This is a genomic window from Streptodolium elevatio (genome assembly GCF_053592165.1).
The window spans coordinates 114461-172131 of sequence record NZ_JBSFVE010000021.1 but is presented as its reverse complement, the minus strand read 5'-3'; the positions used below and the strand labels follow the sequence as shown (position 1 = coordinate 172131).

41 protein-coding genes and 1 pseudogene (1 of these 42 cut by a window edge) are annotated in these 57671 nt (G+C 72.8%); 18 read left to right on the top strand and 24 right to left on the bottom strand.

Annotation, left to right across the window (positions count from 1 at the left end):
• The first annotated feature begins 44 nt into the window (after nucleotides 1-44).
• From ACWD12_RS31855 to ACWD12_RS31845, 3 genes are all read left to right on the top strand, one after another.
• Complete coding sequence (locus ACWD12_RS31855) at nucleotides 45-737, top strand: nucleotidyltransferase domain-containing protein (protein ID WP_450102455.1); 693 nt, start codon at nucleotides 45-47, stop codon at nucleotides 735-737.
• Between the two features lie 83 nt (nucleotides 738-820).
• Nucleotides 821-1690 carry an AAA family ATPase gene (locus ACWD12_RS31850; protein WP_450102474.1) on the top strand — a complete coding sequence of 290 codons (870 nt, stop codon included), beginning with the start codon at nucleotides 821-823 and terminating at the stop codon, nucleotides 1688-1690.
• A 4-nt stretch (nucleotides 1691-1694) separates the two neighbouring features.
• On the top strand, nucleotides 1695-3080 hold the full coding sequence (locus ACWD12_RS31845; protein WP_450102454.1) for a vWA domain-containing protein: 1386 nt from the start codon (nucleotides 1695-1697) through the stop codon (nucleotides 3078-3080).
• Nucleotides 3081-3114: 34 nt separating this feature from the next.
• Here the strand turns inward: ACWD12_RS31845 and ACWD12_RS31840 are convergent, their stop codons facing one another.
• Nucleotides 3115-3318 (bottom strand): hypothetical protein, encoded by a 204-nt coding sequence (locus tag ACWD12_RS31840; protein WP_450102453.1) that lies wholly within the window; start codon nucleotides 3316-3318, stop codon nucleotides 3115-3117.
• A gap of 379 nt (nucleotides 3319-3697) precedes the next feature.
• On the opposite strand from ACWD12_RS31840, the gene ACWD12_RS31835 reads away from it, so the two are divergent.
• Both ACWD12_RS31835 and ACWD12_RS31830 read left to right on the top strand, forming a co-directional pair.
• On the top strand, nucleotides 3698-4297 hold the full coding sequence (locus tag ACWD12_RS31835) for a TetR/AcrR family transcriptional regulator (protein WP_450102452.1): 600 nt from the start codon (nucleotides 3698-3700) through the stop codon (nucleotides 4295-4297).
• A gap of 110 nt (nucleotides 4298-4407) precedes the next feature.
• Complete coding sequence (locus ACWD12_RS31830) at nucleotides 4408-5934, top strand: MFS transporter (protein WP_358359453.1); 1527 nt, start codon at nucleotides 4408-4410, stop codon at nucleotides 5932-5934.
• Nucleotides 5935-6068: 134 nt separating this feature from the next.
• On the opposite strand, the pseudogene ACWD12_RS31825 reads toward ACWD12_RS31830, so the two are convergent.
• The 3 genes and pseudogenes from ACWD12_RS31825 to ACWD12_RS31815 all read right to left on the bottom strand — a co-directional run.
• A pseudogene (locus ACWD12_RS31825) lies at nucleotides 6069-6302 on the bottom strand (helix-turn-helix domain-containing protein); the annotation flags it as partial.
• 25 nt (nucleotides 6303-6327) lie between these two features.
• Nucleotides 6328-6846 (bottom strand): low molecular weight protein-tyrosine-phosphatase, encoded by a 519-nt coding sequence (locus ACWD12_RS31820; protein ID WP_450102451.1) that lies wholly within the window; start codon nucleotides 6844-6846, stop codon nucleotides 6328-6330.
• A gap of 4 nt (nucleotides 6847-6850) precedes the next feature.
• The gene (locus ACWD12_RS31815) at nucleotides 6851-7309 is read right to left on the bottom strand and encodes a DUF5997 family protein (RefSeq protein ID WP_450102450.1); all 459 of its coding nucleotides are present in this window, start codon (nucleotides 7307-7309) and stop codon (nucleotides 6851-6853) included.
• A 58-nt stretch (nucleotides 7310-7367) separates the two neighbouring features.
• On the opposite strand from ACWD12_RS31815, the gene ACWD12_RS31810 reads away from it, so the two are divergent.
• The gene (locus tag ACWD12_RS31810) at nucleotides 7368-8159 is read left to right on the top strand and encodes a LysR substrate-binding domain-containing protein (protein WP_358359463.1); all 792 of its coding nucleotides are present in this window, start codon (nucleotides 7368-7370) and stop codon (nucleotides 8157-8159) included.
• A gap of 28 nt (nucleotides 8160-8187) precedes the next feature.
• On the opposite strand, the gene ACWD12_RS31805 is transcribed toward ACWD12_RS31810, so the two are convergent.
• Genes ACWD12_RS31805 through ACWD12_RS31795 form a run of 3 tightly spaced genes read right to left on the bottom strand, consistent with a single transcriptional unit; the run spans nucleotide 8188 to nucleotide 12259 of the window.
• On the bottom strand, nucleotides 8188-9783 hold the full coding sequence (locus tag ACWD12_RS31805) for a GNAT family N-acetyltransferase (RefSeq protein ID WP_450102449.1): 1596 nt from the start codon (nucleotides 9781-9783) through the stop codon (nucleotides 8188-8190).
• Entirely contained in the window at nucleotides 9780-10985 is a 1206-nt protein-coding gene (locus tag ACWD12_RS31800) for an anhydro-N-acetylmuramic acid kinase (protein ID WP_450102473.1), read from the bottom strand. Before ACWD12_RS31800 ends, ACWD12_RS31805 begins: the two co-directional genes overlap by 4 nt.
• 32 nt (nucleotides 10986-11017) lie before the next feature.
• A complete protein-coding gene (locus ACWD12_RS31795) occupies nucleotides 11018-12259 on the bottom strand; it encodes a serine hydrolase domain-containing protein (protein WP_450102448.1) in 1242 nt (413 codons plus the stop codon).
• Nucleotides 12260-12437: 178 nt separating this feature from the next.
• On the opposite strand from ACWD12_RS31795, the gene ACWD12_RS31790 reads away from it, so the two are divergent.
• The 8 genes from ACWD12_RS31790 to ACWD12_RS31755 all read left to right on the top strand — a co-directional run bounded on the left by ACWD12_RS31790 (nucleotide 12438) and on the right by ACWD12_RS31755 (nucleotide 23253).
• Nucleotides 12438-13955, top strand: a complete 1518-nt coding sequence (locus tag ACWD12_RS31790; RefSeq protein ID WP_450102447.1) for an ABC transporter substrate-binding protein — start codon at nucleotides 12438-12440, stop codon at nucleotides 13953-13955.
• Nucleotides 13956-14229: 274 nt separating this feature from the next.
• The gene (locus ACWD12_RS31785) at nucleotides 14230-15192 is read left to right on the top strand and encodes an ABC transporter permease (protein WP_358359473.1); all 963 of its coding nucleotides are present in this window, start codon (nucleotides 14230-14232) and stop codon (nucleotides 15190-15192) included.
• Entirely contained in the window at nucleotides 15189-16091 is a 903-nt protein-coding gene (locus ACWD12_RS31780) for an ABC transporter permease (RefSeq protein ID WP_450102446.1), read from the top strand. The genes ACWD12_RS31785 and ACWD12_RS31780 overlap by 4 nt, the downstream gene beginning before the upstream one ends.
• A complete protein-coding gene (locus tag ACWD12_RS31775) occupies nucleotides 16088-17185 on the top strand; it encodes an ABC transporter ATP-binding protein (protein ID WP_358359478.1) in 1098 nt (365 codons plus the stop codon). The genes ACWD12_RS31780 and ACWD12_RS31775 overlap by 4 nt, the downstream gene beginning before the upstream one ends.
• Nucleotides 17169-18317: an ABC transporter ATP-binding protein gene (locus ACWD12_RS31770; RefSeq protein WP_450102445.1), complete on the top strand. Its 1149-nt coding sequence runs from the start codon at nucleotides 17169-17171 to the stop codon at nucleotides 18315-18317. The genes ACWD12_RS31775 and ACWD12_RS31770 overlap by 17 nt, the downstream gene beginning before the upstream one ends.
• Nucleotides 18314-19306, top strand: a complete 993-nt coding sequence (locus ACWD12_RS31765; protein WP_450102444.1) for a MurR/RpiR family transcriptional regulator — start codon at nucleotides 18314-18316, stop codon at nucleotides 19304-19306. The genes ACWD12_RS31770 and ACWD12_RS31765 overlap by 4 nt, the downstream gene beginning before the upstream one ends.
• Nucleotides 19303-20352 (top strand): N-acetylmuramic acid 6-phosphate etherase, encoded by a 1050-nt coding sequence (locus tag ACWD12_RS31760; RefSeq protein WP_450102443.1) that lies wholly within the window; start codon nucleotides 19303-19305, stop codon nucleotides 20350-20352. The genes ACWD12_RS31765 and ACWD12_RS31760 overlap by 4 nt, the downstream gene beginning before the upstream one ends.
• A 3-nt stretch (nucleotides 20353-20355) precedes the next feature.
• Complete coding sequence (locus tag ACWD12_RS31755; protein ID WP_450102442.1) at nucleotides 20356-23253, top strand: FAD-binding and (Fe-S)-binding domain-containing protein; 2898 nt, start codon at nucleotides 20356-20358, stop codon at nucleotides 23251-23253.
• Nucleotides 23254-23404: 151 nt separating this feature from the next.
• Here ACWD12_RS31755 and ACWD12_RS31750 read toward each other — a convergent pair whose 3' ends face one another.
• A complete protein-coding gene (locus ACWD12_RS31750; RefSeq protein WP_450102441.1) occupies nucleotides 23405-25285 on the bottom strand; it encodes an alpha/beta hydrolase domain-containing protein in 1881 nt (626 codons plus the stop codon).
• Between the two features lie 139 nt (nucleotides 25286-25424).
• Nucleotides 25425-29339 (bottom strand): ATP-dependent RNA helicase HrpA, encoded by a 3915-nt coding sequence (hrpA, locus tag ACWD12_RS31745; RefSeq protein WP_450102440.1) that lies wholly within the window; start codon nucleotides 29337-29339, stop codon nucleotides 25425-25427.
• Between the two features lie 152 nt (nucleotides 29340-29491).
• On the opposite strand from hrpA, the gene ACWD12_RS31740 reads away from it, so the two are divergent.
• Nucleotides 29492-29851, top strand: a complete 360-nt coding sequence (locus tag ACWD12_RS31740; protein ID WP_450102439.1) for a type II toxin-antitoxin system RelE/ParE family toxin — start codon at nucleotides 29492-29494, stop codon at nucleotides 29849-29851.
• A gap of 9 nt (nucleotides 29852-29860) precedes the next feature.
• Nucleotides 29861-30199 carry a helix-turn-helix domain-containing protein gene (locus tag ACWD12_RS31735; RefSeq protein ID WP_450102438.1) on the top strand — a complete coding sequence of 113 codons (339 nt, stop codon included), beginning with the start codon at nucleotides 29861-29863 and terminating at the stop codon, nucleotides 30197-30199.
• Nucleotides 30200-30279: 80 nt separating this feature from the next.
• Here the strand turns inward: ACWD12_RS31735 and ACWD12_RS31730 are convergent, their stop codons facing one another.
• The 3 genes from ACWD12_RS31730 to ACWD12_RS31720 form a co-directional block, all read right to left on the bottom strand.
• Nucleotides 30280-31293, bottom strand: a complete 1014-nt coding sequence (locus ACWD12_RS31730) for a TolB-like translocation protein (RefSeq protein ID WP_450102437.1) — start codon at nucleotides 31291-31293, stop codon at nucleotides 30280-30282.
• Complete coding sequence (locus ACWD12_RS31725) at nucleotides 31290-32780, bottom strand: MFS transporter (protein ID WP_450102436.1); 1491 nt, start codon at nucleotides 32778-32780, stop codon at nucleotides 31290-31292. Before ACWD12_RS31725 ends, ACWD12_RS31730 begins: the two co-directional genes overlap by 4 nt.
• A gap of 132 nt (nucleotides 32781-32912) precedes the next feature.
• Nucleotides 32913-34847 (bottom strand): putative Ig domain-containing protein, encoded by a 1935-nt coding sequence (locus tag ACWD12_RS31720; RefSeq protein ID WP_450102435.1) that lies wholly within the window; start codon nucleotides 34845-34847, stop codon nucleotides 32913-32915.
• A gap of 462 nt (nucleotides 34848-35309) precedes the next feature.
• Between ACWD12_RS31720 and ACWD12_RS31715 the strand changes: the two genes are divergently transcribed.
• Nucleotides 35310-37265: a putative Ig domain-containing protein gene (locus ACWD12_RS31715; RefSeq protein WP_450102434.1), complete on the top strand. Its 1956-nt coding sequence runs from the start codon at nucleotides 35310-35312 to the stop codon at nucleotides 37263-37265.
• A 107-nt stretch (nucleotides 37266-37372) separates the two neighbouring features.
• Nucleotides 37373-38257 carry a LysR family transcriptional regulator gene (locus ACWD12_RS31710; protein ID WP_450102433.1) on the top strand — a complete coding sequence of 295 codons (885 nt, stop codon included), beginning with the start codon at nucleotides 37373-37375 and terminating at the stop codon, nucleotides 38255-38257.
• Between the two features lie 210 nt (nucleotides 38258-38467).
• Here ACWD12_RS31710 and ACWD12_RS31705 read toward each other — a convergent pair whose 3' ends face one another.
• The 12 genes from ACWD12_RS31705 to ACWD12_RS31650 all read right to left on the bottom strand — a co-directional run.
• Nucleotides 38468-39283: a DUF1775 domain-containing protein gene (locus tag ACWD12_RS31705; RefSeq protein WP_450102432.1), complete on the bottom strand. Its 816-nt coding sequence runs from the start codon at nucleotides 39281-39283 to the stop codon at nucleotides 38468-38470.
• A gap of 35 nt (nucleotides 39284-39318) precedes the next feature.
• Nucleotides 39319-39933 (bottom strand): hypothetical protein, encoded by a 615-nt coding sequence (locus tag ACWD12_RS31700; RefSeq protein WP_450102431.1) that lies wholly within the window; start codon nucleotides 39931-39933, stop codon nucleotides 39319-39321.
• Nucleotides 39934-39983: 50 nt separating this feature from the next.
• Nucleotides 39984-40412, bottom strand: coding sequence for a hypothetical protein (locus ACWD12_RS31695; RefSeq protein ID WP_450102430.1), 429 nt, complete (start codon nucleotides 40410-40412; stop codon nucleotides 39984-39986).
• 310 nt (nucleotides 40413-40722) lie between these two features.
• On the bottom strand, nucleotides 40723-41058 hold the full coding sequence (locus ACWD12_RS31690; RefSeq protein WP_450102429.1) for a transcriptional regulator: 336 nt from the start codon (nucleotides 41056-41058) through the stop codon (nucleotides 40723-40725).
• Nucleotides 41055-41516 (bottom strand): hypothetical protein, encoded by a 462-nt coding sequence (locus ACWD12_RS31685; protein ID WP_450102428.1) that lies wholly within the window; start codon nucleotides 41514-41516, stop codon nucleotides 41055-41057. The genes ACWD12_RS31690 and ACWD12_RS31685 overlap by 4 nt, the downstream gene beginning before the upstream one ends.
• A 138-nt stretch (nucleotides 41517-41654) precedes the next feature.
• Nucleotides 41655-42710, bottom strand: a complete 1056-nt coding sequence (locus ACWD12_RS31680) for a hypothetical protein (protein WP_450102427.1) — start codon at nucleotides 42708-42710, stop codon at nucleotides 41655-41657.
• Between the two features lie 90 nt (nucleotides 42711-42800).
• Entirely contained in the window at nucleotides 42801-44648 is a 1848-nt protein-coding gene (locus ACWD12_RS31675) for a class I SAM-dependent methyltransferase (RefSeq protein ID WP_450102426.1), read from the bottom strand.
• The gene (locus tag ACWD12_RS31670) at nucleotides 44645-45811 is read right to left on the bottom strand and encodes a glycosyltransferase (protein ID WP_450102425.1); all 1167 of its coding nucleotides are present in this window, start codon (nucleotides 45809-45811) and stop codon (nucleotides 44645-44647) included. The genes ACWD12_RS31675 and ACWD12_RS31670 overlap by 4 nt, the downstream gene beginning before the upstream one ends.
• On the bottom strand, nucleotides 45808-46719 hold the full coding sequence (locus ACWD12_RS31665) for an alpha/beta fold hydrolase (protein ID WP_450102424.1): 912 nt from the start codon (nucleotides 46717-46719) through the stop codon (nucleotides 45808-45810). The genes ACWD12_RS31670 and ACWD12_RS31665 overlap by 4 nt, the downstream gene beginning before the upstream one ends.
• Before the next feature lie 3 nt (nucleotides 46720-46722).
• Entirely contained in the window at nucleotides 46723-47127 is a 405-nt protein-coding gene (locus ACWD12_RS31660; protein WP_450102472.1) for an acyl carrier protein, read from the bottom strand.
• 2 nt (nucleotides 47128-47129) lie between these two features.
• A complete protein-coding gene (locus tag ACWD12_RS31655) occupies nucleotides 47130-51881 on the bottom strand; it encodes a beta-ketoacyl synthase N-terminal-like domain-containing protein (protein WP_450102423.1) in 4752 nt (1583 codons plus the stop codon).
• A 64-nt stretch (nucleotides 51882-51945) separates the two neighbouring features.
• On the bottom strand, nucleotides 51946-57671 hold the 3' portion of the coding sequence (locus ACWD12_RS31650; protein ID WP_450102422.1) for an SDR family NAD(P)-dependent oxidoreductase. 1684 nt of this gene lie beyond the right edge of the window; the window shows 5726 of its 7410 coding nt (coding positions 1685-7410); its start codon lies off the right edge, out of view — the gene reads right to left on this strand; the stop codon is at nucleotides 51946-51948.

The window sequence follows — 57671 nt, the reverse complement described above, 5'->3', positions numbered from 1 at the left end:
AAACCCGTACGCCGCCGCGCGTACCGTGCCCGATACTCGTGCGCATGACCGGGGAACTGCTGGTGGGCGTGGTGGGGTCGACGGCATACGGCCTGGCGACCGAGGGCTCCGACGAGGACCGGCTCGGCGTCTACATCGCCGCACCCGCGGAGGTGTTCGGGCTGAGCGGGCCGAGCGTGCTGACCGGTTCCCGCGTCACCACGCACCCGGACCTCACCATGCACGAGCTGTACAAGTTCGCCACGCTCGCGCTCAAGGGCAACCCGACGGTGAGCGAACTGCTGTGGCTGGACTCCTATGTCGTGGCCACGGATGCCGGCCGCGAGCTGATCGCGATCCGCGAGGCGTTCCTGTCGACACCGTGCGTGCGCGGCGCGTACGGCGGCTACGCGCTCCAGCAGTCCCGCAAGCTCCTGTCGCGCCACGAGGCCGGCAAGGAGGGCTTCTCGGCGGACACCGCGCGCCGCACGGCCAAGCACGGGCGGCATTGCATGCGGCTGCTGCGCCAGGCGCACGGGCTGCTCACGACCGGCCGCCTGACCATCGACATGTCGGCGCGGCGCGACGAACTCTTCGCCGCCGGCGAACTCGCGGCCCGTGCCCCCGAGGCGTTCTCGGCGCTGTTCGACAAGGAGATCGCGGCGCTCGACGCGGTCGATTCGGTACTGCCCGAGCGGCCCGACAGCGGGCGGGTCGAGGCGCTGCTGGTGGAGCTGCGCACGGCGGCCCTCCGGTAGCCGCGGCCCGGGCAGTATCATTTGACCAAGTCAAATGCACTTGCCGGGTGAAACCGCAGGCCGAGGGAGCCGCCGTGACGTCCTTGTTCGCCTCTCCGGAGGATGTGCGGAGCCGCCTGGCCGAGGGCGAGTACCTGGCCGACGGGCACATCGCCACCACCGTCTTCCTGGCCGACGCCCTCGGCAAGCCGCTGCTGGTCGAGGGCCCGGCGGGGGTGGGCAAGACCGAGCTGGCCAAGGCCGTCGCGGCGGCGACCGGCGCCGACCTGGTACGCCTCCAGTGCTACGAAGGGCTCGACGAGGGCCGCGCGCTCTACGAGTGGAACTACCGCAAGCAGCTGCTGCGCATCCAGGCCACCCCCGAGGGCCAGGACTGGTCCGACACGCACGACGACATCTTCTCCGACGAGTTCCTGCTCGCCCGGCCGCTGCTGACCGCGATCCGCCGCACCGAGCCGACCGTCCTGCTGATCGACGAGACGGACAAGACCGACGTCGAGGTCGAGGGCCTGCTCCTCGAGGTGCTCTCCGACTACCAGGTCACGATCCCCGAGCTGGGCACGGTGAGCGCGATCCGCCGGCCCTTCGTGGTGCTGACCTCCAACGCCACCCGCGAGCTGTCCGAGGCGCTCAAGCGCCGCTGCCTGTACCTCTACCTCGACTACCCGACCCCGGAGCGCGAGCGCGAGATCGTGCTCGCCCAGGTGCCGGGCATCACCGAGGCGCTGGCCGAGCAGCTGGTGCGCACCGTGGCGACGCTGCGGGCGCTCGACCTCAAGAAGTCGCCGTCGATCGCCGAGACGCTCGACTGGGCCCGGACCCTGCTCGCGCTCCAGGCCGACACGCTCGACGAGGACGCCATCGCGCGTACCCTCGGCGTGGTCCTCAAGCACGTGTCGGACCAGAACCGCGCGGCCAAGGAGCTGGGCCTTCCCACCGCCGGGCTGGGCTAGCGGCATGGCGCTCCTGGAACGGCACGTGGGCTTCCTGGACGCCCTGCGCGGCGCCGGGCTCCCCGTCTCGCTGGCCGAAGGCCTGGACGCCGCACGGGCGTTGACGGTGTTGGACCTGGTCGACCGGCAGGCGATGCGGGCCGCGTACGCCGCGACCCTCGTCAAACGGCCCACCCACCGGGCCACCTTCGACACGCTCTTCGACCTGTGGTTCCCGGCCGCGATCGGGGACGGCGCGGCGGGGCCGCCGCCCGAGCGGCCCGAGCGCCCGCGCGGCGGACCGCGTCCGCCCGACCCGGTGGCCGACGAGATGCGCGAGCGGTTGTTCGACCTGCTGCTGGACGGCGACGAGGCCGGGATGCGGCAGCTGGTGCGGGAGGCGGTGGCGGCGTACGGGAGGTCGCCGGCGGGGGCGCCGCGGCAGACCTGGTCGGCGTACACCGTCGGTGCTGCCCTCGACCCGCGCACCCTCATGGCCGGGCTGCTGCGCGCGGTGCTGGCCGGCCAGGAGCGCGGCGGGCTGGCCGAGCGCACCGCGCGGCGCACCCTGGAGGACCGCCTCACGGCCCTACAGGACATGATCACCGCGGAGGTCCGGCGGCGGCTGGCCGAGGACACCTCCGTCGAGCGCGTCGCCAAGGTCGCGGTGCGGCCGCCTCTGGAGAACATCGACATCCTGCGTGCGACGCGCGCGGACCTGGCCGAACTGCGGCGCGCCGTCCATCCGTTGGCGCGGCGGCTGGCCACCAGGCTGGCGGTCAAGCACAAGGCGGGGCGGCGCGGGCGGCTGGACTTCCGGCGTACCGTGCGGGCGTCGCTGTCGACGGGCGGCGTGCCGGTGCGCACGTACCACCGCCCGCGGCGGCCGCACAAACCCGAGCTGGTGGTGCTGTGCGACGTGAGCGACTCCGTGTCGTCCTTCGCGCACTTCACGCTGCTGCTGGCGTACGCCCTGCGCGAGCAGTTCAGCAAGGTCCGGGTCTTCGCCTTCATCGACAACCTCGACGAGGTCACCGGCTACTTCGCGCCGGGCGTGGACGTCGCCGACGCGATGAAGCGCATGACCTCCGAGGCGGACCTCGTGTGGGTGAGCGGGCGCACCAACTACGGCCGCGCGTTCGAACTGTTCGCCGAGCGCTACCCGGACGTGGTCGGCTCCAAGACCGCGCTGCTCATCCTGGGCGACGCGCGCTCCAACTACGGCCAACTGGCCCTGCCGGCCCTGACCAAGCTGGCCGACACCGCCCGGCGCGCGCACTGGCTGAACCCGGAGCCGCGCCGTGACTGGGACACCGGGGACTCGGCGTCCTCGGCGTACGACCGGATCGTGCCGATGGTCGAATGCCGCAACCTCGCCCAACTAGCGGCCTTCATCGAGGACTTGGCCTAGGACGCAGCTTTGCGGGCGCGGCGTGACGGGTGGGCTATTTCTCCAGATCTCGGCTCAAGCCCGCTTCCTGGCTTTCCTCGAGAGTGCGGAACGTGGTGGCTCCGCCCCAAGGACCGGAATCGCCCGCCCCCACGTCCCGCACGTCGCTGACGGTCAAAGGCGCGGTACTGGTACCGGACATGCCGTTCGCGGCCAGGTCGGCGGTTTCCCGCGGCGTTTCGTTCCCGGCACCAGCCATGGCAGTTCCCTCTCGAACGCGTCTCGAACACGTCTGCGGACGGTCGTCCGCCCACCGTGGCCGCCCGCACGGATGGCGCAGTCACGATACGACCCGCCCCGCCTGCCGCCTTCACAAAGCACGCACGGGCAATCTGCGAGACGCGTACCGCGCCGGACGTGCCGACCGGGTGCGCGCGTGCGGCCCGGCCGACCGGATCATCGCTGATGCGTCGGGCCGCCGGGTGGCCGGAATTCGCCCGCGAAAAGTTGTTCTGATGGGGAATCAGATCGCCCGGCCGCCGGTTCCTCTCCACCGGACGCCTGCGAAGTGATCCACCCGTACGAAACGGTTTCGTTTCGATAGGCTATGCTCCTCGGGCAACAGGGAAGGAGGCGGGATGCCGACCGAGCAGGCGACGACACCCGAGCGGCGCAGCCGGCTGACGCCGGAGCGCGAGCGGGAGCTGTACGACGCCGTCATCGCGCTGCTGCGCGAGGTCGGCTATGAGGCGCTCACCATGGACGCCATCGCCGCCCGTGCCCGGACCAGCAAGGCCACCCTCTACCGCCAGTGGCAGGGCAAGCCCCGGCTGGTCATCCACGCACTCGCCCACCTGCGGCCGGTCCACCTCGGCGGCGACGACACCGGCTCCCTCGACGGGGACCTGCGCTCGGTCGCACGCCATCTGGCCGCACTCGCCCAGGACGACGCCGGGCTGCACGCCTCCATGAGCCACGTCGTCATGACCAACCACGAACTCGGTGAGATGCTCCGCGAGGTCCTCATCCGGCCCGAACGCGAAGCCTTCGACGCCCTGGTGCAGCGGGCCGTCGACCGCGGAGAACTCGCCCGCAAGCCCGCCGCCACCGACTACTGCGGCGGAATCCTCGTCCAGGCGGTCCTCAACAGGCCGCTGTGCGACGGGGTGCCGGCCACCGAGTCGTACCTGAACGACATCATCGACACGGTGGTCCTGCACGCACTTCGTCACAGCTGAGCGCTCTCGTTCGTCATATAGCCGAACGCTCGGCCCACGTCGCCGATCCGGGCCCCACAACCGGCCCGGTCGGACCGATCCGCAATAACACCCGCACCGGGGGTACCTCCATGTCCCAAGCCACTCTCGATCCGTCCCGACCGACTCCCGGCGGCGCGTCCGAGGACCACTCCTCGCGCCGCTGGTGGGTGCTGGTCGTCGTCGCCGTCGCGCAGCTCATGGTCGTCCTTGACGCGACCATCGTCACCGTCGCCCTGCCGGACGCGCAGGCCGACCTCAACATGTCGGACGCCAACAAGCAGTGGGTCGTCACGGCGTACGCGCTGTCCTTCGGCGCCCTGCTCCTGCTCGGCGGCCGCATCGCCGACTTCTGGGGCCGGAAGAAGGCGTTCGTCACCGGCATGGCCGGCTTCGCCGCCGCCTCCGCACTCGGCGGCATCGCGCAGAACGAGGCCATGCTGTTCGGCGCCCGGGCGCTCCAGGGTGTCTTCGGCGCGCTGCTCGCCCCCGCGGCGCTGGCGATCCTCACCGTCACGTTCACCGAAGGCCGGGAACGCGCCAAGGCGTTCGCCGTCTACGGCGGCATCTCGGCAGGTGGCGCGGCCATCGGCCTGCTGCTCGGCGGCGTGCTCACCGAGTACGCGTCGTGGCGCTGGACCCTGCTGGTGAACGTCCCCATCGCCGCCGTCTCCATCTTCGCCGCGCTGCCGATCCTCAAGGAGAGCCGCGCCGAGGGGAACACCCGGTACGACATCCCCGGTGCCATAACCGTCACCCTCGGCCTCGCCGCCCTCGTGTACGGCTTCACCCGGGCCGCGGAGGAGGGCTGGACCGACGGCGTCACGCTGGTCATGCTGGTCGCCGGCGTCCTGCTGCTGGGCCTGTTCACCTTGATCGAGAGCCGTACGCAGCATGCGCTGCTGCCGCTCCGCGTGGTCGCCGACCGCAACCGCGGCGGGTCCCTCCTGGTCATGCTGCTCGTCGGCGCGGCCTTCATCGGCTCGACGATGTTCATGATCTTCTACATGCGCGTCGTGCTCGAGTACGGCGCGGTGAAGGCGGGCGCGGGCGCGCTCGGCATCACCGTCGGCGTCTTCATCACCGCGGGCGCCTCGGCGGCACTGCTGCCGAAGATCGGCCCGCGGATCCCGCTCACGGTCGGCTCGCTGCTGGCCGCCGGCGGTACGTTCTGGCTCACCTTCCTCTCCACCGAGCGCCAGTACCTGAGCGACGTGCTGCCGGGCATGGTCCTGATCGGCCTGGGCCTCGGCCTGGTGTTCACCTCGGTCGCGAGCACCGCGCTGATCGGCATCACCGGCCACGACGCGGGCGCCGCCAGCGCCTCGATCAACGCCGTCCAGCAGGTCGGCGGCGCCCTCGGCACCGCCCTGCTCAACAGCATCGCGACCTCCGCCTTCGACGACTCCATGTCGGACAAGGCGGCGGAACTCGGCCCGCAGATGGGTGACGCGAACGTCGCCCACCAGGCGTTCGTCGACGCGAGCCTGGACAGCTACACCCAGGCGTTCGGCTGGGCCGCCGCGATCATGGTGGTCGGCGCGGTCATCGCCGCCCTCCTGGTCAACGCCGGCAAGGACGCCCTCCCCAGCGAGGGCGGCGCCGTCCACATGGGCTGACCCCCAAAAGAACGCACCGACACAAGACGGCGCGGCGATCGGAAACCCCGATCCCCGCGCCGTCCGCGCGTCCGCCCCGCGGCTGCGTGGCGCGGGCCCGCGCCAACCGCGAACCGACGTCGTACGGGAGCCGTTCAGGCGGCCGACGAACACGGGGTCATCGTGTACTCGATGACATCCCGCCCGTCGACAACGTCCACGACGATCACGACGCGGATGTCCAGTGCCTTGGCCAGCCGCTGGACCAGAGCGAGCGTCGGAGTCACGCCGGCATGCTCGATCGCCGAGATGTTCGCCTGCTGCATCCCCGTGGCCTCGGCGAGTTTCTGCTGCGTCCAGCCCTTCGCCCTGCGGGCCGCGTTGATCGCGAGGCCGAGCTGGGGTGCATACGGATCAGGGGGCGGTGGTCATGTGGCTGCGGATGTGGGTGATCAGGCCGGGGGCGGCTGACTCGATGAGGGTGAGGACTTCCTCGAAGGCTTCGGGGCCGTCGTAGTACGGGTCCGGGACGTCGAGGTCGTCGTCGGCGTCGGGGTCGAACTCGCGGAGCAGGCGCACCTTTGCGCGGCCGGCGTCGTCGGGGGCGCGGCGGCGCAGTTCGCGGAGGTGGTCGCTGTCGAGGGCGACCACCAGGTCGTACGACGGGAACCACGTCGCGTCGAACCGGCGCGCGGCGTGCCCGGTTTCGTAGCCGGCCGCGCGCAGGACGGCGTCCGTACGGTGGTCGGCCGGTTTGCCGCGGTGCCAGCCCTCCGTGCCGGAGCTGTCCACCTCCACGAGGCCGTCCAGGCCCTCGTCCTCGACGACCTTGCGGAAGACCCACTCGGCCATCGGCGACCGGCAGATGTTGCCGGTGCAGACGAAGGTGACGCGGTAGGGGCGGGTGGCGGGTTCGTCCACCGGCAGCGCCACGGGACTACCGCCGAGCGCCGCGCCCGGCCGGGCGCTTCGGGGCGGGCTTGGCGGCCCGCGCGGGTGCGGGGGCGTCCTTCTTCGCCTGCTCGTCCTGCTGCTTCTCCTTGAGGCGCGCGGCCTCGCGCCGGACCTCGGCCTGGGTGGCGCGCTCCTGCTCCAGCCACTCGGGCGCCTCGTCCTTCAGCGCCTCGATCTCGTCGGTGGTCAGCGCCTCGGTGACGCCGCCGCGGGCCAGGCCCGCGATGGAGACGCCCAGCTTCGCGGCCACCACGGGACGCGGATGCGGTCCGTTGCGGCGCAGTTCGCGCAGCCACTCGGGCGGGTCGGTCTGGAGCGCGTTCAGCTCGTCGCGCGAGACGACACCCTCCTGGAACTCGGGCGGGGTGGCCTGGAGGTACACACCCAGCTTCTTCGCCGCGGTCGCGGGCTTCATCGTCTGGGCGGTCTTGTGCGACGTCATGGCGCCAAGGGTAGCGAGCATGCGCGGCCCCTCGGATCACGCCCGGTAACCTGACGGGGTGACAGGCTCGGAGACACCCCTTTCGTTCCGGCTCGCGTACGTTCCCGGGGTGACGCCCGCCAAGTGGGTGCGGACCTGGCACGAGCGCCTGCCGGACGTCCCGCTCGAACTGGTCGCGGCGACCGCGGACGAGGCGGCCGGCCTGCTGCGCGACGGCGGCGCCGACGCCGGGCTGGTACGCCTGCCGGTCGACCGCACCGCGCTGAGCGCGATTCCCCTCTATACCGAGACCACGGTCGTCGTCGTGCCGAAGGACCACGTCGTGACGGCGGCGGACGAGGTGACGACGGAGGACCTGGCCGACGAGATCGTGCTGCACCCGCTCGACGACGCCCTCCCGTGGGAGGAACTGCCTGGGCGCCCCGCGGTCGAGCGGCCCGCGACCACCGGGGACGCGGTCGAGCTGGTGGCGGCGGGGGTCGGCGTGCTCGTCGTCCCGCAGTCGCTGGCGCGGCTGCACCACCGCAAGGACCTGACCTACCGGCCGCTGACCGACGCCCCCGAGTCGCGGGTCGCGCTGTCGTGGCGCGAGGGGGAGACCACGGACCTGGTGGAGGAGTTCATCGGGATCGTGCGCGGCCGCACAGTCAACAGCTCGCGCGGCCGTACGCCCACCCCGCCGCAGCCCAAGGCCGCGCGTACGTCTGCCGGAGGCCGGTCAGGGGGAGCGGCCGGCGGGTCCAAGGGCAAAGCCGCCGGCAAGCCGACGGGCAAGACCGGCGGAACCCGCGCCAACCCGCCGCGCGGGGCAGCCCCCGCGAAGCGCGGCAAACCGCGCCGCAAGGGCTGACGGCGGCCGTCGCCGCACCGGCGTGCGGTCAGGTCGCCGCCCACCAGCCCGCGTCCAGGTCGTGGGCCAGTGGGCCCACGGTGGCGGCGGCCGCCAAGTGCCGGGCGGCGGCGACGCCTTCGGCCGGTTCGAGCATGCAGCCGACCACCAGGCCCAGCCCGGTTTCGGCGCACGCGGCGACCACCTCCCGCGCGGGGCCGAGGCCTCCGCACTTGAGGAGCTTGAGGTTGACCAGGTCCGCCGCGGACGCGTCGGCGACGCGGCGTACGTCGTCCGCGGTGAAGACGCTTTCGTCGGCGAGGACCGGCCAGGGGGAGTTCCGGCGGACGTGCGCCAAGCCGGCGAGGTCGGCGGCGCGGACCGGTTGTTCGACCAGTTCGAGGTCGATGCCGAGAGCCGCGATCCGGTCCAGTACGCGGACCGCCTCGTCGGGCGTCCAGGCCTGGTTGGCGTCGACGCGCAGCACCACGCGGCGTTCGGCGCCCCCGAGTCCGGCGTGGACCTCGGACATGCGGCGTACGTCCACATCGGCGTCGGCGAGCTTGAGCTTGAGTGTGTCGAAGCCCGCTTCCGCGGCCTCGCGCGCCGCGGTGGCCATTGCCGCCGGGCTGTCCACGCTGATCGTGAGGTCCGACCGGACGGGCAGGGGTGTGTTGCCGAGGAGTCCGGGGAGGCCGGTGCGGGCGAACGCCGGGGACGACGCCGCAAGGTGGTGCAGAGCCACGTCGGCGGCGGCCCTGGCGGACGCCACCCCCGGCGCCGCCGCCTCGACCGCGCGCAGCGCCTGCGCGAAGTCCCGCGGACCGCGGCGCAAGACGTGACTGATCGGTCCGTGCAGCGCGGCAAGGACGGCGTCCGCGGTGTCGCCGGTGACCGCCGGGGTCGCGACCGTGGAGCCGGTCGCCGACAGGCCGTCCGCGGTGTGCAGGGTGACCTCGATCGCCGACAGGGTGTGGACCGTGCGCAGGGCGGTGCGGAACGGCCGGCGCAGCGGCCGCCGGACCACCGTCGTGGACACCGCGCGGACTCGGGGGAGGGTGAGGTCCGGTAGCGCCGGGAGCGGGCGCGGCTCGTTGCGGGCGGGGCGCCGCATGGGTATCTGGGGTGTGCGCCAGCGCGGATCGGTCCGCCGGGGGCCCGAGGGGCGGAACCCGGCCTTCTCGTACACCGAGCGGGCGCGGGAGTTCGCCTCGAAAACCCACAGTCCCACGGCCCGCCCCGGCATCGCGTCGAGGGCGTGGCGCAGGAGGCGGCCCCCGATGCCGAGGCCCGAGGCGGCCGGATGGACGTAGAGCGCCGCGAGGTAGCCGTCGTGCCCGCCCGCGCCGCCCTCGTGGTCCGACCGGTCCGACCGGTCCGTGACGTCGTCGCCGAAACGGGCGAACCCGACCGGCTCCCCGGCGGTGCCGAGCGCCAGGACCGTGGTCAGCCGCGGGTCGTCGAGCCCCACCGCCAGGTCGGCGGCGACGCTCCCGGGTTGCAACGAGTCGAGCACGTCGTCCGGGACGATCCCGCCGTACGCCCCCAGCCAGGACCGGACGAAGATCTCGGCCATCGCCGGAAGGTCGTCGTGCGTCGCGCCGCGCAGGCCGGATCCGGCCGCCACCCGTTCCGCCGCGCTCACGGGACCACTCGCATGTACCGCGGCTGCACCGTTGCCGGGGCCGGGAGTTCGAGCGGCCGCGCCCCCGGGGTGAGGGAGCCGAGGACGGATCCGCGCCGGGCGCCGGTGGCGGAGGGGACGGTGCCCTCCAGCCCGTGCACGGCGAGGTAGCCGAGGAGCGCGAACAGGTACGCCTCTTTGCCCTGCGCCGGGAGCCCGAAGTCGTCGATGGGGCGGATGACGGTGCCGGCGGCGAGTTCCGCGATGCGGCGCATGAGTGTGGGGTTGCGTACCCCGCCCCCCGCGACCACCAGTTCGGTCACGTCGTGCTCGCGGCACGCGTCGGCGACCAGCCGCGCGGTGAGTTCGGTCAGCGTGGCGAGGAGGTCGTCGGCCCCGATCGCCCGGCCGCCCAGTGCCTCGCGGACGTACTCGGCGTGGAAGAGCTCCTTGCCCGTCGACTTCGGCGGAGCGAGCCGGTAGTAGGGCTCGGCCAGCAGACGGTCGAGGAGTTCGCGGTCCACCCGGCCGCGCGCGGCCCGGGCGCCGTCCTTGTCCATCCGCTCCGCCCCGTCCGTCGCGTCGACGACGGCCGTGTCCATCAGCGCGTTCGCCGGGCCGATGTCGTACGCGATCACCCGGCCCTCGCGGTCCCGCACCGTGATGTTGGCGATGCCGCCGAGGTTGAGCGACCCGCGCCGTACGCCCGGCCGCGGCTCGCCCGGGCCGTCGGCGGGCACCGGCTCCCCGGACAGGACCAGCAGTTCGTCGAGCGTGGAGGCCAGCGGTGCCGCGTGCCCGCCGCGGGTGATGTCGCGGGTGCGCAGGTCGGTGACCGTCATGAGCCCGGTGGCCTCGGCGATCCATGCGGCGGCACCCAGTTGCAGCGTGCCCAGCGCACGTCCGCCCTCCACCCAGTGGTAGACGGTCTGGCCGTGCGAGACCACCAAGTGCGCCTCGCCGCCCGCGACTTCGTGGTTGGCCCGGGCGGCGACCGCGCCGAACAACCGGCCGAGTTCGGTGTCGAGGCGGCAGACCTCGGCCAGCGTGGTGGGGTGCGGCGGCAGGGCGGCCGAGAGGCGGGCGCGCAGTTCCTCGGGCACGTCCTCGCTGTACGTGCCGCGCGGGCGGCAGACGACTGCGGTCCCGTCCAGCGCGAAGTCGGCCACGGCCGCGTCGACGGCGTCGTACGAGGTCCCGGACAGTATGCCGATGACGGTCAGATCCACGCGGTTCTCCAGGTGAGCTGGTCGGTCTATGCGTTCAGGTGGTCCGCGGCCGCGGCCAGTACGCGCAGCCACATCTCCTCGGTCGGCCGCAGGTCGCCGAGCGAAGCCGGCGGCGTTTCCGCGCCTCCGGATTCGCCGCCCGCCCCTCCGGCGCCCCCACCCACGGCGTGCAGGCGGTTGGTGATCATCGCGACGGCGGCACCGCGGTCCGGCAGCGCGGCCACGGCCACGCCCGGGAACCCGGTGTGCCCGAGCGCTCTGCCCCAGGGGCCGTGCCAGACGCGCAGGCCGAGGGCCTGCCCGGGGTCGGCCCCCGGGGTGGCGAACGCCTCCGCGGTCACGGGGCGGATCGGGCCGCGACCGTGGAGGCTGTCGTCGAGGGCACCGGCGAAGCGCAGCAGGTCCGCGGCCGTGGTGAACATGCCGGCGTGCCCGGCCGCGCCGCCGAAGGCGTGGAACGCGTTGCCGTCGTTGACCTCGCCGACCAGCACGTGGTCGCGCCAGCCGGGGAACGCGTCCGCCGCGGCGGCGACCTCGGCCGGGACCGGGTACGGCGTGCCGGTGGCGACCATCGCGCGTTCCACCCGGTCTCCGGCGGAACTCGCGGCGACCGGGCCGCCGGGGACCGGTGCGCGGTACGCGGTCCCGGTCAGTCCGTACGGCCTCAGCACCAGTTCCGCGACCGTGTGCTCCAGGCCGCCGCCGATGCGCGCCAGCACGCCGCCGAGCAGGATGAAGCCGAGGTCGGAGTAGTGGCGTCCGGCGCCGACCGGGTAGCGCCGGGGGATGCGCGCCGCTCGGGTCACCGCATCGGTCTCGCCGCTCCCGTCGAGGTACAGCGGCCACCACTCGCGCAGTCCCGCACGGTGTTCCAGCAGGTCCCGCAGGCGGATGTCGGGATCGGGGCCTGGCACGTAGCGGTGCGCGGGGTCGTCGAGGTTCAGGTGGCCGAGGTCGGTCAGCGTCATGAGGGCCGCGGTCGTGCCCAGCACTTTGGTGACCGACCCGGCGTCGGTCCGGGTGGCCCACTGCATCGGCTCCGCTTCGGTCGCATTGGGCGTCGCCGGCGTCGCGGTGCGGCTTCCGGCCCGGTGCACCCGGCTGTGGCCGACCGCCGCATACGCGACGGCCCCCTGCGCCGCGACGGCGACCAGCGCCCCGGGAGGCGGCAGCCCGCCGAGCCGGGGGCCGACCAGTTCGGCGGCGGCTTCGCGCAGCGGGCCGGTCGTGAGGAGGACCGGTGGCGGGGGATGCGGTGTGGCGGTCACAGGCCAGAGGTTAATGGTTTACCTCTTGCCTGTCATCAAGGTGAAGATTTAACCTGAGCCAAGTTTGCCGCTCCGCAGCTCGAAGGACGTCGCCATGACAACTCGCATCGCGCCGCGTCGGGGGACCCCTCGGAAGGTGCGCGCCACCATCCGAAGAGGTCCGGCCCCCCGTCGCCTCATGACCGGCATCACGGCCGCCGCCGTCGCCCTCACGGTGGGGTTGTCCGCCTGCTCACCGAGCAGCGGTTCCTCGTCGTCCGGCGACGTCTCCGCCTTCACCGTCGCCCGCACCGGCGACATCGACAAGCTCGACCCGCAGCTCGCCACCGCGTTCCAGACCCAGCAGACCCTCGGCCTGGTCTACTCGTCGCTGGTCAAGACCGGCACCGACGGGTCCCTCCAGCCCGACCTGGCGACCGCGTGGACGATCTCGCCGGACAACCTGACCGTCACGTTCACCCTGCGTACGGGCGTCACCTGGCACGACGGCACGCCGTTCGGCTCGGCGGACGTGAAGGCCTCGCTCGAGCGCATCCTGAACCAGTCCACCGGAGCGGTCGCCCGCTCCAACCTGACCGCGATCACGGGCATCGACACACCCGACCCGGCCACGGTCGTCCTCCACCTGAGCAAGCCCACGGCCTCGCTGCTCTACTCCCTCGCCTCGGTGAACACCTCGATCCTCGCGGCGAAGGACATCACCGCCGGCACCGTCGGCAAGTCGCCCGACGGCACCGGCCCCTTCACCTGGAAGCAGTGGGACCAGGGGCAGCAGGTGGTGCTGACCTCCAACGCCGCGTACTACGGCGGAGCCCCGGCGATCGGCACCCTCACCTTCCGGGTGATCCCGGACGAGGCGTCGATCCTGTCCGGCATGAAGGCCGGCGCCTTCCAGATCGGCCTGATCTCCGACCCCGGCATCGCGCAGCAGGCCGGCTCCGGCGGCGGTTACGAGCTGGTCAAGCAACCGACGCTGGCGTACCACACGTTCATGCTCAACGGCCGCCGCGGACCGCTCCAGAACCAGCAGGTCCGCCAGGCGATCGCGTGTGCCGTCGACCGGGACCAGGTCCTCAAGACCGCCGCCTACGGAGACGGCACGGTCACCGGCCCCATCACCAGCCCCGCGTTCCCGTACCCGGCCACCGACGGCCTGCCGTGCACGCCCGGCGACACCGCCCAGGCCAAGCAGATGCTCGCGGCGGCCGGCTACGGCGGCGGATTCACGCTCGACACGATCGTCGAGACCGGCGAGTACGCCTCCGCGGGTGCCGAGGCGCAGAACCTGCAGGCCCAGCTCGCCAAGATCGGCGTGAACCTCCAACTGCGCCAACTCCCCACCTCGCCGTACGTCCAGGCGTGGCTGGCCGCCGACTACGAAGCCGCGGTCGCCCTCAACGGCGGCTCCTACGACCCCTATCTCATGTACGGGCGCTACTTCGGCGCCGGCGGCAGCCTGAGCAAGCCGGCCGGCCTGGAGTCGCCGAAGCTGGCCGATCTGCTCGCGCAGGGCAACGCCACCAACGACGAGGCGCAGCGGAAGGCCATCTACGGAGACCTGCAAAAGCAGCTCCTCGCCGAGTCCCCGTGGATCTGGATGTTCCGCTCGGACGACTACTACCTGGTCAAGTCCGGGGTGCAGGGCTTCACGGCGCGACCCGACGAACTGCTGACGTCGCTGGCGGCGGTGAAGTGACCCGGAGGCCCCCGGCCGCGGGCACCAGGGCACAGGCAGGAGCCTGACGGCCCAGCGGCCGGCCCGGGGCGGTCGGCGTGGCCCGCAGCCACGCCCCCCGTGGCGGCGACCACGCCGACCGCCCGACCGGACCGCGGCCCGGAACCTCCACCCGCGCCGCACCCCTTCCACGGCCGACCCGCGACCGGCAACGCGATCGACCCGCACCACCAACTCCACCACCGACACCACCGACACCACGACCCGGTTCACAACCTCGAGAGGAGCCGACCGCATGCTGACCTGGCGATGGTTTGCCGCGCGGTTCGGAGGCGCCGTGCTCACCCTGGTGGGGGTGACAATCGTCGTCTTCGTCGTGCTGCGCACAATCCCGGGCGACGCCGTCACCGCGTCCCTCGGAACGGAGTCGGGCACCCTGACCCCGGAGCAGCGGGACTCGCTCAACCACTACTACGGCATCGACAAGTCATGGTTCGAGCAGCTCTGGACATGGATCTCCGGCGTCCTGCACGGCGACCTCGGGCTCTCCGTGACCAGCGGCAAGACGGTCACCGAACTCCTCGGCACCGCACTGCCCGTGACCATCGAGGTCGCCGCGCTGGCCGCGCTGATGGGGACCGCGGCCGGGGTCGCGCTCGGCGTCCTGGCCGGCGCCCGGGCGGGCCGCAGGACCGACAGCGCGACCCAGGGCGCGGCCCTGGTAGGCCTGGCGATCCCCGAATTCGTGGTCGGAACCGCCGTCGTCACGATCCTCGCCGAGGTGTTCCGCTACTTCCCCAACACGGGCACGTTCGTCCCGCTGACGACCTCGTTCTCGGAGAACATGAGCCAGGTGTTCTACCCGGCACTCGTGCTGGCCATCCCCTTCGCCGCCAACGTCATGCGGACCACCCGTTCCGAGTACGTCGAGATGGCCGAGGCGGACTACGTGCGCACCGCCCGCGGAAAGGGCCTGCACCCCGGCCGGATCCGCCGCGCCCACATCCTGCGCAACGCCACGATCCCGATCGTCACCCTGACCGGCATCCAGTTCGGCTACCTGCTGGGCGGCACCGTCATCGTGGAGCAGATCTTCGCGCTCCCCGGCATGGGACGGCTCCTGCTGACCTCCATCACCAACCGCGACTACCCGGTCGTGCAAGGCACGGTGCTGGTCATCGCCGTGCTGTTCGTCCTGGTCAACCTGATCGTCGACCTGCTCTACCGGGCCATCGACCCTAGGACGCGAGCAGCATGAGCATCCAACCCCTGGCCACCGAGACCGAACCGGTCCCCGCCTCCACACCCGCGAACACCCGTACGCGTCTGCTCACCCGCGTGTGGCACGACCGCAACGGCAGGATCGGGCTGGTCGTCACCGGCGTGCTCGTCCTGGTCGCCCTGCTCGGCGCGGTCGGGGCCGTGCCGCACGACCCGATCGCGCAGCACCCCGACGACCGCCTCCAAGGCCCCTCCGGCACCTACTGGTTCGGCACCGACCAATTCGGCCGGGACATCGCCGCGCGCGTCGCGGTCGGCATCTGGACCTCGTTGCGCGTCGCCGTGCTGTCCGTCGCCATCGCCACGGTCATCGGTTCGGTGCTCGGCATCTGCGCCGGGTTCTTCCGGGGCTGGGTCGACCAGGCCGTCAGCCGCTTCGTCGACATCCTGTTCGCCTTCCCGGCGATCCTGCTGGCCCTCGCCGTCGTCACCGCGCTGGGCACCGGCTGGCAGAACACCGCGATCGCGATCGCCGTCGTGTACACGCCGATCTTCGCCCGGGTCTCCCGCGGACCCACGCTGTCCGTCGGCAACGCCGAGTACATCAAGGCGCAGCGCGTGCTGGGCACTCCGCTGCCGCGCATCATGCTCCGGCACGTACTGCCCAACGTCAGCGCGCCCATCGTCGTCCAGGTGACCCTGGCGCTGTCCTGGGCGATCCTCACCGAATCGTCCCTGTCGTTCCTCGGGCTCGGCACCCAGCCGCCCGCGGCCAGCCTCGGGCTGATGGTCTCGGACGCCCGCAGCACCGTCGCCAACGCCTGGTGGACCCTGACGTTCCCGGCGCTGGCCATCGTGATCGCGGTGATCGCCCTGAACCTGCTCGGCGACGGGCTGCGCAGCGCCCTCGACCCCCGGCGGGAGTCCCGTTCATGAAGCACGACCCGAACACGCCGCAGGGCAGCGCGTACCGCAACGGTACGGCGCCCGCCGGGCCCGCCGAGGCTGTCCGGCCCGCCCGCGAACCGGTCCTGGCCGTACGCGGACTGCGCACCGCGGTCCGCACCGCCTCGGGGCCGCTGGAGATCCTGCGCGGCGTCGACCTCGACGTCGAGCGCGGCGAAACCGTGGCCGTGGTCGGCGAATCCGGCTCCGGCAAGTCGTTCACCGCACTCAGCGTGGCCGGCCTGCTGCCCGGCGGCGCCGAGGTCACCGACGGCCGGGTCCTCCTGGAGGGGCGCGACCTGGTCACCCTCCCCGAGGAGGAACGCCGCAGGATCCGGGGCGCCGAGATCGGCATGGTCTACCAGGACCCGATGACCTCGCTCAACCCGGTGATGCGCATCGGCAAGCAGGTCACCGAGGGCCTGCGCGCGCACGGATGGTCCAAGGAGGCCGCCCACGAGCGTGCGCTCGACGTGCTCGGGGAGGTCGGGCTGCCCTCCCCGCGCGCCCTCATGCGGCAGTACCCGCACCAGCTTTCGGGCGGCATGCGCCAGCGCGTGCTGATCGCCTGCGCGCTGGCGCCGCGGCCCAAGGTGCTGATCGCCGACGAGCCGACCACGGCGCTGGACGTCACCATCCAGCAGCAGATCCTGGCCACCGTGTCCCGGCTCCGCGACGAGTACGGCCTGGCCGTCGTGTGGATCACGCACGACCTGGGCGTGGTCGCGCGCATCGCCGACCGGGTAGCCGTCATGTACGCCGGACGCGTCGCGGAACTCTCCGGAACACGAAGGCTGTTCACCGCGCCGCAGCACCCCTACACCGACGGCCTGCTCCGGTCGCTGCCCACCCCGGCGCATCCGCACCAGGCCCCGCTGCCGCAGATCGGCGGCAGTCCGATCCTGCTGTCCGACCTGCCGCGAGGCTGCCCCTTCGCGGCGCGGTGCCCCCATCGCGCCGACCACTGCACCACCGAGGAACCGCCCCTGCTGGACCGCGATTCCTCGCGCGCGGCCTGCTGGTTCCCCCGGAACGAATGGACGGGGAAGCGATTGGAGGTGACCGGGCGTGCGCAGGACGCGTGACACCGCGGAACCGCCGCGGTCCTTGCCGGCCGACACCGAGAACGCCGGTGCCACCGGCGGGACACCGGCCATCGACGTCCGCGGCGTCGTACGGCATTACCGCTCGGCCGGCCGCGGCACCGTGCACGCGCTGGACGACGTCAGCGTGCGCGTCGAACGCGGCCGCGTGCTCGGCGTCGTCGGCGAGAGCGGTTGCGGCAAGTCGACGCTGGCCCGGTTGCTGACCCGGCTTGAGCGGCCCGACGCCGGCTCCGTCGAGGTGCTGGGCGCCCGGGTCGACACGGCGAAGCGGGGCGCGCTGCGCCGGTTGCGCCGCACGATCCAGCTGGTGTTCCAGGACCCGTACGCCTCCCTCGACCCGCGCCAGCGCACCGGCGCCGCACTCGCCGAGGTCCTTGCCGTGCACGGCCTGCCGTCGGGCCCCGACCAGGTCGCCGCACTCCTCGAACAGGTCGGCCTGGTGCCCGCCCTGGCGGAGCGGTACCCGCACCAGCTCTCCGGCGGCCAGCGCCAGCGACTCGGCATCGCCCGGGCGCTCGCGGTGCGGCCCGAGGTCCTGGTGCTCGACGAACCGGTGTCCGCCCTGGACGTCTCGGTGCGTGCCGAGATCATGAACCTGCTGGTGAAGCTGCGCGAAGAGCTCGGGCTGACGTTCGTGTTCATCTCGCACGACCTGGGCATGGTCCGGCACTTCGCGGACGACATCGCGGTGATGTACCTCGGGAAGATCGTCGAGGTCGGCCCGTGGGACGCGGTGTCGGACGAGCCGCTGCACCCGTACACCAAGGCGCTGCAGGCGGCGGTCCTGCTGCCGGACCCGGCGCAGGGCCAGGGCGGGGTGGAAGCGGTCGTCACCGGGGAGGTCCCGGACGCCGCCGCGCCGCCCTCGGGCTGCCGCTTCCACCCGCGCTGCCCCCTGGCCGAGGACGTGTGCCGCACCGACGAGCCCGCACTGCTCCCGGTGCCGCGGGTCGGCGCGGCAGGCACGCCGGGATCGGGCGAACACCGCCTGGCCTGCCACGTGATGCGCCGCCGCCTTGCCGAAGCCGCGGATGCTGCACAATCGCCGTCGCAGACGACCGCGGATACGGCCGGACCGGCCGTACGGGTCGAGAAGAAGACGGGGGAATGACCATGGCACCGACCCAGGACCGGGCAACCGAGAGCCGCGGGGCGACCGCGGGCACGCGCGCGTCCGGGCAGCCGGCGGCCACCCCGTCGGGACGCCGGGACCTGCTCGCCCGCCTCCGCGGGCTGGCGCCGTCCCTCGTGCCGTCGAAGCGCCGCGTGGCGGCCTGCATCCTCCGCGACCCGGCCATGGTGGCCACCCAGACCATCACCGAACTCGCGCGCGCCGCACAGACGTCCGAGACGACGGTGCTGCGCCTGTGCCACGAACTCGGCCTCAACGGCTACCGCGACCTGCGTGTCGCGCTCGCCACCGAGTCGGGCCGCGAGCAGGAGCGTGCGGACGGCAATCGCAAGGTCGGGGGCGACATCGGCCGCGACGACGACCTCGACGCGATCATCGAGACGATCACCTACCACGACCGGCAGGCGATCGCCGACACCGCACGCATCCTGGACCGCGCGGCCATGGCCGAGGCCGTACGCCTGACATCCGTGGCACGCCGCATCGACATCGTCGGAGTCGGAGCCAGCGCCGTCATCGCTCTCGACCTCCAGCAGAAACTGCACCGCATAGGGCTCATCGCCTTCGCGTGGCACGACACCCACGCCGCGCTCACCGCGGCGGCGCTGCTCGGCCCGGACGACGTCGCCATCGGTGTCTCGCACAGCGGCGCCACGACCGACACCGTCGACGCCATCCGCGAGGCCGCCGCCCGCGGGGCGCGGACCGTCGCGCTGACCAGCGCCCCCAACTCGCCACTCGCCCAGATGGCCGACGTACTGCTCACCACCGCCGGCCGGGAGACGACCTTCCGCTCCGGCGCGACCGCGTCGCGGATCGCGGCGCTGAGCGTCGTCGACGTACTCTTCGCCGCCGTCGCCCAGCGCAATTACGACCGGGCGATCTCCGCCCTCGAAATCACCCGCCGGGCCGTCGCCGGCCGTCGCACCGACGCCGACGACGGCTCGTGGGAGGAAGACCGCACGTGAAACAGCCCCGGATCCACGTGATCTCCCCCACCGAAGAGGTCAACGACCGCACGCTGGACCTGGACCTCGTGCCCACGCTCGAACTCGTGCGGCTGATCAACGCCGAGGACCGCACGGTACCCGGTGCGGTAGCGGCCGTACTCCCGCGCATCGCGGACCTCGTGGACGTCGCGGCCGCCCGGGTGGCGGACGGCGGGCGTGTGCACTACTTCGGAGCAGGGACATCGGGCCGGCTCGGCGTCCTGGATGCCGCCGAACTCGCGCCCACCTTCGGGGTGTCCGACACGGTCGTCGCCCACCAGGCGGGCGGAGCACGGGCGTTCGTCACCGCGGTCGAGGACGCCGAGGATGTGGTCGACGGCACCGACACCGGCGACATCCGCTCCGGCGACGTCGTGATCGGGCTGGCCGCGTCGGGGCGCACACCCTACGTCGGCGCGGCCCTGTCGGCGGCCCGCGTGCTCGGCGTGCCCACCGCGCTGGTCACGTCGAACCCCGCGGCTCCGCTCGCCGAGTTCGCGGACTACGTGCTGGTCGCCGACACCGGCCCGGAGGCGCTGACCGGCTCGACCCGGCTCAAGGCCGGCAGCGCGCAGAAGCTGATCCTCAACACCTTCTCGACCGCGTTGATGGTGCGTCTGGGGCACACGTTCGGCAACCTGATGGTGGACTTGCAGGCCACCAACGCGAAGCTGCGCGGTCGTTCGCTGGACGTGCTGGGCCAGGCCACCGGAGTACCCCGCGCCGAGGCCGCCGCCGCGCTCGACGCGTGCGGGGACATCAAGACCGCGGTCGTCTACCTCCTGGCCCGGCGACCCGACCCCGCCCGGCCGGGCGACGGAGCCGGCACCGGGTCCGCAACCGAGTCCGAAACCGGGACTGATGTCGGGTCCGGGACGGGGCGCGGCGTCGGGCCGAGCCCCGAACAGTGCCGGACCGCACTGGCGGATGCCGGCGGATACGTGCGCCGCGCCCTGACCGCCCTCGCCGCCGCGCCGAGCGGCCGCCCCGCACCGCCGGCCCCGCCGCCGGCCGACCGGAGGTGAGCCGTGCGGCACGCCGAACACCGCGGCCGTCGAGCCCCCGACGCCCGCGGACGCCCCGGGTTGCCCGCCACCGACGGCGCCACGCTGCGCAGTCTGGAGCGGGCGGCGCCCGGCGCCGTCGCCGCGCGGGCAAGTGACCGCCTGGCCGCCGCCCACGACGCCTCGCACTACCTTCTCGTGCCCCGGGCGGTGGTACGCCCCGACGGCGCGGCACAGATGGCCGCGCTGTTCCGGGCCGCCGCCGCGCGCGGCCTGCCTCTGACGCTCCGCTCCGGGGGTACGAGCCTGTCCGGCCAGGCCGGCGGCGACGGCGTCCTCGTCGACACGCGGCGCCACTTCCGCGACATCGAGGTGCTCGACGACGGCGACCGCGTCCGGGTGCAACCCGGCGCGACCGTACGCTCGGTGAACGCCCGGCTGGCGCGCTTCGGCCGCAAGCTCGGGGCCGACCCCGCCAGCGAGATCGCCTGCACGATCGGCGGCGTCGTCGCCAACAACTCCAGCGGCATGGCCTGCGGCACGGAGTACAACACGTACCGCACCCTCGAATCGGCCGTCCTCGTCCTGCCGAGCGGAACAACCCTGGACACCGGCGTGCCGGACGCCGATGACCGGCTGCGCGTGCTCGAACCCGGCATCCACGCGGGCCTGCTGCGCCTCCGCGACCGCGTACGCGCCGACCCGGCGTCGACGGCGACGATCCGCCGCCTGTTCGCCCTCAAGAACACCATGGGCTACGCGGTGAACTCCTTTGTCGACCACAGCCGTGCCGTCGACATCCTCACGCACTTGGTCATCGGCAGCGAAGGCACCCTGGCCTTCGTCGCCGAGGCCACGTTCCGCACCGTGCCGATCCACCCCCACACGGCCACCGGACTGCTCTTCTTCGACGACCTGGCGGCCGCCACCGGCGCTCTTCCGGACCTGGTCGCCGCCGGGTTCGCCGCCGTCGAACTCCTCGACACCACAAGCCTGCGCGTGGCCCGACGCGACCCGAAGGCCACCGACCAGCTGCGCGGTCTGGACCTGCGCACGCACGCAGCCCTGCTCGTCGAACACCAGCAGCCGACCGCCGAGGCCCTCGAGGACCGGGTGCGGACAGCTGCCGGCCTGTTCGCCGGACTTCCGCTCGCGGCGCCGGCCGCATTGACCGACTCGGCGCATACCCGCGCCACCCTCTGGCACGTCCGCAAGGGCCTGTATGCGGCCGTCGCGGGAGCGCGCCCTTCGGGCACCACCGCGCTGCTCGAGGACATCGCCGTCCCCGTCGACCGCCTCCTGCCCGCCTGCACCGAACTGACCGCGCTGTTCGACCGGCACGACTACTCCGACAGCGTCATCTTCGGCCACGCCAAGGACGGGAACATCCACTTCCTCCTCAACGAGGATTTCGACGACGCCCGTCTCGTCGACCGGTACCTCGCGTTCACCGAGGACATGGTCGACCTCGTCCTCGGCCACGGCGGCACCTTGAAGGCCGAGCACGGCACCGGCCGCATCATGGCGCCGTACGTACGCCGCCAATACGGCGACGAGCTGTACGAGGTCATGCGCGAGGTCAAGCAACTGCTCGACCCCCACGGGTTCCTCAACCCCGGCGTCCTGCTCAGCGACGACCCGGCCGTCCACATCAGCCACCTCAAGTCCACCCCGACCGTCGAGAGCGAAGTCGACCGCTGCGTCGAGTGCGGATACTGCGAACCCGTCTGCCCCAGCCGGGACCTCACCCTGACTCCGCGTCAGCGCATCGTGCTGCGCCGCGAAGCCGCCCGCGCGCACCACGCGGGCGACGCGGAGCTGGCGGCGCGCATCGAGGCCGAAGCCCAATACGACTCGGTGGACACCTGCGCGGTCGACGGCATGTGCCAGACGGCCTGCCCGGTGCTCATCGACACCGGCGACCTGACCCGCCGCCTGCGCACCGAACGCCTTGGCAGGACAGCGCAGAAGCTGGGCGTCTCGGCGGCGAGGCACTGGGACGGCGTGACGCGCACGGCGGCGGGCGCGCTCACCGCCGCCGACGCGGCCCCGTCCGCCCTGCCCGGCAGGGCATCGGCCGTCGGGCGAGCGCTCCTCGGCGCCGAACTCGTCCCGGCGTGGTCACCGGAGCTGCCGCGAGGCGGCTCCCCGCGGCGTGCCCGGCCCGCGAGGGCCCCCGAGGCCGTCTTCTTCCCGTCCTGCGTCACCACCATGTTCGGGGCCGCGCAGCCGTCGTCCGCCGGATCCGGCGGAGGCGTCCGCGAAGCCTTCCTGGCGCTGTGCGAGCGCGCCGGCATCGAGATCCGGGTACCCGACGGCATCGCCTCGTTGTGCTGCGGAACACCCTGGAAGTCGAAGGGACTGACAGATGGCCACGCCGCCATGCGCGACCTCGTCCTTCCCGTGCTGTGGCGCGCCACCGGCAACGGCGCGCTCCCGGTCGTCGTGGACGCCGCCTCCTGCTCCGAGGGACTGGCCGCCCTGCTCGCCGAACACGGCATCACCGTCGTCGATGCCGTCGCGTTCACCGACACCGCCGTCCTGCCCCGCCTGCCCCGCGCCCGACGGGTCCCCTCGGTGGTGGTCCACCACACCTGCTCCTCGACCCGTCTCGGCATCCACGACTCACTCCTCCGCGTCGCCGCCGCGGCAGCCGAGACGGTCGTCGAACCGGACGACTGGACCTGCTGCGCCTTCGCCGGCGACCGCGGCCTGCTGCACCCCGAACTGACCGCCTCCGCAACCGCCTCAGAGGCCCGGTCCGTACGCCGCCACGGAGCCTCCGCCCATATCTCCGTGAACCGCACCTGCGAACTGGGCATGACGAGAGCCACCGGTCACCCCTACCGCCACCTCCTCGAACTGCTCGAAGACGCAACCCGCCCCCAGCCGCCCTCGACCCAAGCCGTGCCTTCGAAATAGGCCGTGCCCTCGAAGTAGGCCGTCTCCGTACTTGGCCGTGTTCGAACCAGGCCGTGTCCGAGGCGACGGCCCTCCCGAGTCGCCGCGTCACGGACCTTGCCGCCGACCCCTGGCTCAGACCAGGGTCAGGGCTCAGATCAGGGTCGGGGGCTCAGATCAGGGTCAGGGTGAGCGTCGCCGTGTAGGCGCCGGCCAGGGGGTACGCCGGGATCCGCAGCGCGAGTTCGGCGTCGGCGGTGAACTCGCCGCCGGAGACCTGCCCGCGCTGGTTCTCCGGCTGGGTGCACAGGGCGCCGTGCGTGGGAATGGGCCCGGCGGAGCCCGGCGTCGCCCCGCTGGGCGCGTCGGGGCTCACGACGGCACACACGGGGGTCCACGCCAGGGCGGTGGCGGGGATCCGGCCGCCGGTGGCCGAGGTGAAGTCGGTGGACTGCCCGGTAAGCGACCACCCGAGGGTCGAGCCGCGGTAGTCCTGGACGGCCACGGTGTTCAGGCGCCCGGTCACGGTCTGCGGCGTGCCGTCGATCGTCGCGGGCGTGAGGGTGACCCCCGAGGCCTGCTGCGCCATGGCGAGGGCACCTGGGCGTACCTCGCCCTCGACGCCCTGGTCGAGCGATCCGGAGGGCGGCGGCGGGACGGGCGCGGCGTCCGCCTCCTCGTGCAGGGCCGGGAGGTCGTCGGAGAGGATCCCGCCCGCGGTGGCGGCGCGGCGGGCCGCGGCGTCGAAGGCGGCGACGTACGCGGCATGGTCGGGGTAGAGGGCACGCAGCATGGCGGCCTCGAACGGGACCGTCGTGCCCACGAGTTGGCAAAACTGGTTCGGTCCGCTGTTCCCGTCGCCGCGCAACGCCGCGATCGGCACGTCGAGTTGCGGCGTACGGATGCCGCCGAGCGCGTTGCCGTGCGCGTCGCGGACGATCGCCCCGGCCCCGTCGACCTCGATCCGCGGCATCGCGGGCGGCGGTGCCGCGCCGCCCGCCCACGTCGTCAGACCGCGCAGCGCGGCGCGCATCATGTAAGTCTGCGGCCCCGAGTTCACCGGCTTGTCGCAGCCGATCGCCGTCGCGCCCGTGAACGCGTCGGCGTGCGACGTGCCCGGCATCTCCCACAGCCGGTACGCGTCCGAGTCGTCCTGCCGCGCCGCCAGGTGCAGCGGTACGTCCGTCTCCGACTCCGTCACCAGCACCGGCACACCCGCGTCCGGCCGGATGAACGCCACCGGCACCGCGGGCTCCTGCAACCCGCCCTCGAGCGGCGCGGCGGAGGCGAAGCGGCTGTGGATCAGGAAGCCGTCGTACGCCCCGGTCAGCGGCTGCACCGCGTTCACGTACGTGGTGAGCCGGAACGCCGACTGCGACTCGCCGTTCGCGAGGAGCACGCGCTCGCCGCCCAGCCCGCCGAGCAGGTCGCCCTGCCCGGTCACCCGAAGCGCGGCGGCGACCTGGGTGAAGATGTCGTACGAGTACGCATCGCCGGGGTGGCTCAGCGAGCCGTACCGCGCCGGGGAGTAGGACTTCAGGCCGCCGAGCCCGAACGGCCCCGGCGGAGCGTCGATTCCGGCGGCCTGCGCCGAGACGCCGACCCACGCGTACCCGCGCCGCAGCATCTCCTCGCGCATGAACTGGTAGTCGGGCGCGGTCTCGAAGCCCGCGCTCACGTTGAACCATTCGACCACCACGGTGCCGTTGAAGCGCGCCGCGTCGTTCGGCGTGCGGACCAGCACCCGCGTTTTGTAGGCCGCCGCCGTATCCGGCTCCGCCGCCCACCGGCCCGACGCGTCCCACGTCCCGACCCGGCGGTACGAAGTCGCCTGCCCGGAAAGGAAGTACTCGCGCTCGCCGTACCCGCGCGCGGCGAGTTCGCCCGAGTCGGTGACGGCCGTCCAGGGGGAGCCGGGCCCGGTGACCGGGCCCTCCACGGCCGGGACCGGTCCCGCGGGATCCGCGTGCGCGGAAGCCGGGAGGGAGACGAGGGCGGCGAGCGCCGCGAGGACCGTACCGAGCGTCGCGAACGTGCGGCGTGTGTGTCCCACGTCGGCGGACGGTAGGGGAGATTCCCGGCAGTTACAAGGACTTCCCGCCCCGCCGCCCGCCGTCGGCGGTTCCGACTGACCCGGGCCGTTCCGACAACTCCGACGCCTCGGACAGCTCCGACAGCTCCGGCGACTCTGCCTACGCCTCCAGCGCCTTGAGGATCCGCTTGTCCGACACCGGATACGGCGTCCCCAGCGACTGCGCGAAGTAGCTGACCCGCAACTCCTGGATCATCCACCGCACTTGCCGGACCTCGTCGCTCAGCGGCCGGCCCTTCGGCTGGTTCGCCAGGCGGCGCGCGTACGCCTCCTCAAGGTCCGTCACCTTCAGCATCCGGTGCCGGTCCCCGTGCGGGTCGTTCGGCAGCTTGGCCAACCGCCGCTCGATCCCGCGCAGGTAGCGCAGCACGTCCGGCAGGCGCCGCCAGCCGCTTTCGGCGATGAAGCCGCGGTGGATCAGCCCGGCCGACTGCGCGCGGATGTCGGTCAAGGCCGGCACGAGCGCGAGGCTCGTGGTGCCCTTCAGCTTGACCTCCAGCGCGTGGTGCACGGTCAGGATCCGCTCGACCTTGACCACGGTGTCCTCGGTGGTCGCCGGAAGGTCGGCGCGTACCTTGGCCAGCAGCTTGGCGAAACCCTCGGCGTCCCAGGCCGGTCCGCCCGCGTCGGCCATGATCTTGTCGACCGCGCACGCCACGCAGTCCTCGAACATGTCCGCGATGTCCTTGTGCGGGTTGTGGCTGAGCGCGAGCTTGGCGCGGTTGGGCAGGCGGCCCGCGATGGCCTTGACCGGCGAGTTCACGCCCAGCATGAGCAGCCGCCGGGTGCCGAGCCACATGGCGGCCTGCTGCTCCGCCTCGGTCTCGAAGACGCGTACCGCGACGCTCGCTCCCTCGTCGACCAGCGCCGGGTAGCCCTTGACCGGGTGCCCGTCGCGCGTGGACTCGAAGGTACGCCGCAGCGTGCCGAGATCGCCCCACTCCTTCAGCCCCGCGCGCTCCACGGTGTCGGCCGCCCGCGACAGGGTCGCCTGGGACTTCGGCTTGAGCCGCAGCTTCAGCTCCGCGAGGTCCTTGCCCTCGGCCAGCGGCTTGCCCCGGTCGTCCTCGACGCGGAAGGTCATCCGCAGGTGTTCGGGTATCCGGTCGAAGTCCCAGCTCTCCGGCGGCACCGGGATCGCCTTGAGCCGCTGGAGTTCGCGGGCGAGGGCCTGTGCCAGCGGCTCCTGACGCGGCGTCATCCGAGCCAGTGCCGCGCGGGCGACGTCGGGCGCCGGAATGAAGTTGCGGCGCAGCGTCTTCGGCAGCGAACGGATCAGCTCGGTCACCAACTCCTCGCGCAGGCCCGCGATCTGCCAGTCGAAGCCGTCCTGCACCACCTGGCCGAGCACGGCCAGCGGGATGTGCACCGTGACGCCGTCGGCCGCGTTGCCCGGCTCGAACTGGTAGGTCAGCGGCAGCCGCAGGTCGCCCTGCACCCAGAAGTCCGGGTAGTCGGCCTCGTCGATGCCGCCCGCGCGCTCGTTGATGAGCATCGACTTCTCGAAGCTCAGCAGATCCGGCTGCTGCTGCCGGGTCTTCTTCCACCATGTGTCGAAGTGCCGTCCTGAGACCACGTCCTTGCCGAGCCGCTGGTCGTAGAACTCGAACAACGTCTCGTCGTCGACGAGGATGTCCCGGCGTCGCGCCCGGTGTTCGAGCTCCTCGACCTCTTCCAGGAGTGCGCGGTTCTCCTTCAGGAACTTGTGGTGGGTACGCCAGTCGCCCTCGACCAGGGCGTGCCTGATGAACAGTTCACGCGACATCTCGGGGTCGATGCGCCCGTAGTTCACCTTGCGCTGGGGGACGATCGGCACGCCGTACAGCGTCACCTTCTCGTACGCCATCACCGCGCCCGCCTTCTGCTCCCAGTGCGGTTCGCTGTAGTTGCGCTTGACCAGGTGTTCGGCGAGCGGCTCGATCCACTCGGGCTCGATCCGGGCGTTGACGCGCGCCCACAGCCGGCTCGTCTCGACCAGTTCGGCGGACATCACCCAGCGCGGCGGCTTCTTGAACAGCGACGACCCGGGGAAGACCGCGAAACGGGTGCCGCGCGCGCCGCTGTACTCGCGCTTGGCCGCGTCGTACAGGCCGATGTGGCTCAGCAGGCCGATCAGGATCGACGTGTGGATGCGCTGCGCGTCCGCGGGCTGGTCGCCGAGCCGCACGCCCATCTGCCGTACGGTCTGCCGCAGTTGGCTGTAGACGTCCTGCCACTCGCGGATCCGCAGGTAGTTCAGGAACTCCTGCTTGCACATGCGCCGGAAACCCGACGACGACCGCTCCTTCTGCTGCTCCTGGAGGTAGTCCCACAGCTTGAGGTACGTCAGGAAGTCCGAGCCGGCCTCCTTGTCGACGAACCGCGCGTGCTGCTGCTGCGCCTGCTCCTTCTTGTCGGCGGGCCGCTCGCGCGGATCCTGGATCGACAGCGCCGCCGCGATCACCATGACCTCGCGCACGCAGTTGTTGCGCTCGGCCTCCAGCACCATGCGCGCCATGCGGGGGTCGACCGGCAGCTGCGCGAGCTTGCGGCCCACCGGCGTCAGGCGCTTGCGTACGTCCGTCTGCGCCGGGTCGATCGCGCCCAGCTCCTGGAGCAGGTCGACGCCGTCCTTGATGTTGCGGCGGTCCGGCGGGTCGATGAACGGGAACGCCGCGATGTCGCCCAGCCCGATGGCGGTCATCTGGAGGATGACGGACGCCAGGTTGGTGCGCAGGATCTCCGGGTCGGTGAACTCCGGCCGGGCGAGGAAGTCCTCCTCGGCGTACAGCCGGATGCAGATGCCGTCCGAGGTACGCCCGCAGCGGCCCTTGCGCTGGTTCGCCGACGCCTGCGACACCGCCTCGATCGGCAGCCGCTGCACCTTGGTCCGGTGGCTGTAGCGCGAGATCCGCGCGGTCCCGGGGTCGACGACGTACTTGATGCCCGGGACCGTCAGCGAGGTCTCCGCGACGTTGGTGGCCAGCACGACGCGGCGCCCGCTGTGCTGCTGGAAGACGCGGTGCTGCTCGGCGGAGGAGAGCCGGGCGTACAGCGGCAGGACCTCGGTGTCGCGCAGGTTCCGCTTGGTCAGCGCCTCCGCGGTGTCGCGGATCTCGCGCTCGCCGGACAGGAACACCAGGACGTCGCCGGGCCCTTCGGCCTGCAGCTCCTCGACCGCGTCGATGATCCCCTGCACCTGGTCCCGGTCGTCCCCGTCGCCCTCGTGCGCGTCGTCGGCCACCAGCGGCCGGTAGCGCACCTCGACCGGGTACGTCCGACCCGACACCTCGACGATCGGCGCGTCCCCGAAGTGCCGCGAGAAGCGCTCCGGGTCGATCGTCGCCGACGTGATGACGACCTTCAGGTCCGGCCGCCGCGGCAGCAGCTGCTTCACGTAGCCGAGGATGAAGTCGATGTTGAGGCTGCGCTCGTGCGCCTCGTCGATGATGAGGGTGTCGTACTGGAGCAGGTCGCGGTCGGTCTGCAACTCGGCCAGCAGGATGCCGTCCGTCATCAGCTTCACCAGCGACTCGTCCGACACCTGGTCGTTGAACCGCACCTTGTACCCGACGGTCGACCCGAGCGGGGTCTTCAGCTCCTCCGCGATACGGTCGGCCACCGTCCGCGCGGCGAGCCGCCGCGGCTGCGTGTGCCCCACGAGCCCAAGCACCCCGCGCCCGAGCTCCAGGCAGATCTTCGGCAGCTGCGTCGTCTTCCCCGACCCGGTTTCGCCCGCGACGATGACCACCTGGTGGTCCCGGATCGCGGCGGCGATGTCGTCCTTCTTCTGCGACACCGGCAGCTGCTCGGGGTACGCGATGTCCGGCACGGCCGCGCGGCGCAACCCCGCCCGCAACTCGGCGTCCTCGATCTCCCCGGCCAGCTCCGCGACGATCGAGGCGCGCACCTCGGGGTCGCGAACACGGCGTGCCCCGTCGATCCGCCGCGCCAGCCGACGCTCGTCACGCAGGGTCACACCGGACAATCGAGCCCGCAGATCGGCGAGCGGAGCGGAGGCAGACGGCGTATCCATACGGGCCCAAGGATAGGCATGCCGGCCGCCACAACCACCAGCGGATATTCACCACCTCGACCCGATCCGCACGCGGCTCTCAATTTGTCATACAAGATGACTGATTCGATTTGGCTCTCACTCCGTGCACGCCGACGCCAGACTTGCGCCCCGTGACCGAGCGCTACCTGATCGAGCTCGAGCCGGAGGTCCGGCAGTGGCTCGAGTCGCTGACCATGTCCGAGTACCGACGCGTCGAAGAATTGGCGGATCTGCTCGCGGAGCACGCCACCACGCTGGATGAGCCCTACACCAAAGCACTCGGTGACGATGTGCGAGAGCTGCGCTTGCGACTGCACCCGCTGAGCATGCGGATCACCTACTGGCTGGCCCCGGGCCGGCGGGTGGTGCTCCTCACCGTCTTTGCCAAGACCCGGGACCGCGAACACCGTCAGGTCGAGCGGGCCAAGGTGGCGCGGAAGATCTGCGCCGACCATCATCTGGCCGCATGTGAAGAATTCGCCCGGGAGTAGCCTTAACCCATGGATGCGCGCACTGCGATCGAGCGACGACACGCCGCCTGGCGGGTCGATCCTGTCGAGGCACTGGATCCCGAGGCCCAACGGCAGCGGGCCGAGATGGCCGCCGCAATCGCCCTGGCGAAGGCCGTCCATGACGCACGCGTGGCCGCCGGGTTGTCGGAGGCCGAGCTGGCCGACCGCGCCGGCCTGGACGAGGACGCCGTCGTCTGCATCGAGGAGAGCGGTACCACCCCCACACCCGACCTTTTGAACCGCCTCGCGCGCGCCCTCGACAGCGACGTCACCCTCACTTGGACCGGCGAAGGCGTCCGCGCGGCGTTTGCCCCGCACGCCGCCTGAGCGCACGCGCTCCCACGCTCGCGCCGCCGCACAATGCACCCGATCGGCCCTGCGGTCCTGCCGCGCGCCAGGCGCCGGGCTCACGGCCGGAGGACCGCGGGGGTCAGGGCGTGTCTCAGGACCAGGGACGGGGTGCCGGTGCCGTCGGCGCGTACGGACCAGACGTCTGCCCGCAGGTCGCCGGGGAGGTTGTAGAGGACCGTGCCGTCGTCCAGCCACTCGGCTTGGTCGTCGAGGGTCCGGGTCTCGGCCGTCGGCGTCTCGCGCCCGGTGGCCAGCTCCAGGGTGAACAGCTTCCAGGGCCGGGACGGGTCCGTGCCGTCGACGCGCTTCTTGTAGGCGAGCTTCGTGCCGTCGGGTGACAGTGAGGGGCACTCGACGTTGTCCCGCAGGGTGCGCAACGTGCGCGCGGCGAGGTCGCCCTCGGCCAGGTAGCGGTGGCCGTCGGTCGCCACGGTGGCGTAGAAGCGGTTGTCGTCGGCGGCGAAGGTGATGCCCCAGATGTTGACGTCGGCCGCCTTGTACGGCTTGCCGTCCCGGATGATCGAGAACTCCTCCAGGTTGTTGTGCAGCGTGTCCGTGCGCCGGTCGAGGATCGCGGTGCGCGTGGAGAAGTCCAGCCCCGCGTACGACTCCCCGCCCACGAACGAGGTCCACGCGACCAGCCGCCCGCTCGGGGAGACCCGGGCCCGCGACGGTGTGCCGGCCATCTCGCGGCTGTCCACCGGCAGCAGGCGGTTGTCCAGGATCACCGCGTTGTAGGTGTGCAGCGCCGCGTTGGCGAGCTTGAGGCACACGCCGGTGCCCTTGGCGGCGTGGAAGACCAGGCACGAGGTCGGCGAGATCCGCCGGTTGTCCTTGCCGTCGTCCTTGCCCGTGTCGGACAGCGTTACGGCCGCCAGGTGGTCGCGGCCCGTCCCGGCCATCGTGGTCCGGAACACGATCCGCCCCGGGGCGTCGAGGGTCACCTCGCTCAGCTCCTGCCGCGGTCCGCTCTCGGACCGCCCCGCCGCGTGCAGTGTGTAGGCCACCGCCACCCCGATCAGGAGCGAGGTCACCACGGCGAGCACGACGGTGCGGGCGGTGCGGGTCATCGGGCGTCCTCCGGGACGGTTTCGCGGCAGCGGTACGCGACCAGCGCGGTGGCGGCGCACGCCGCGCACAGCACCGCGGCCGCGGTGACAAGGGCGGTACGCGGCCCCCACGCCGTCCAGGCCGCGCCGAAGGCCACCGCACCGATCGCGCGGCCGGCCGCCTGGCCGGTCTGGACGAGGGCGAGGGACCCGCCGCGCAGCCGCTTGGGGGCGAGCGGCGCCGCGACGGCCATGAGCACTCCGTCGGTCGCGGCGTAGAAGACGCCCAGCAGGACCAGCGGAAGCACGATCAGCAGGCCGCGCGGCACAGGGGTCAGCAACACGACGTAGCAGAGCAGGAGAAAGATGTGGCCGGCGAGGAACACCCGCAGGCGGCCCACCCGGTCGGCGACGAGGCCGACCGGGACGGCGAGGAGCAGGAACCCCAGCGCCGTTCCGAAGGGGAGCAGCGGGAACAAGTGCGGCCGTAGGTCCACCTGTTGCTGGAGAAGGAGGTAGACCATGCCGTCGCCGATCGTCGCGGCGCCGAGCACGAGGGCGTACAGGCAGACGCGGGAGAACGCGGGGACGCGCAGCACCCCGACGGCCTCGCGCAGGCGCGGCCGGGCCGCGGGTTCCGTTGCTGCGGGCGCTGCTCCAGGCGCTGGTTCGGGCGTGGTTTCGGGGGCAGCCGCGGGCGGTCCTTCGGGCGCTCGCCGGGGAACCGCCTTCGGCGCTGCCGCGTACGGGATTTCGCGGACGTACAGGCACAACAGCAAGACACCGAAGGCGGCGAGGCAGAAGCTGACCACGAAGACCGCGTCGTACGCCTGCGCGGTGAACCACAGGACCGCCATCGCCGCCGGCGGGCCGAGCAGTGCGCCCGCCGTGTCGAACGCCCGGTGCACGCCGAATGCCTTGCCCTGAGCGCCGGTTGGCGTCGACAGGGAGATCAGCGCGTCGCGCGGCGCGGTCCGGATGCCCTTGCCCATGCGGTCGGCCGCGATCACCGCCCCGATCACCGGCACCGAGTGCGCCGCCGGAAGCGCCAACTTGCAGGCCGCGGAAAGGCCGTAGCCGAACCCCGCGACGGGCTTGTGCCGCCGCGTACGGTCCGCGATGTGCCCGCCCGCGATGCGCAGGAACGCGGTGGCGCCGTTGTAGAGGCCGTCCAGCATGCCGAACGCCAGTGGCGACAGGCCGAGTCCGAGCACAAGGTAGACGGGGAGAATCGCGGTCACCATCTCGGCGGAGACGTCGGTGACGAAGGAGACCATGCCGAGGGCGACCACGTTGGGGGCGACGATGAGGCCTACCCGGCGGCGCGACCGCGACGGCGACCGGGACCGCCCCTGCGACCGGGACCGCCCCCGCGACTGCGGCTTTGGCCGAGTGCCGGGCGGCTCCTCGGGGGCAGCGTCCGAAGTGCCGGGATCGGCACCGGGGTTCGGCTCGTCGCGGCGAACCCCGGTGCTCAGGTCGCCGCTGCGGCTGGAGGACAGGTACATGGCGCGCTCCCGGACCGGGCGGAGGCCGGACCGGTGTGCGGGGCCGCGGAAGAGACGGCCTCCGCACACCGGCCGGCCGGTGACGTCGGGGGATCTCAGTCAGGAGAGATGGGCGGCAGGAGCCTCACGGGCTCAGAACCACGCCACCGTCCACCCGAACGTCGTGCTCCCGGTCGCGTTGCCGGCGTCCTTCGCGGTGACCTTCACCGTGAACGACCCGACGCCCCAGGCGCTTCCGGAGATCTGGCAGTTGAGCGGGTTGAGCCACAGCCCGCTCGGCAGCCCGGTCGCCGAGCAGGTGTACGGCGCGGTGCCGCCGCTCACCTGGAGCTTGAGGTCCACCTTCTGGTTGAATTTCGACGTCTGATTGCCGGGGTTGGCCACCTGGACGCCGGTCTGCGGCGGCGGTGTGACCGTCCACGTGAACGAGGCGTTCGCGCTGCCCGCCGCGTTGCTCGCGGTCACCGTGACGTTCGAGGTGCCCGCGGTGGTCGGCGTACCGGTGATCTGGCAGCCGGAGTTGACCGACAGCCCGGCCGGCAGCCCGGTCGCGGTGCAGGTCGGCGTCGGCGTGCCGGTCCGCTGCACCTGGAGGTTGACCGCCGTGCCCGCCTGGGTCGTCTGGTTGCCCGGACTCGTCACCGTGGGCGGCGTGTTGCCTCCGGTGGTGACCGACCACGTGAACGTCTCGCTGTCGGTGCCCTGGCTGTTCGTCGCGGTGACCGTGGCGCTGCTGTCACCGAGGATGGTCGGTGTTCCGGTGACCAGGCACGAGGAACTGATCGACAGCCCGGTGGGCAGCCCGGTCGCGGTGCAGACGGGTGCCGGGTTGCCGGACACCTGGATCTGCTTGCTGACCGGCTGGCCCTGCGCGCTGGTCTGCGGGCCCGGGTTGGTGACGGTTGGCGCCACCGGGCCGCTGCTGATGGTCCACGGGAAGGACACCGCCGCCGAACTGGCGTTCTGCGCGTCCTTCGCGCTGACCGACACCGTGCTTGTTCCGGCGGTGGTCGGCGTGCCCTGCACGGTGCAGCCGTTGCCGGGGTTGCCCAGTCCGGGTGGCAGCCCGGTGAAGGTGCACGTGTACGGTGCGGTCCCGCCGGAGACCTGGAGCGGCAGGTCCACCGACTGCCCGACGGAGGACGCCTGCGGACCGGGGTTGGCCACGACCGGCGGATCGGTCGGCGTGCTCTCCCAGACCTCGGTGATCGCCGGGACGTTGGTCGACTGGCCGGAGGTGCGCAGCCCGTACATGTCCTGGAGGGTGCGGAGCATGTTGTAGTGGTTGTAGTTGGTGCCGTACGTGCCCTTCTTCACGTTGGCGCCGTAGAACACCGTGGCGATCTGGTTCTGCGAGCGGAACGCGTCCTCGTCCCACGTCACGATCAGCAGGCTGTTGTTGCTCTTCGCCCACTCGGCGTAGCCGCCCAGGTTGTTCTTCGTCCAGGTGTCACCGGTGCCCGTGCAGCCCAGGTCGTGCATGTCGTTGCACAGGTCCGGGACGACGAAGGAAACGGTGGGCAACTGGTTGTAGTCGGTGGGGAAGGCGCTGAACTTGTGGGCCGTGGTGGTGGGCACGTTGCTGAACGCGAACCACGGGTTGTGCTTGCGCGCGTACTTGTCCGTGGTGCACGTGGCGGGGTTGCCGTCCCAGTCCTCGTTGTAGCTGCCGAACGTCCTGCCCTTGTCGAGCAGTTGGCGGGCCAGGTTGTCCGCGGTGTACGGGGAGCCGGGCTCCGGGCATTGGTCCAGCGTGGCGCCCTGCGTGGCCCCGGAGAACATCGCGAAGTAGTTGCCCTGGCTGGGGTGCACCTCGCCGTGGAAGTTGGTGAACGAGGCACCGCCGCTGATGAGCGAGTTGATGTACGGCAGTTGCGCGTTGCCGACGACGCTCTCGTAGTTGGTGTTCTCGTGGACGACGATCACCACATGGTCGAACTGCGGGATGGTGGCTGCCGAGGCCGGTGCGGCCGTCAGCGCCACGATGCCTGCCGTGGCCGCCGCGGCGGTGCCGGCCAGGACGGCCGTCACTTTCGCATACCACGACCGGCGCGCTCGTTTGAGCACGGATTGCCTCCTTGGTGATGACCTGCCGGGTGACCCGGCAGGGTCACCCGTGACATCGCTTGGCACTGCGAACGGGCATGGGGACATTGCTCGTGCGCGCCGGACGGAGGCTGCGCCGGGGCATGGCGGAGGGATGGCCAGACCACCGCGGGAATGGTCGTGCGGACCGCGCGCCGGGTCAACGAGGGGAATTCGCCGGTTACCGGCAGCCGGCTGCGTTCAACGTGCTGACCTGCGGCTTCGCACAAGATCGGTGGGCATCCCGACCCAGACGACATGCACCGATGCCGAAACGGTCGCTCCCGGTTCCGCATCGGCGGCGGATTCCCGCGGCGGCCCGCGAAGTGCCCGGGTACGAACCGGAATCGGAGGAGGACCGTGCGAAGGCCATGAGGCACTGTCATGGGTCGATGCGGGACCGGTATTGGACCGGGAGGAGTGCGGACTCATTCCCTTGGACGCATGGCACAACACCCCAGGCACCGCAGACGCGTCGGCCGGACGGCCGGGCGCACCTCCACTGTTCTGGTCGTCGCGGCCCTCGTCGGCGCGACCTTCGGGGCGGCGCCGGCGCACGCCGTCGACCCGCCCACCACTGTGTGCACCATCGGCGACGCCCGTATCGACGAGTCCAGCGGACTCGCGATGAGCCTCAGGCATCCGGGCGTCATGTACACCCACGGCGACAGCGGCAACTCCACGGAGGTCTTCGCGCTCGACGCGGCGACCTGCGCGGTCCGTGCCGTCTTCAACGTCGCCGGTACCACCAACTCCGACTGGGAGGCGATGAGTGTCGGCAAGGACGACCAGGGCCGCCCGGCCGTGTTCGTCGGCGACATCGGCGACAACGCCTCGGCCCGCAGCGACCTCAAGATCCACCGGTTCACGGAGCCGGACACGCTCACGAACCAGACGGTCACGCCCACGACGTTCGCGGTCGCGTACGCCGACGGCAGACACGACGCCGAGACGTTCATGATCGACCCGCGCGACAACCGGCTCTACATCGCCACGAAGATCCTCTTCGGCACCGGGTCGAGCGGCGTCTACCAGGGGCCGGCGACCCTGAGCACCTCTGGCACCAACACCTTCACCCGGGTGGGCAATTCGCCGCTGACCGGCACCGACGGCAGCTTCGCGCCCAACGGGAAGTCCTTCGCCATCCGCGACTACGGCAACGCGTACGTGTTCACCGCCCCGGGAGTGCAGATCGCCCAGTTCGCGCTGCCGAGCGTGTCACAGGGCGAGTCGCTGACGTACACGCCCGACGGCAAGGCGCTCCTGGTCGGCAGCGAGGGCGCCAACAGCCCTGTCTGGAAGGTGCCGTTGCCGCCCGAGGCGATCCCCGGCGACGGCGGACCGGTCGTCGCGAACCCGGGTGCGCAGAGCTCGACGGTGAACGTCCCGGACAGCCTCGCGGTCCAGGTGAGCGGCGGGACCGGGTCGTACACCTGCACGTTCACCGGCCTCCCGGCCGGGCTCGGCAACGCGTCCGGCGGCTGCACCGTGCAGGGCACGCCGACGGCCGCGGGCACCGCGAATGTCTCGGTCACCGCCAAGGACGCCGCGAACCAGACGTCGGCACCGGTGGCGTTCAGCTGGACGGTGGAACCCGGCGGCGGCAACCAGGCGCCCGTCATCATCGCCCCCGGCAACCAGACGACGCCGGTCGGCACGGCCGTCAACCTCCAGGTCCAGGTGGCCGGTTCGCCCGCGCCGACTTGTACCGCCGACGGACTGCCGGACGGGCTCGCCATCAGCCCGTCGTGCCTGGTGAGCGGCACGCCGACCACGCAGGGAGCACGCAACGTCGTACTCACCGCGAGCAACTCGGCCGGTACCGCACAGCGCGCGTTCGTGTGGACGGTGACCCCGGGCGGAGGGGGGACCACACCACCCACGATCACCGCGCCGCCGGTCACCGGCCTCGAGGTCGGCAAGCCGGTGAACCTCCAATTCGCGGTGACCGGCAACCCCGCGCCGACCTGCTCGGCGACCGGTCTGCCCGCCGGGCTGGCCTTCTCGCCCTCCTGCGTGCTGTCCGGTACGCCGACCGCGGCCGGCCCGTTCAACGCGGTCTTCACCGCGGCCAACAGCGCCGGCACCGCCTCGGCGCCGGTCACGCTGACGGTCGCCCCGGCACCCGGCGGCGAGGTCGTCGTCACCAACCCGGGCAACCGGGCGTCGAAGTTCAACCAGAAGGCGGACTTCCGTATCCAGGCGACGCCTTCGACGCCGGGGGCGACCCTGACGTACGCGGCGACCGGGCTGCCGTTCGGCGTCTCGGTCAACGCGGGCACGGGCGCGGTCACCGGATCGGTCTGGGGAGTCGGGACCTTCCAGGTGACCGTCACCGTCAAGGACAGCGCGGGCAAGACCGGAACCACGGCGTTCACCTGGACGGTCACCTGGTTCTGACGCACCGGCGCGTACACCCGGACAGGGCGCGCACATCCGGCTGGTCGGACCGGATCCGACCAGCCGGATGGGATGACCGTGCACATACCCAGGAGTACGGTGCAAACGTGACTCTTCAACAGCTGCGCTACCTCATCGCCGTTGTCGAGCACGGGAGCATGACCGCGGCGGCGCAGGCGCTCTTCGTCGTCCAACCGGCGCTGTCGCGGTCCCTCCAGGCGCTCGAACGCGAGCTGCGCGCCGAGCTGTTCGTACGTTCGGGCCGCGGCATGGCGCTCACCCCGGAAGGCGTCAGGGTCGTGCACCTGGCCAGGAGGGTCCTGGCGGGCATCAGCGCGATCGAGGACTGCGTCAGACCGGGCGCGCCGTCTCCGGGAGCCCGCGTACGGCTCGGTACGACGCAGACGCTCGCCATCGAGTTCATCAGCACGCTGCTCCCGGCCTTCAACCGGCACCGCCCGGACGTCCACGTGGTGGTGGCGGGCCACGCGAACCGCGACCTGCTGTTCGACGCGCTGCGCAACGGCGCCGCCGACCTGGTGCTCGCGGACCTGCCGGTCCCGTTTGACCTGCGCGTCCACGCCCTTCACCACCACGAGGTGGTCCTCGTCTCGCCGCCCGACCTGCGGCTGCCCGAACCGGTGACCGTCGAGTCGCTGGACGGCCTGCCGATGATCCTCCCGGCCGTCGGCTCGCCGCGCCGCAAGGAGTTCGAAGTGCTGTTCACCACGCGGGGGATCCGCCCGAAGGTCGCCATGGAGACCGACGAGCGCGGGGCGTGGCTCTCGTGCGTCGCGGGCGGCGTGGGTTCGGTGCTGTGGTACGCCGACATGGCGCACCGGTTCGAACGGGCGGTCACCATAAGCTCGTTCAATCCGCCGATGCGGCGCACCATCGGGTTCGCGTGGCTGCGGAAGCCGATGACACCCGAAGTCCGGGCGTTGTGCGCCTTCGCGCGGGCGCGTGTCGTCGAGGAGGCCGACTACACCTGAATCTCGGCTGCACCTGAACCGGGGCCACGCCTGGCCCGCAGGGACACGAGGTCAGGGCACACGCGAGGGTCAGGGCACATGCGAAGGTGCGGGGCGCACGCGAAGGTCGGGGCGAGGTCGGGGCGCACGCGAGCCCCAGGGCACCCGCGAACTGCGGTACGACAGGCGGGGCGGCGAAGTCCCGCCGCCCCGCCCGCACCTGCCGGTGGGTCAGCTTCCGCTGGAGGCACCGCGCCGACGCCACCACCACGCGCCGCCCGCGCCGCCGACGACCACCACCGCCGCGACGATGCCCAGCACGACCGGCAGCGTCGACGAGTCGTCGTCCTTCTTCTCGTCGGCGGACTCGCCCGCGAGTGTGGGCGTGACCGAGGGCGAGCCCGGGGCGGCCGCCCCCGGCGTCGTCGCGGGGGACGGGGGAGCGGCGCTGCTCGCCTCGGCGGTCGGAGCCCCAGTCGGAGCCCCGGTGGGCGCACCCGTCGGCGCCGCGGGGGTGGGCGGAATAACCACGGCCCCCGGCGCCGCCTTCTGCAGCGTCAGCGCGGGAGCGGGCTTGGCCGCCGCGTTCGAGTGGTCGTCGCCGGACTTCGGCACGTCGATCCAGCGGTCGACGCGTCCGTCCGAGTACGACTGAAGGGTCTTGAAGACCAGCAGCTCCGTGTCGGGCAACTGCCGGACCTTGACCTTGTACTCGGCATCGGCGCCCGGTGCCAGCGCCGTCCCGGCGACGGTGTAGCCGTCGTCGGCCGGCGCGTAGGACCAGCCTGACGGGCCTTCCAGGTAGGTGACGTCGCCGGGGACGATGCCCTGCGGCAGCACCACCCGCAGCGACGTGATACCCGCCGTCGTCGACTCGGCGGCGGCCTCGAAGGTGAGGGTGACATCGGTGGCGAGCGCGCGGCTGTCCGAGGCGGTCACCTCGTTGTGCGCGAACGCGGGGGTTGCGGAGACCAGGGCGATGGCCCCGGCGGCCGCGACGGCCAGGGCGAAGCGCCCGGCCGAAGGCAGGCGGAAGGTATGGCTCACGGAAATGGCTCCTGAAGGATGCGGGGGCCTGCGGATCAGCGGACGAAAGCCCCCGCCGGCGGCCCGCGCCGCGCCAGGTCGTACCGCGTCGCCAGCCCCCGGTGGACCTCCGGCCGTACCGCAACCGCGCGTATCCGCGGCAGGTTTCGGGCCGGGACCGTGCGGAGGCCGAGCAGTACGCCTACCCCTGCCCGCACCCGCGCGTCCCACCGCGCCAGCAGCCGGAACACCGCTGCTTCCCCGACCCGCAGCCATCCGGCGGCGGCCACCGCGACCGCGAGGTGCGCGGCCGGCATCCACGTGCCGCTGCCGGGCTCCGCCGGCGACCCGCCGTGCCGGTGCCCCGGCTCATGGCCGTGCCCGTGCCCGTGCGCCGAGTCGGAACCGGCTGCGTGTGCCACGGCAAACGAGAACCAGCTGTGCAGCGCGAATTGCCCGACGGCCATTGCGGCCGCCAGTCGCGGCCCCGAACACTCCCGGGCGGACCCGGCCCAACCCGCAACCATGGCCGCGGCGAAGGCGCCTAGCACGGCCCAGCCGGGCACCGCGCTCCCGGAGGCGAGCACGTGCCCGCCCGCCGACAGCACGACGCACACCCCGGCGAAGACCCCGGCGCGCAGCAGTCGCAGACCCTCGGAAGAACTCGGCATGGCCGCCACATCCTCGCAGCCGGCCGACCCCTATGGGCCGGTGTCCGCGATCAGGCGGTCGCCACGTCGAAGGCGACCGGTTCGAGGAGGGTTCCGGTCGGACGCGCCAGCGTCAGCACGCTGCTGGGCTCGGCGACTTCGAGGAGGTGCCAGCGCCCGGCGGGAACGGTGACCGCGGTTCCGGGGCCGAGCGGGAAGGTCCGGCGCGGGTGGCCGTCGTGGGCACGCAGGTGCAGGTTGACGGACCCGGATGCCACGGCGACGAACTTGTCGGACGTCGGGTGCATTTCCCAGAAGTGTTCGCGGAAGTCGCGTCCGTTGACCGCGCGCACCATGTTGAACGTCCAGCCGTCCTCGGAGGAGTCCGCGGCAAAGGGCGGGAACGACCTTATGGTGCCGTTGTCGTCGAGACAGGTCACGGTGCCGAACAACGCCGTCGGCACGCACGGGGCGGCTGTTCCGATCGAGGGCATGGTCACGTCGAATCGTCCTTGGTTCGCGGGGTCTCCGTCGTCCCTGCGACGGCGCACGCCGGAGCGAGCCGGACGTCCGTCCCAGGTTGCGGTGAGCAGCACGCTAATGCCTCGCCCAACTGCGAACCACGGCCCTCGTGCACTATTTTCGGCCGAGCGCAGGGTGCTCGCGCACCATCTGCGCGGGTGCGCACGAACGATGCCGTTCCCGCCGCGCACGCGCCGGCCCGAACCAACTGCGTTCGATTTCGCGACCGTCCCGCATCCATGTGCACGATGTCCGGCTCTTCCGTCGCCACCTCGTCGTCCCGGAAATCTACCCGAGCGGATGCTTCTCGGGCTGCCCCACCGCCGCCGGAGCCGAGGCATTGGCGAGGATCGCCTGGAGTGCCGCGATGTGGCCCTCGAAGGCGTCCCGGCCGATGTCGGTCAGGCGGGCGAAGCGCTTGTGGCGGCTGCCGGTGAGGCGGCGTTCGGTGGCGACGTACCCGGCCTCTTCAAGTGTCGTGAGTTGCTTGGACAGCGCCGAGTCGGACAGTTGGAGCCGGTCCTTCAGGTACGCGAACTCCGCCCAGTCGGCCGCCGCCAGGGTCGCCACCAGCGACAGGCGGGTGCTGGGGTGGATGAGCTCGTCGAAGCGCGCGTCCGTCATGCCCGGACCCACCGGCGCAGGACGCGCAGGATCTCCGGTCCGCCGAACCCGACGACGGCGGCGACCAGCACCGCGGCCCAGATGGCCGCGTGATCCGCGCCGTCCGCGTCGAGTGCGAGCCCGGCGAGGACGGTGACGCCGACGAAGGCGACGAGCATGCCGACCACCACGAAGGGGATGCGGCCCCCGGCGACGGCCCTGCTGACCTGGAGCCGAGCAGTGCGGCGGCGTCCGTCGAGCAACCGCGACGCGAGCGCGGCGTGCCCGGCACCGAAGAGCAGGGTCGCCGCCCCGGCCGCCCAAGCCGGCGCGGCAGCTCCGACTGCGCCCAGCACTATCCAACCGGCCGCCATGGCCCACCAGTACGCGCGGGGCAGCCCCACTTCATCGGCGACCTGGCGCCGTGCCTGGTGGGCGGAGTCGAGGGCGGCTTCGGCCTGCTCCGGGGTGATGTCCACGATGAATCCTCACTTTCCCAGTGGGAAAGCGAGAGTCCCACTTTCCTACTGGGAAAGTCAAGGGCTGCAGGCCGACCCGAGGCCACGGCACGGCTCCGACCGGGATCCGGTGAACCTTTCCGGTCACAGCACTAGAAACTAGGTGACCGGGCCTGCGGGGCGGCCTCCGGTGGCGGTGAGGAACCTCGGGGTCAGGCGGCCGCGGTCGCGGAACGCCGACACGGCCGCGGCCCGGACGCCGGAGAGCAGGGCAGCGGGGACGAACGCGGTCACCGCGGCGCTGCCCGTGCCACCCGCGAGGCGCGCGCCCACCGCGCCCGCGAGCTTCACCGCGTCGACCGTGGCGTCCGCCTCGGCCCAACCCGTGCCGTAGCCCGGCACGCGCGACAGGTGAGAGGCCGTCAGCAGGCTGAGGGCACGCGGGAGTTCGCGGTCCCGGAGGTACGCCTCCATGCGCTGCGCACGCTCGGTCTCGTCGCGGGCGCCGCGCAGCGACTCGACGACGGAGGCCATGCCGGTGTGCGGGACGCCCCGGTCGCGCGGGATCACCAGCATGGCGCGCAGGCCCGCGGCGGCCAGGTCCAGGGGGAGTTCGCCGGTCGGGCCGACCGGGCCGACGATGAGCGCGCGGCTCTCGCCGCCGTACAGGACCGCCGAGCGCAGGGCCTCCGCGTCGGCGGTGCCGTCCGGGGGTGCGACGACGTTGCGCAGCAGGGCGTCGAGCGCCGCGACGGGGAGCTGGGGGCCGTGGAAGGAGGTCCAGGCCATGGCCGCCGCGCAGGTCAGCGGTGCCGACGGCGCGAGGCCCGCGGCGTCGGGGAGGTCGGCGTGCACGATCAGGTCGAGTCCGGCGTTCTGCGGCGCGGTGCCCGCGAGAGCGTGCACGGCATCGACGACGGGTGCCGCCCACGGTGGGACCGGCCGGTCGACCGCGCCCCGCACCTCGATCTCGACCGCGTCGCCCGGTCGATTGAGGGATCCGGCCCGCAGGATCCCGTCCGTGCGGGGTGCCGCGGCCATGACGACCTGCCAGCCCAACGCCGTCACGATGCCGCTGCGGCCCGGCACCCCCGCGAGCCGCAGCGCGTACGGGGCGGTCCACACGCCGGCCGGCTCGTACCCGAAGGCCTGCACGAAGGTGTACGGCACCACCCGCAGGACCGGGTCGGCATCCCGCTGATCCATCAACTGCATCGGGGACGTTCCTTTCCGAGGGGACGAGGGGACGAGGGGACGAGGGGACGAGGGGACGAGGGGACGAAAGGGCGGAGCGGCGGACGCCGGTCAGCCGGGGTCCTTGCGGGCCAGCAGGCGGTACGCGTCGCTGCCGCCCGCGCGTCCGAAGTTCCGTGCCGCGACGGAGGTCAGCGCGTCCAGCAGACCGGCCGCCATATAGAAGGGGACGGACACGGTGACGCCGACCGCACGGCGGATCCGGCGGAGCACGGTCGGCCCGCCGGGGAACCACGGCTGGCGCGGATTCGGTGCGACGGCGGTCATGGTGTGGCTCACCGCCGCGACGAACATGCCGCCCTGGTGTGCCGGGCCGCGCTCGACCTCGACCACCGTGAAGCCGCGGGCCGCCAGTGCCTCGGCCAACCGGCCCAGCGGGACCAGGTGTTGGTGCTGCGGCTGGAACCAGGGGTGCCAGCGCCGGCGCAGCAGGCGGGCGTACCAGCACTCCGGGTCCGGGATCTCGACCAGCAGATGGCCCCCTGGCTGCACGACCTTTGCGGCGGCGTCGAGTTCGGCGAACACGTCGCGCACGTGCTCCAGGTAGTGGTTCATGCTGACGACGTCGTACGACCCCGCGAGCGAGTCCGCGTGGTCGGGGAACTGCCCGACGTACGCGCGCTCGATCCAGCCGCGCCGGGCCGCCTCCTCGACTCCGCCGCCCAGGTCGAGCCCGTCGAACACGGTGTCCGGGAGCTCGGACTTGGCGACCAGGCACATGTGCGCGTGGCCCGTCCCGACATCCAGCCAGCGGCCGGGTGCGGTGTGCCGGCCCACGAGCCGGGCCCGGCCCAGGTATTGCCGCGACATGGTCGCGAACATCGCCTCGGCGCCGCGCGCCGCGAGACCGTCGTAGAAGTCCCGGTAGTAGTAGTCGAGTCCGGTCGGGGAAAGCCGAGGGTTCTGGAAGACGACCTGGCAGTCCCGGCAGCGTTCGAGGACGAAGCGCCCGGGCTTGCCCTGCAGACGGTCCTTCGTGCGCACCCGCACCGCAAGGCGGTCGGAGCCGCACCACGGGCACGTGTCGCGGCGCTCCTCGAAGAAGCGGTCGGTCCCGTCCGCCGTATCGTCGGCGTACCGGGCGCGCATCGCGGCCAGTTCCTCCGGCGTCGGCTCGGCCGGAGCGGTGGGTCCGGCCACCCCGCGGATCCACCGGTACACGGCCATCGCCGGGCGGGCCAGGACATCGCCGTGCACGTCGCGCGGGCGCACCGGAGAACGGCCCGCCAGCACCGCGTACGGCTGCACCCACCACGCGGCGAGGGCCATCAGCCCCCAGAAGGGCGTCGCGTACGCCGCCCCCACGAACGCGCCCGCCTGGCCCAGCAGTCCGGCGAAGCCCACGGCAGGCGGCGCTCCGAACGCCCGCATGCGCGCCTTGGCACTACGCGGATCCTGCCGCAGCGCGGTCAGTCCCGGCGCCGCCACGTGCCCGGTGGCCCGCGGAGCGAACTGCTTCAACCGGGCCGTGACCGCGATGAGTTCGACCTGCGACAGGTTCTCGCCGGGAGCAGTCTCCGAACGTCCCAGGACGCTGTCGTGCACCAGCAGCGCGTGGCAGGCACCGCGCCCGGCGGTCACCGGGTCGGTGCGGAACCGCCCGGGGTCGACGTCGCCGAGCAGGTCGAGGAGCGGCTCGACCGGCATGCGCTCCGGAACGAGGTCGAGTACGAGCAGGCCCTCGTGCCGGGCGTACGCGGCCGCGGACGCGGCGAGTTCGCGGTCCGGACGCACCCCCGAGGCGGTGATCCACCGGTACTCCGACAGCGCCGAGGGGTCCTGCGACGCGGCAAGCCTCGGCAGCGCGCGCAGCCGGTGCCGCGCCCGGAGCGTGCCGAGGACGACGACGGCCAGCAGGATCAGCGCCAGCCACGGGAACGGCTCGAAACCGGTGTTCACGGCATGGCCTCCAGTTCCTCCAGGGCGTCGGCCGCCGAACTCGCGCCGCCTGCCCGGGCGAAGGAATCGCGCACGCGCAACGCGCCCGCGCGGTAGTCCGGCTTGTCCAGCACATCGCTGATCGCCTGGCGTATCTCCGGGACGTGCGCGCGGCCGAAGCGCACGCGTACGCCCGCTCCGGCCGCCACCACCTGCTGGGCCACCAGCGGCTGGTCGTCGCGGATCGGCGCGACCACCAGCGGCAGGCCGAAGGCCAGGGCCTCGCACACCGTGTTGTGGCCGCCGTGCGTGACCACCGCGTCGAGGTGCGGGAGCAGGTCGAGCTGGGGGACGAACTCCCGTGCCAACACGTGCCCGTCGTGCACGCCGAGGAGTTCACCCGGTACCGACATGACCACCTGCACGCGGTCCGCCAGCGAGCGGGTCGCCTCCGCCACCGCCGGGTAGAACCGCGTCCCGGCCTCCCTGTTGAGGGTGCCCAGGGAGACCAGGACCCGGCGGCGGTCGGCGGCGAGCCGCTCCCAGGGGAAGTCGACAGGAGCGGGTCGCGCACCGAACGCCGGTCCGACGTACCGGTGGTGTCGCGGCATTTCGCCGTCCGCGCCGGCCAGCACCGGCGTGGAGAAGACGAGCACCAGCCGCGCGGAGAACCGCGGGTCCCAGTCGTCGTCGAGGCCCGCCCGGGCGGCGACCGCGCGCACCCGTTCGCCGACCCACGCGTGCACCTTGGGGAACCCCTCGAACGGCCGGGTGAACTCGACCGATGTCGTTGCCGAGGTGGCCCACGGAAGTCCGTGCAACTCGGCGGCGATCGCGCCCGCGAACGCCTGCTGGTCGCTGACCACCACGTGCGGACGCACGGCCCGTATCGCCTCGTCGACGCCGGGACGCATCTGCTCGGCGAGCGGGACGAGAACCTCCTCGACCAGGAACCGCAGGGCGTTCACCCCGCGGTGGGCGCGCCACAGGGCGTGGAGCTCCGTGTACCCGCCCTCGGGCCCGCCTCCGGTCGGGTGCAGCACGGCCTCCGGCGGCAGCAGCCGCCGCACCTCCGGCGGCCCGCACCAGGCCACTTCGTGCCCGCGCCGGGTCAGTTCGGCGGCCACCGCAACGGTCGGGTTCACGTGCCCGGCGAACGGGGGCACGACGAACAGGCATCTCATGCCGCGCCCTCGCCGCGCGCGCCCGGGTCGCGGCTGCCATAGCCGCCCACGTCCCGGTGAGCCCCGTGCCGGGCCCGGCCCGGGGAGTGCGCCTCCAACCAGCGCAGCACCGACGCCAGCAACTCCTTCGGTGCGTCGCGCAGCAGCGCGTGCGCGGCGCCGGGGAAGACCTCGACGGCGCAGTCCGGCAGCCGGGACGCCAGCACCGGCCCGGATGCCACGAGGTTCGACGCGGAGCCGAACAGGGCGAGTGTCGGGCAGCGCACCTGCGCCAACTCGCCGGGGGAGAGCAGCCGTACGGTCGAGATGTCCTCGATCAGCGTGGTCCGGTTGAGCAGCGAGTCGGCGCCCGCCCGCATCCGCGCGGCCTTGCGCGCGCCGCGCGAGGCGAGGTCGCCGCCGAGCGGATTGCACTCCAGGCCCAGCGCGATGAGGTTGAGCGTGTTGGCGACGTCCTCGACCCAGCCGCCCGCGTAGCCCTCGGCGCCCGGCAGGTGGCCGCTGTGCGCGGGGTCCAGGCACTGCCCCTCGACCAAGACCAGACTCTGCACCAACTCCGGGTGCAGGTACGCCGCATGCAGCGCGATTAGCCCGCCGTAGCTGTTCCCGAGCAGGTGCACAGGACCGGTGACGCCGCACGCCTTCAACACCGCGGCCAGGTCGTCCACGGCCGTGTCGACGTCGTAGCCGCTCGGCGAGCCGTCGGACATGCCGTGACCGCGCTGGTCGTACAGCAGTACATCGAAGCCGGCGCGCGCGATGGGCGGCGCGAGGGTGTAGTAGAGGCTGGAGAGGTTGTCGAGGACCAGTCCGTGCAGCAGGACCACGGTCGGCCGGTCGGTGGACGCCCGTCCGCCGCGCAGGTGTTGGACGTGGAAGCGCAGGCCGTTCGCTTGGATGTCGGCCACCCCTCACACCTCCCCGACGGCGTTGTCCGGCCGCTCGTCGCCGAGTTGGGCGGCGATGTGGTCGACGAGGGTGCCGACCGTCATCGTGAGGATCTCGTCCATCTCCAGTTCGGACAGGAAGGCCATGAAGTCGATGCGGGCTCCGTACCGGGCCTCCAACTTCTCGGCGAGCGCCACGAATTCGATGCTCTCGACGGCAAGGTCCTCGTTGAACGCGCTGTCGCGGCCGATGGCGGTGGCGACCAGGATCTCGTCGCCCACGACCTCGACGAGCAGGCCGACGACATCGGCGAGGATCGCGTCGGCGGCGGTGCCGCCCCCGGGGGTTCCGCCGGCGGTCGAGGCCGCGGTCTCGGTCTCGGTCTCGCGTGCGGTGCCGGTCTCGGCCAGGGCTTCAGCGGTTCGCATGCTCACGGCGACTCCACAGGGCTTGAGGGGACGGGGTTGTGCGGGACGGTCCAGGCGACGACGTAGCGCTCGTCGGCGTCGGCGACGATCCGCGTACGGACCACGTGCCGTCCGCCGGCGCGGCCCTCGGCGGGCTTGGGGCCCTCCGCCGGAGCTCGGTTCGCGGCGAGCGGGCGGCTCTCCACGACGAGGCGGTCCTCGGCGACCTCGACGACTTGCAGGTCCGCCGGGCGGCCGGCCAGGCCGGTGCGGGCCGCCTTGCCGGCGGCCTCCTTGGCACACCAGAAGCGCACCAGCCACTCGCTGCGGCTTTCGGGGTCCACTGCGGCGAGCCGGTCGAGCAGGTCGCGCTCGGTCGGGGCGAGCGCGACCCGCTCCAGGGACTCGGGGCGTTCGGCCAACGACTCGATGTCGATGCCGACCGGGACCCGGTCCGCGAGGGCCACCGCGAGGCGGTGCTTGTGCGCGAGCGACACATGGATGCCGGCGTGCCGGGCCGGGAACTCGTCGCCCACCGCGACGCGTTCCGCCAGCGGACGGCCCTCGTCGTCGTTCGACACGCGGATCTCGGCCGGGTAGATGGGGCCTTCGCCGCGCGCCCACAGGTAGCGGCGTACGGCGTCCTTGGCGGCGATGCGACCGAGCAGCCACCCCGACCGGGTACGCGGCTGCCGGGTCGCGAACTCCTCGCGTTCGTCGGCGCCCAGGTAGCGGCGCATGACCAGTTCCTGCGAGGCGGCGTCCGGCCAGCGCGTCCGCACCAGGCACCAGCCTTCGGGCTGCGGCTCGCCGACGCCGGTGGTGTGCGGCGTGAACTTCATCGGCCACACACGCTCGTCGGCCGCGAAGCGGCGGTACGTCCATCCGAGCAGCTGCGCGCGCACCGAACCGTCGCGGGCATCGCACAGTTCGACGTCGCCGCGCACCGTCGTCGCGGTCACCTGCCGGATTCGCGCGGTTGCGAGGAGGCGGTCGCCGGTGCGCGGCGGCGGCCCGAACAGTCGCACCTCCTCGACCGAGACCGGGAAGACGAGCCGGTCGGTGGGGAGGCTCAACTGCATCCAGTGCCCGAAGAGCTGGCCCGCCGCGTCGAGCAGCGCCCCCGGTGCGGGAAGGCTGCGCAGGACTCCCCGGATTCCGTCGTCGGCGACGGCGTTGACCTCGTCCACACCCGCGAATCCGGGACCGTGGAACATCCAGCGGTCGGCGTACAAGGCGGCGGCCCGGACGGGTGGGGGGCGTTCGCCGGTGAGCGGGGTCGGGTCGGGGGTGACGGGTTGCGGGTGGCTCTCGGCGAGGCGTACGACCGTGGAGGTGAACCCGGCGATCTCCACCCGGACGCGGTCGGCGTCCAAGCGGGTCGCGGACACCTCGGCGTTGGTCGCGGGCGCCACCGGGAGCCAGCGCAGTGCCCGGACCTCCTGGAATCCGGCGACCACGCGGCCTGGCACCAGAGCGCGGGCGGCTTCACCCGTGAGGTGGAGGAGGGTGGTCATCGGCACGACCGGAAAACGGTCCGAGTCCTCGGGCCACCCGTCGTGCTGCTCGTAGATGCAGTGGTCGGCGACGAAGGGCAGGCTGCGCAGCGAGAACTCCCTGATGTGTGAGCGCTGTTGGGGACGAGAATCGCGCTGGGGCTGGGGCTGGGATTGGGGCCCGACCGGGGCCGCGACGGGTACGGCAGGCGCCGCGGTCGCGGCGTGCCGCCAGGCGCCCGCCGTCCGCGTGAGTGCGTCGCCGGCCTCGTCGAGGACGGCCGCGAAGGCGGCCAGCACCGGATCGGCCGCCTGAGCCCGGGTCAACTCCGGTGCATGACGCGGAGATTGCCCACTCGGTACGTCTGCCGCGTCCAGGAGGACGATGGGCGAACCGAGATCGAGGCGTACGGTCGGCCCCGTCCGGCGCGCCGGTTCGGGTTCCGCCGCCCGAAGGGCCTCGCGGCCTTCCACCCACAGGGCGGCCCGGACACGCAGGAGTCCCGCGAGGCCCGGATGCCGGGTGCCGTGCGCGGCGATGGTCAGGACGTCCGCACCGCGCAGCGTGTCGTCCACGAAACCGCCGAGGCTCCCTGCGCCGACCTGGACGAAGGCGCGGGCGCCGGCCTCGTACATGCCTTCCACCAACGCCCCGAACCGCACCGGCTCCAGGAGGTGCCGGATCGTCAGTTCGCGGACCTCGGAGGGCTCGTCGGGGTAGGGCGCGACACTCGTAGCGGACCACACCGGAACCCGGGGGTTGCGCAGCGGAAGGCGTCCGAACGCGTCCCGTACCTGATCGAGGTACGGCTCCCACATCGGTGTGTGGAACCCGGACCGGAACGGTAGTTCCTGACCGAGTACACCGTCGGTCCGCAGCCGGTCGAGCACGCGGCGGACGGCGTCCGCGGGCCCGCACACGACGCACTGGTGCGGGCAGTTCTCGTGCGAGACCACCGCGCCGCCCACCGCCTCGCAGGCGGCACTCGCCCGCGCCGCGCCGCAGGCCACCGCCGCGTACACCAGGTCGGGTACGGCCAGCGCCCCCGGGCGCAGCGAGTCCAGGAACACGTCGACGGCGGCGGTGGGGTACATCCCCGCGACGACCATGGCCGTCCACTCGCCCAGGCTGTGTCCGGCGAGCATGTCGGCCCGCACACCGAGCCGTTCGAGGGCGGCCGACACGACGCGTCCGCTGCCCAGCGCGTCCAGTGCACGGCCCACGATCTCGTCCGTGTCGTGCTCGGCGAGGCGGGGGAGGCCGAACGCGTCGGCCACGTCGTGCAGCGGCGGCTGTGTCTCCGGCTCCAGGCCCGGGAACAGGAACGCGACCTTCCCCGGCTGCCCGTCCGGTCCGTGGCCGCCCGCAGCGCCGGCGCCCAGCAGCGGCCGCGGCGTGAACCACAGGTCGCTGCGCCCACGCCAGGGTTCGCCGCGGACCACGACGCGGGAGGCGAGTTCGAGGCGGCGCGGCGTCGGGTCGACGACGGCGAGCCGGCACGGCCCGGTGCCGAGGGCAATGCCCCCGGGGGAATCGTCCGCGAGGCTGTCGCCGGTCGGCCCGGGCACCGTTCCCCCGGCGATCTGCGCGCTGAAGTCGTCAAGCAGGTCGGACAGTCCGCCGAGGTCGGCGGCGGCGAAGGTGACCAGGCGGGAACTCTCCGGAATCCCTGGGGTTCCCGGAGTCCGCGGTACTGCCGGAACCGTCGGCGCGCCCTTCCCCACCGCCCTCGCCTCGGAGTGCCGCAACGCCCCAGGGCTCCCGGGCGCCGGGGGGCGGGAGGGGGACGCGGCCTGCGTCAGGGACGGCGACGGCGCGGTGGTCGGGAATGCGGCCGCCCTGCTCGCGGGCGGTTCCTCCACGATCACGTGGGTGTTGACCCCGCCGAAGCCGAAGGCGTTCACCCCCGCCCGACGTACCGCGCCCGCGGCCTCGGGCCACGGCTCGGCCTCGTCGATCGTGCGCATCCGGGTCCGGGCCAGGCCCGGGTGCGGGTCGTCCACGTGCAGGGTCGGCGGCAGCGTCGCGTGATGCACCGCGTACACGGCCTTCAGCAATCCGGCCATGCCGCTTGCCTGCATCGCATGGCCGATCATCGACTTGACCGACCCCAGGACGACGCTCGGACCGTCGGCCCCGAAAACCCGTGCCAGGGTCTCGAGTTCGACCTCGTCTCCCAGCGGCGTACCCGTGCCGTGCGCCTCCAGCAGTCCGAGCGCGCCGGGTGACGTCGGATCGAGTCCGGCCGCGCGCCAGGCGCGTTCCAGTGCCCGGACCTGGCCGTCCGCGAGCGGGCTCATCAGACTGGCCGCCCGGCCGTCGCTGGCCACGCCGACGCCGCGCACCACCGCGTACACCCGGTCGCCGTCTCGCTGCGCGTCGGCGAGGCGCTTCAGCACCACGGCGCCGGTGCCCTCGGAGATCAGCGTGCCGTCGGCCGCCCTGTCGAACGGGCGGATGCGCATCGCCGGGCTGAGCGCCCGCAGTTGGGTGAAGACGCTCCACAACGTCGCGATGTGGCAGTGGTGCACCGAACCCGCGATGACGGCGTCGCAGCGCCCCGAGGCGAGTTCGGCCACCGCGTGGTCGACCGCGAGCAGCGATGTCGCGCAGGCCGCGTCCACCGTGTACGCCGGGCCGCCGAGGTCCAGCCGGTTCGCGATCCGCGACGCCGTGAAGCTCGGCACCAACCCGATCGAGGACTCCGGGCGTTCCGGTCCCAGTGCCGCCTGGAACGCCTCGCGGACGGCCGCCAGCCGGGCGTCGTCGAACTCCGGAGCCACCTGCCGCAGTACGGACACCAACTGGTGTGCGGTACGCACCCGTTGGTCCAGCCGTGCGGTGGCGACCCCCATGTAGCCCCCGCGTCCGAACACCACGCCGATCCGGTCGCGGTCGGGGAGCCGCGCCTCACCGCCCGCGTCCGCGACGGCCTCGGCGGTGGTACGCAGCGCGAGCAGCTGGTCGGGCTCCGCGCCGTCCACCGCCGACGGCATGATGCCGAAGCGGGTCGGGTCGAACGTCGCGTAGTCGTCGACGAATCCGCCGCGCCGGCAGTAGAACCGGTCGGCGTGCACCGGTCCGACCGCCGCGTCGGGCGCGAAGTACACCTCGGGATCCCAGCGGTTCGGCGGGACGTCGGTGATGGCGTCCACGCCCTTCTCGATGTTCGCCCAGAACGACGGCGCATCCGGGGCGGACGGGAACACCGCACCGATGCCGACGATCGCCGCGTCGGTGGGCTTCGGTCCTTCGTCGCGGGTCCGGCCGTTGCTCATGCGGCACCCCGCGCACATCCGCGGCACTCGTCCCCGCGAAGTCGACCAAGGTCGAAGTACCGCTTCATCGCCGGGCCTCCGAGCCTTCGCCGTACGCCGCCGGGACGTCGGCCGCCTCGTGCGCGGCCCCGCCGTCCCGCGGCGGGCACAGGTAGACCGCCTGGGCCACGCCGCCGGACGAGAGTTCCGCGAGCATCGCCGCGACCCCGGCGTCCGGGGCGATCAGCGGCATCCCCAGACGCTCGTAGTGGCGCTCCAGTTCGGCGGTGACCATGCCGCCCCCCTCGGCCGCCCACGGCCCCCAGTCGAGACTCAGCACGCGGTCGGCGACGGCTTCGGTGCCGATCCCGCCCCCGCTGAATGCGTCCCTGTCGCGGGCGTCGGTGCGGATCGCGTCCGTGCCGACCGCGCCCGTCAGTTCCGCGCCCACCGAGCGGTGCCACAGGTGTGCGAGTGCGTCCAGGGCGTCGTTGGCCGCCGCGTAGTCCGCCTGCCCCCGGTTCCCGAAGACCCCGGCGACGCTGCCGAACAGCACCAGGAACCTCGGGCGTCCGTACGAGGCGTGGGAGCGCAGCGCATCGGCCAGGCCGCGCGCGCCGACGACCTTGGTCGTGAAGACCCGGGCGAACGCCTCCTCCGACTTGTCCTTCAGCAGCCGGTCGTCGAGCACCCCGGCGCCGTGCACCACGCCGTCGAGGCGGCCGTGCCGGGCGTACACGTCGTCCACGACGGCCCGCACCGCGGCGGCGTCGCGCACGTCCGCGGCGTGCACCCGGACGGACGCGGCCACCCCGGCGAGAGCGTCCAGCGTCGCCCGGACCTCGCGACGGGCCAGGATCCGTGTCGCCTCCGCCTCGATCTCGGCGGGCTTGCGCATCCCGGCCGCGACGAGCGCCGCACGCAGTTCGGCCCGGTCGGCGGCCCCGGCGACGGCCGGGTCCTCCGGGCCGGCGTCCGCGGTCCGGCCGACGAGTTCGATGTGACAGCCGTACGCCGCCGCAAGGCCGACCGCAACGCGGGCGGTGATGCCGCGGGCGCCACCGGTCAGCAGCACCACGGAGTCCCGTGTGAGGACCGGCGGAACGGTGTCGGCGTCGGCGAGCGGAGCCGGGTGTACCGCGAGCGTGCGCCGCGTCATGGCGCGAGCGGCATCGGAACCGTTCGCCGCCTGCGCCCCCGCGGGCAGGCCGACGACGACAGGGGCCTCCGGCGTCGGCGACTCGGCGAGCATCGCCAGGAGTTGCCGGGCGATCAGGTCGGGTTCGTCCTTGGCGTCCACGTCGACGACGCGGACGACCGCTTCCGGGTACTCCTGGGCGGCGGTACGCCCGAACCCGGCCAGCCCGATCCCGGCGCACGCCGCGTCCGAGGCGCCGCCCTCCGCCCCGGCCCGGCCGAAGGTGCCGCCCCAGCCGGTGGCCAGCAGCAGGTGCGTCGCACCTCCCTCCAGCGCGTCCCGCAGCAAGGCGAAGTCATCAAGAATCACGGGGACTTCGTCGGTACGCAGGGCCCCGAGGTGGACGAGCGCGTCCACATCCGGCCCGGGGAGCGCCTGACCGGGCTCGGCGATCCGCACCACGGCCCCCAGCCGCTCCAACCGGTCGGCGAGCGCGAGCGCAATGCCGTGGGCATCGGCGAGGAGGACTACCGACCGGCCGGCGACCGCGGCGGCGATGTGCTCGGCATGCGGGGCCGCCGCGACGTATTCGACGACCTCGACAACGTGCCGCACCGGAACGCCGTCATCCGCGTGGCTGTCCCTACCTCCGTCGGATGGCATGCCCCCGAAGGCACGGGTACGCGGTCCACCGTCAGCGGCTGCGCGCGGCCCGCTGTCGGCGCCGGTACGTGTGTCCGCGAACCACCGGCTCGTGGTGGCGGGCGCGGCAGGCGACGCCGAAGCGACGGCCGGCGTCGCGAACGATCGGTCCTGGAGCGCCTCTTCGTGCCTTCCGGCTTCTCGGCGGACAGCCTCGCGCCCCGCTACTTCGTGGGCCACAGCCTCGTGGACCGGTGCTCCGGACAGGTCGGTGCCGTGCGCGGCAGGCGCGTCCGCGGGCACACCGTCCGATTGCGCGGTGTCGGGCGGGCCCGATGCTCCCGGTGCCCCGGCACCCGCGTGCTCCAGCAGGCCTTCGACGATCGCGCTGATGGTCTTCACCCGGGCGAGCCGTTCCACCAACGACTCGTCGAGCATGTCGAGGCGTACCGCCAACTCGCCGATGATCTCGGTGCGTTTGATCGAGTCGACGGAGAGGTCCGCCTCCAGGTCCAGGCCGGTGTCGAGCATGTCCCGCGGGTATCCGGTGCGTGTGCCGATGACATCGAGCACGGCGTCCAAGGCGCGTTCGGCGTCCAGCGGTTCGACCGGCGCCGGAGCGCTCTGGAGGACCGGATCCGGCACGGACGGCGCGGATGCGATGACGGCGTCAGCCGAGGTTACGGGCGCGGCAGCGGAAGTGCCGGTCGAAAGGCGGGTGGGCGCCGCCCACGGTTGCGGCTCCGCACCCAGGAAGCCCAGCAGGACGTCTCGCTGCGCGGCCACCAACTCACGTGCTCCCGCCAGGTATTCGAGCACCGCGGTCTCCCGCGGATCCGGGGTGGCGGTCCCGGCCGCGCCTCCGATGGCCTGCACGACCACCGGAGGCGCGACCGGTTCCGCCGGGCGGAGCCCGCCCGCGACCGGATTGCCGTCCGCGGTGCGCACCAGATGGCCGTCGACCTGCCACGCCGGCAGGGGTGCGGGGTGCGTGTCGGCGGCGGTGACCCGGCCGCGGGTCAGTTCGCCGAGCGCGACGGGCACTCCTGTGACGGCCAGTTCGGCGCACGCCGCGAGCAGCCGCCGCAGCCCGGACTCACCGGGGACGTCACAGGCGACGGCGGTGTGCGGGCGGTCCCCGAGGATCGCCCGGACCATTCCGGTCAGGGCCCGTCCCGGGCCCGCCTCGACGAATGTACGCGCACCCGCCGCGTACATCGCCTCGATCTGCTCCACGAAGCGCACCGGCTCGGCGACCTGACGGGCCAGCAGCGCCCGTACCGCGTCCGGGTCCTGTGGATACGCGGCGGCCGTCCCGTTGGACCACACCGGGAAGCCCGGTGCCGACACCGGCAATGCGGCGAGCGTACGGCCGAGTTCGGCGGACGCGCCGGCGACGACCGCGCTGTGGAAGGCACAGGCCACCGGCAGGCGGCGTACCTGGACCCCCTCGGCCTCCAGCGCGGCGACGGCCGCCTCCAGGGCCGGTGTCGGACCGGAGATCACGGTTTGCGAAGGCGTGTTCATGTTCGCCGCGACCACGCCCAGGCGGGGCCCCGTGCCGTTGCCACCCGGGGAGAGGCTGTGGTTCAGGTTGAGCAGGGTCAGCACCGGCGCCAGCCGGTCCGCGGGCGCGTTGACGGCGGCCATCGCACCCGGGTCGGATCCGGCGGCACCGAGGATCGCCTCGGCACGCGCCGTGGACAGGCGCAGCAGCGTCGCGCTGTCGAACGCGCCGGCCGCCCACAGCGCGGCCAACTCGCCGTAGCTGTGCCCGCCGGCGAGGTCGGGGCGTACGCCGAGCCGGTCCAGCACCCGCGTGACGGCCACCGCCGCGACGCCGAGCGCGGGCTGCGCGGTCCGGGTGTCGGTGATCCGCAGGTGCGCGGCCTCGCGGGCCTCGGCACCGAACGCGGTCGGCGGGAACATCGCCCGGACCGTCGGCGCCGGTGCCTCGGCCAGCACGTCGTGCAGTCCGGGGAACGCCACGAACAGGTCGGCGAGCATGCCCGGCCGCTGGCTGCCCTGGCCCGGGTACAGGAATGCGACGCGTCCCGGCGCCAGGTCGTCGCGGCGCCTGAACACCTCGCCCGCCGGGTCGTCCGCACCGTCCCGCGCGCGGCCCAGTTTGACCCGGAGATCCTCCGGATCGGCGGCGACCAGGGCGACCTGCACGGGCGCCCCGGCCGCCGCGACCGACTCCGCCGCCAGGGCGGCGAGCCCGCGGAGGGTGCGCGGGACACGCTCGTCCAACAGCGCGATCATCGCGTCGATCGCACGCACGGCTGCCGCGTGGTCCTCACCCGCGAAGCAGAACAGCTCGGCGGGCCATTCGGTCATCGCGGAACCGGAACCGGAACCGACGAGCCCGCATTCCCGTTCGGGTGCCGCGTGCCCGGCGAGCACCGCGTGGAAGTTCGTGCCGCCGAAACCGAACGCGCTGACTCCCGCGCGGCGTCGCGCGGGGTCCCTCTCGCTCCACGGCCTGGCCTGGCCGTCGAAGAAGAACGGGCTGGTCCGGGCGTCCCAGGCGGCGTTGGGCTCGCGGACGTGCAGCGTGGGCGGGCGTACGCCGTGGTGCAGCGCCAGCGCGGCCTTGATCAGCCCCGCGAGGCCGGCCGCGCACTTGGTGTGGCCGATCTGCGACTTGACCGATCCGAGGGCGCAGCCGCCGGGTTCGGCGCCGTGCGCGGTGAACACCTCGGTCAGTGTTTCCAGTTCGGCGCGGTCGCCGACGACGGTGCCGGTGCCGTGCGCCTCGACGAGACCGATCTCGGCGGGGGACACGCCCGCCCGGGCGTACGCGCGTTCCAGCGCCCGCCGCTGCCCCTCCGGCCGCGGCGCGGTCAGCCCCAGTGAACGCCCGTCGCTGGACCCGCCGACGCCCTTGACCACCGCGTAGATGCGGTCGCCGTCGCGCTCGGCGTCGGCGAGGCGCTTGAGCACCAGGCACGCGGCGCCCTCGCCGAGGGCGATGCCGTCGGCGGACGCGTCGAAGGTCGCGCAGCGGCCCGAGGGCGAAAGGGCGTGCACCGACGAGAACATCAGGTAGTCGTTGATGCCGTTGTGGGTGTCGACGCCGCCGCACAGCACCACGTCGCTGCTGCCCTGGACAAGCTCCTTGCAGGCCAGGTCGAGCGCGGCGAGGGAGGCCGCGCAGGCGGCGTCCACGGTGTAGTTGACCCCGCCGAGGTCGAGCCGGCTGGCGATGCGGCCCGCGATCACGTTGGCCAGCACGCCGGGAAACGAGTCCTCGGTGGGTCGGGGTAGTTGCGCGTCGAGGTCGGGCGGCAGGTCGCCGAAGTAGGCGGGGTAGAGCGAGCGGAAGCCGTACGCGCCGGCCAGGTCCGTGCCGGCCTCCGCGCCGAAGACCACCGAAGTGCGGCCGCGGTCGAACTCGCGGCCGCCGCCGTAGCCGGCGTCGTCGAGCGCCCGCGACGCCACGTGCAGGGCGAGGAGTTGCGCGGGCTCGATGGCGGCGAGCGAGGCCGGCGGAATGCCGTACGCGGGAGCGTCGAAGGGGATCGGCGGTACGAAGCCGCCCCACTTGGACGGGGTGCGGCCCACCGGGTCGCGTACCGCGTCGGGGTCGAAGTACAGATCGGGGTCCCAGCGTTCGCGCGGGACCTCGGTGACGGCGTCCGCGCCGAGCAGCACGTTGCGCCAGAAGGCCGCCAGGTCCGCGGCGCCCGGGAGCACGCACGCCATGCCGACGATCGCCACATCCACCGGCTCGGCCTCGGCCACCGGTTCCTCCTCGATGATCCCGAGAGCGGCGGCGCGGTCCGCCAGATGGGCGGTGGCCCCTTCGGTCACCTCCGCGTGCAGGTCGGCCACCGTGGTGGCGGCGGAGCGCAACGCGGCGACCTGGCCGAGCATGAACATGCCTTCGCGGCGCTGGGTCTCCGCGTCGACGGACGCGAGTCCCCGTTCACCGCGGACCACGCCCTTGCTGGCGATGCGCAGACGACCGAGGTTGAGTTCCTCCAGCTCGGCCCACATGTCCCGGGCCGGTACGCCACGTGCCTCCA

Excerpts from the sequence above, each read along its gene's own strand:
- ACWD12_RS31855 (WP_450102455.1), top strand. The coding sequence starts at position 45 with ATGACCGGGGAACTGCTGGTGGGCGTGGTGGGGTCGACGGCATACGGC.
- ACWD12_RS31845 (WP_450102454.1), top strand. The coding sequence starts at position 1,695 with ATGGCGCTCCTGGAACGGCACGTGGGCTTCCTGGACGCCCTGCGCGGC.
- ACWD12_RS31840 (WP_450102453.1), bottom strand. The coding sequence starts at position 3,318 with ATGGCTGGTGCCGGGAACGAAACGCCGCGGGAAACCGCCGACCTGGCC.
- ACWD12_RS31835 (WP_450102452.1), top strand. The coding sequence starts at position 3,698 with ATGCCGACCGAGCAGGCGACGACACCCGAGCGGCGCAGCCGGCTGACG.
- ACWD12_RS31830 (WP_358359453.1), top strand. The coding sequence starts at position 4,408 with ATGTCCCAAGCCACTCTCGATCCGTCCCGACCGACTCCCGGCGGCGCG.
- ACWD12_RS31815 (WP_450102450.1), bottom strand. The coding sequence starts at position 7,309 with ATGACGTCGCACAAGACCGCCCAGACGATGAAGCCCGCGACCGCGGCG.
- ACWD12_RS31790 (WP_450102447.1), top strand. The coding sequence starts at position 12,438 with ATGACCGGCATCACGGCCGCCGCCGTCGCCCTCACGGTGGGGTTGTCC.
- ACWD12_RS31785 (WP_358359473.1), top strand. The coding sequence starts at position 14,230 with ATGCTGACCTGGCGATGGTTTGCCGCGCGGTTCGGAGGCGCCGTGCTC.
- ACWD12_RS31780 (WP_450102446.1), top strand. The coding sequence starts at position 15,189 with ATGAGCATCCAACCCCTGGCCACCGAGACCGAACCGGTCCCCGCCTCC.
- ACWD12_RS31775 (WP_358359478.1), top strand. The coding sequence starts at position 16,088 with ATGAAGCACGACCCGAACACGCCGCAGGGCAGCGCGTACCGCAACGGT.
- ACWD12_RS31765 (WP_450102444.1), top strand. The coding sequence starts at position 18,314 with ATGACCATGGCACCGACCCAGGACCGGGCAACCGAGAGCCGCGGGGCG.
- hrpA (WP_450102440.1), bottom strand. The coding sequence starts at position 29,339 with ATGGATACGCCGTCTGCCTCCGCTCCGCTCGCCGATCTGCGGGCTCGA.
- ACWD12_RS31735 (WP_450102438.1), top strand. The coding sequence starts at position 29,861 with ATGGATGCGCGCACTGCGATCGAGCGACGACACGCCGCCTGGCGGGTC.
- ACWD12_RS31730 (WP_450102437.1), bottom strand. The coding sequence starts at position 31,293 with ATGACCCGCACCGCCCGCACCGTCGTGCTCGCCGTGGTGACCTCGCTC.
- ACWD12_RS31725 (WP_450102436.1), bottom strand. The coding sequence starts at position 32,780 with ATGTACCTGTCCTCCAGCCGCAGCGGCGACCTGAGCACCGGGGTTCGC.
- ACWD12_RS31715 (WP_450102434.1), top strand. The coding sequence starts at position 35,310 with ATGGCACAACACCCCAGGCACCGCAGACGCGTCGGCCGGACGGCCGGG.
- ACWD12_RS31700 (WP_450102431.1), bottom strand. The coding sequence starts at position 39,933 with ATGCCGAGTTCTTCCGAGGGTCTGCGACTGCTGCGCGCCGGGGTCTTC.
- ACWD12_RS31690 (WP_450102429.1), bottom strand. The coding sequence starts at position 41,058 with ATGACGGACGCGCGCTTCGACGAGCTCATCCACCCCAGCACCCGCCTG.
- ACWD12_RS31680 (WP_450102427.1), bottom strand. The coding sequence starts at position 42,710 with ATGCAGTTGATGGATCAGCGGGATGCCGACCCGGTCCTGCGGGTGGTG.
- ACWD12_RS31670 (WP_450102425.1), bottom strand. The coding sequence starts at position 45,811 with ATGAGATGCCTGTTCGTCGTGCCCCCGTTCGCCGGGCACGTGAACCCG.
- ACWD12_RS31660 (WP_450102472.1), bottom strand. The coding sequence starts at position 47,127 with ATGCGAACCGCTGAAGCCCTGGCCGAGACCGGCACCGCACGCGAGACC.
- ACWD12_RS31655 (WP_450102423.1), bottom strand. The coding sequence starts at position 51,881 with ATGAGCAACGGCCGGACCCGCGACGAAGGACCGAAGCCCACCGACGCG.